This is a genomic window from Lentzea sp. NPDC054927 (assembly GCF_053610285.1).
Genome location: NZ_JBSGXZ010000033.1, coordinates 1 through 55,972, shown reverse-complemented (window position 1 = coordinate 55,972; position 55,972 = coordinate 1). Strand labels below are relative to the sequence as shown.

60 protein-coding genes (1 of these 60 cut by a window edge) are annotated in these 55,972 nt (G+C 68.4%); 19 read left to right on the top strand and 41 right to left on the bottom strand.

From position 1 onward, the window contains the following. The 3 genes in view from ACWGE0_RS32715 to ACWGE0_RS32705 are tightly spaced (each overlapping or abutting the next) and all read left to right on the top strand, a layout consistent with a single transcriptional unit that may run on beyond the window. Positions 1-640: the 3' portion of a ParA family protein gene (locus ACWGE0_RS32715; protein WP_319968712.1), read on the top strand. The gene continues 206 nt to the left of window position 1, outside the view; only the last 640 of its 846 coding nucleotides appear in the window; the start codon falls outside the window, past its left edge; the stop codon is at positions 638-640. Then, positions 633-1,394, top strand: coding sequence for a DNA-formamidopyrimidine glycosylase family protein (locus ACWGE0_RS32710; protein ID WP_452264767.1), 762 nt, complete (start codon positions 633-635; stop codon positions 1,392-1,394). Before ACWGE0_RS32715 ends, ACWGE0_RS32710 begins: the two co-directional genes overlap by 8 nt. Continuing rightward, positions 1,379-2,665 (top strand): cytochrome P450 family protein, encoded by a 1,287-nt coding sequence (locus ACWGE0_RS32705; RefSeq protein ID WP_452264766.1) that lies wholly within the window; start codon positions 1,379-1,381, stop codon positions 2,663-2,665. The genes ACWGE0_RS32710 and ACWGE0_RS32705 overlap by 16 nt, the downstream gene beginning before the upstream one ends. Here ACWGE0_RS32705 and ACWGE0_RS32700 read toward each other — a convergent pair. Next, a complete protein-coding gene (locus tag ACWGE0_RS32700) occupies positions 2,662-3,087 on the bottom strand; it encodes a hypothetical protein (protein WP_452264765.1) in 426 nt (141 codons plus the stop codon). The genes ACWGE0_RS32705 and ACWGE0_RS32700 overlap by 4 nt on opposite strands. Positions 3,088-3,281: 194 nt before the next feature. Between ACWGE0_RS32700 and ACWGE0_RS32695 the strand changes: the two genes are divergently transcribed. Further along, positions 3,282-4,259: a quinone-dependent dihydroorotate dehydrogenase gene (locus ACWGE0_RS32695; protein WP_452264764.1), complete on the top strand. Its 978-nt coding sequence runs from the start codon at positions 3,282-3,284 to the stop codon at positions 4,257-4,259. Here ACWGE0_RS32695 and ACWGE0_RS32690 read toward each other — a convergent pair. The 8 genes from ACWGE0_RS32690 to rimO form a co-directional block, all read right to left on the bottom strand. Then, positions 4,240-5,454 (bottom strand): glycosyltransferase, encoded by a 1,215-nt coding sequence (locus tag ACWGE0_RS32690; protein ID WP_452264763.1) that lies wholly within the window; start codon positions 5,452-5,454, stop codon positions 4,240-4,242. The genes ACWGE0_RS32695 and ACWGE0_RS32690 overlap by 20 nt on opposite strands. A gap of 165 nt (positions 5,455-5,619) precedes the next feature. Beyond that, on the bottom strand, positions 5,620-6,879 hold the full coding sequence (locus ACWGE0_RS32685; RefSeq protein ID WP_452264806.1) for a uracil-xanthine permease family protein: 1,260 nt from the start codon (positions 6,877-6,879) through the stop codon (positions 5,620-5,622). A 167-nt stretch (positions 6,880-7,046) separates the two neighbouring features. Continuing rightward, positions 7,047-7,868, bottom strand: a complete 822-nt coding sequence (gene pspM, locus ACWGE0_RS32680; protein ID WP_452264762.1) for a phage shock envelope stress response protein PspM — start codon at positions 7,866-7,868, stop codon at positions 7,047-7,049. Between the two features lie 28 nt (positions 7,869-7,896). Further along, complete coding sequence (locus ACWGE0_RS32675) at positions 7,897-8,748, bottom strand: PspA/IM30 family protein (RefSeq protein WP_319968720.1); 852 nt, start codon at positions 8,746-8,748, stop codon at positions 7,897-7,899. Positions 8,749-9,191: 443 nt separating this feature from the next. Then, entirely contained in the window at positions 9,192-9,614 is a 423-nt protein-coding gene (locus tag ACWGE0_RS32670) for a helix-turn-helix domain-containing protein (RefSeq protein WP_452264761.1), read from the bottom strand. Between the two features lie 102 nt (positions 9,615-9,716). Continuing rightward, a complete protein-coding gene (locus tag ACWGE0_RS32665) occupies positions 9,717-10,196 on the bottom strand; it encodes a CinA family protein (protein ID WP_452264760.1) in 480 nt (159 codons plus the stop codon). Continuing rightward, positions 10,193-10,771, bottom strand: coding sequence for a CDP-diacylglycerol--glycerol-3-phosphate 3-phosphatidyltransferase (gene pgsA, locus ACWGE0_RS32660; protein ID WP_452264759.1), 579 nt, complete (start codon positions 10,769-10,771; stop codon positions 10,193-10,195). Before pgsA ends, ACWGE0_RS32665 begins: the two co-directional genes overlap by 4 nt. Next, positions 10,768-12,171: a 30S ribosomal protein S12 methylthiotransferase RimO gene (gene rimO, locus ACWGE0_RS32655; RefSeq protein ID WP_452264758.1), complete on the bottom strand. Its 1,404-nt coding sequence runs from the start codon at positions 12,169-12,171 to the stop codon at positions 10,768-10,770. Before rimO ends, pgsA begins: the two co-directional genes overlap by 4 nt. Before the next feature lie 64 nt (positions 12,172-12,235). On the opposite strand from rimO, the gene ACWGE0_RS32650 reads away from it, so the two are divergent. The 7 genes from ACWGE0_RS32650 (at position 12,236) to ACWGE0_RS32620 (ending at position 17,298) form a co-directional block, all read left to right on the top strand. Further along, positions 12,236-12,736, top strand: a complete 501-nt coding sequence (locus ACWGE0_RS32650; protein ID WP_452264757.1) for an amino-acid N-acetyltransferase — start codon at positions 12,236-12,238, stop codon at positions 12,734-12,736. Positions 12,737-12,799: 63 nt separating this feature from the next. After that, positions 12,800-13,651 (top strand): MerR family transcriptional regulator, encoded by an 852-nt coding sequence (locus ACWGE0_RS32645; protein WP_452264756.1) that lies wholly within the window; start codon positions 12,800-12,802, stop codon positions 13,649-13,651. Then, positions 13,635-14,426 (top strand): hypothetical protein, encoded by a 792-nt coding sequence (locus ACWGE0_RS32640; RefSeq protein WP_452264755.1) that lies wholly within the window; start codon positions 13,635-13,637, stop codon positions 14,424-14,426. Before ACWGE0_RS32645 ends, ACWGE0_RS32640 begins: the two co-directional genes overlap by 17 nt. A 73-nt stretch (positions 14,427-14,499) precedes the next feature. Next, entirely contained in the window at positions 14,500-14,928 is a 429-nt protein-coding gene (locus ACWGE0_RS32635) for a hypothetical protein (protein ID WP_452264754.1), read from the top strand. Further along, the gene (locus ACWGE0_RS32630; protein ID WP_452264753.1) at positions 14,925-16,079 is read left to right on the top strand and encodes a YcaO-like family protein; all 1,155 of its coding nucleotides are present in this window, start codon (positions 14,925-14,927) and stop codon (positions 16,077-16,079) included. Before ACWGE0_RS32635 ends, ACWGE0_RS32630 begins: the two co-directional genes overlap by 4 nt. 3 nt (positions 16,080-16,082) lie before the next feature. Continuing rightward, positions 16,083-16,739 carry a nitroreductase family protein gene (locus ACWGE0_RS32625; protein WP_452264752.1) on the top strand — a complete coding sequence of 219 codons (657 nt, stop codon included), beginning with the start codon at positions 16,083-16,085 and terminating at the stop codon, positions 16,737-16,739. A gap of 91 nt (positions 16,740-16,830) precedes the next feature. Continuing rightward, on the top strand, positions 16,831-17,298 hold the full coding sequence (locus ACWGE0_RS32620) for a phospholipase (protein ID WP_452264751.1): 468 nt from the start codon (positions 16,831-16,833) through the stop codon (positions 17,296-17,298). Position 17,299: 1 nt separating this feature from the next. Here the strand turns inward: ACWGE0_RS32620 and ACWGE0_RS32615 are convergent, their stop codons facing one another. Further along, positions 17,300-19,681, bottom strand: coding sequence for a DNA translocase FtsK 4TM domain-containing protein (locus tag ACWGE0_RS32615; RefSeq protein WP_452264750.1), 2,382 nt, complete (start codon positions 19,679-19,681; stop codon positions 17,300-17,302). A 148-nt stretch (positions 19,682-19,829) separates the two neighbouring features. Here ACWGE0_RS32615 and ACWGE0_RS32610 point away from each other — a divergent pair, with 148 nt between their 5' ends. Then, the gene (locus ACWGE0_RS32610; RefSeq protein ID WP_452264805.1) at positions 19,830-20,573 is read left to right on the top strand and encodes a lysophospholipid acyltransferase family protein; all 744 of its coding nucleotides are present in this window, start codon (positions 19,830-19,832) and stop codon (positions 20,571-20,573) included. Here ACWGE0_RS32610 and ACWGE0_RS32605 read toward each other — a convergent pair. Beyond that, entirely contained in the window at positions 20,470-21,150 is a 681-nt protein-coding gene (locus ACWGE0_RS32605) for a hypothetical protein (RefSeq protein ID WP_452264749.1), read from the bottom strand. The two genes, ACWGE0_RS32610 and ACWGE0_RS32605, sit on opposite strands and share 104 nt — an antisense overlap. A 282-nt stretch (positions 21,151-21,432) precedes the next feature. Continuing rightward, positions 21,433-24,204 (bottom strand): BTAD domain-containing putative transcriptional regulator, encoded by a 2,772-nt coding sequence (locus ACWGE0_RS32600; RefSeq protein WP_452264748.1) that lies wholly within the window; start codon positions 24,202-24,204, stop codon positions 21,433-21,435. Positions 24,205-24,342: 138 nt separating this feature from the next. Between ACWGE0_RS32600 and ACWGE0_RS32595 the strand changes: the two genes are divergently transcribed. Further along, the gene (locus ACWGE0_RS32595) at positions 24,343-24,957 is read left to right on the top strand and encodes a class I SAM-dependent methyltransferase (RefSeq protein WP_452264747.1); all 615 of its coding nucleotides are present in this window, start codon (positions 24,343-24,345) and stop codon (positions 24,955-24,957) included. Between the two features lie 9 nt (positions 24,958-24,966). Here the strand turns inward: ACWGE0_RS32595 and ACWGE0_RS32590 are convergent, their stop codons facing one another. The 9 genes from ACWGE0_RS32590 to thyX all read right to left on the bottom strand — a co-directional run bounded on the left by ACWGE0_RS32590 (position 24,967) and on the right by thyX (position 32,532). Further along, complete coding sequence (locus ACWGE0_RS32590; RefSeq protein ID WP_452264746.1) at positions 24,967-25,137, bottom strand: hypothetical protein; 171 nt, start codon at positions 25,135-25,137, stop codon at positions 24,967-24,969. A gap of 237 nt (positions 25,138-25,374) precedes the next feature. Then, on the bottom strand, positions 25,375-26,178 hold the full coding sequence (gene atpB / locus ACWGE0_RS32585) for a F0F1 ATP synthase subunit A (protein WP_452264745.1): 804 nt from the start codon (positions 26,176-26,178) through the stop codon (positions 25,375-25,377). Positions 26,179-26,254: 76 nt separating this feature from the next. Beyond that, positions 26,255-27,934 (bottom strand): ribonuclease J, encoded by a 1,680-nt coding sequence (locus ACWGE0_RS32580; RefSeq protein WP_452264744.1) that lies wholly within the window; start codon positions 27,932-27,934, stop codon positions 26,255-26,257. Then, positions 27,931-28,827, bottom strand: coding sequence for a 4-hydroxy-tetrahydrodipicolinate synthase (gene dapA, locus ACWGE0_RS32575; RefSeq protein WP_452264743.1), 897 nt, complete (start codon positions 28,825-28,827; stop codon positions 27,931-27,933). The genes ACWGE0_RS32580 and dapA overlap by 4 nt, the downstream gene beginning before the upstream one ends. Positions 28,828-28,846: 19 nt before the next feature. Continuing rightward, a complete protein-coding gene (locus ACWGE0_RS32570; protein ID WP_452264742.1) occupies positions 28,847-29,458 on the bottom strand; it encodes a TIGR03085 family metal-binding protein in 612 nt (203 codons plus the stop codon). Between the two features lie 25 nt (positions 29,459-29,483). Continuing rightward, positions 29,484-29,897, bottom strand: a complete 414-nt coding sequence (locus ACWGE0_RS32565) for a hypothetical protein (RefSeq protein ID WP_452264741.1) — start codon at positions 29,895-29,897, stop codon at positions 29,484-29,486. Positions 29,898-29,906: 9 nt separating this feature from the next. Continuing rightward, a complete protein-coding gene (locus ACWGE0_RS32560; protein ID WP_452264740.1) occupies positions 29,907-31,349 on the bottom strand; it encodes a protein kinase domain-containing protein in 1,443 nt (480 codons plus the stop codon). A 71-nt stretch (positions 31,350-31,420) separates the two neighbouring features. Next, a complete protein-coding gene (locus tag ACWGE0_RS32555) occupies positions 31,421-31,822 on the bottom strand; it encodes an ACT domain-containing protein (protein WP_452264739.1) in 402 nt (133 codons plus the stop codon). 5 nt (positions 31,823-31,827) lie between these two features. Beyond that, positions 31,828-32,532, bottom strand: coding sequence for an FAD-dependent thymidylate synthase (gene thyX, locus ACWGE0_RS32550; RefSeq protein WP_452264738.1), 705 nt, complete (start codon positions 32,530-32,532; stop codon positions 31,828-31,830). Between the two features lie 67 nt (positions 32,533-32,599). Between thyX and ACWGE0_RS32545 the strand changes: the two genes are divergently transcribed. Continuing rightward, positions 32,600-33,118: a toxin-antitoxin system HicB family antitoxin gene (locus ACWGE0_RS32545; RefSeq protein WP_452264737.1), complete on the top strand. Its 519-nt coding sequence runs from the start codon at positions 32,600-32,602 to the stop codon at positions 33,116-33,118. 5 nt (positions 33,119-33,123) lie between these two features. Further along, positions 33,124-34,053, top strand: a complete 930-nt coding sequence (locus tag ACWGE0_RS32540) for a DUF4097 family beta strand repeat-containing protein (RefSeq protein WP_452264736.1) — start codon at positions 33,124-33,126, stop codon at positions 34,051-34,053. Positions 34,054-34,083: 30 nt separating this feature from the next. On the opposite strand, the gene ACWGE0_RS32535 is transcribed toward ACWGE0_RS32540, so the two are convergent. Genes ACWGE0_RS32535 through ACWGE0_RS32525 form a run of 3 tightly spaced genes read right to left on the bottom strand, consistent with a single transcriptional unit; the run spans position 34,084 to position 36,195 of the window. Continuing rightward, positions 34,084-34,578: a hypothetical protein gene (locus ACWGE0_RS32535; protein ID WP_452264735.1), complete on the bottom strand. Its 495-nt coding sequence runs from the start codon at positions 34,576-34,578 to the stop codon at positions 34,084-34,086. Positions 34,579-34,596: 18 nt separating this feature from the next. Next, positions 34,597-35,205, bottom strand: coding sequence for a TetR family transcriptional regulator (locus tag ACWGE0_RS32530; protein ID WP_452264734.1), 609 nt, complete (start codon positions 35,203-35,205; stop codon positions 34,597-34,599). A 6-nt stretch (positions 35,206-35,211) separates the two neighbouring features. Beyond that, a complete protein-coding gene (locus ACWGE0_RS32525; protein ID WP_452264733.1) occupies positions 35,212-36,195 on the bottom strand; it encodes an aldo/keto reductase in 984 nt (327 codons plus the stop codon). Positions 36,196-36,324: 129 nt separating this feature from the next. On the opposite strand from ACWGE0_RS32525, the gene ACWGE0_RS32520 reads away from it, so the two are divergent. Then, entirely contained in the window at positions 36,325-36,867 is a 543-nt protein-coding gene (locus ACWGE0_RS32520; protein WP_319968750.1) for a helix-turn-helix domain-containing protein, read from the top strand. Then, positions 36,864-37,739 carry an SRPBCC domain-containing protein gene (locus ACWGE0_RS32515; protein WP_452264732.1) on the top strand — a complete coding sequence of 292 codons (876 nt, stop codon included), beginning with the start codon at positions 36,864-36,866 and terminating at the stop codon, positions 37,737-37,739. Before ACWGE0_RS32520 ends, ACWGE0_RS32515 begins: the two co-directional genes overlap by 4 nt. A gap of 174 nt (positions 37,740-37,913) precedes the next feature. Here ACWGE0_RS32515 and ACWGE0_RS32510 read toward each other — a convergent pair whose 3' ends face one another. Beyond that, positions 37,914-38,420 (bottom strand): hypothetical protein, encoded by a 507-nt coding sequence (locus tag ACWGE0_RS32510; RefSeq protein ID WP_452264731.1) that lies wholly within the window; start codon positions 38,418-38,420, stop codon positions 37,914-37,916. A 21-nt stretch (positions 38,421-38,441) separates the two neighbouring features. Beyond that, positions 38,442-38,984, bottom strand: a complete 543-nt coding sequence (locus ACWGE0_RS32505; protein WP_452264730.1) for an N-acetyltransferase family protein — start codon at positions 38,982-38,984, stop codon at positions 38,442-38,444. A gap of 70 nt (positions 38,985-39,054) precedes the next feature. Here ACWGE0_RS32505 and ACWGE0_RS32500 point away from each other — a divergent pair, with 70 nt between their 5' ends. Continuing rightward, complete coding sequence (locus tag ACWGE0_RS32500; protein WP_452264804.1) at positions 39,055-40,260, top strand: winged helix-turn-helix domain-containing protein; 1,206 nt, start codon at positions 39,055-39,057, stop codon at positions 40,258-40,260. On the opposite strand, the gene ACWGE0_RS32495 is transcribed toward ACWGE0_RS32500, so the two are convergent. After that, positions 40,250-40,828 (bottom strand): TetR/AcrR family transcriptional regulator, encoded by a 579-nt coding sequence (locus ACWGE0_RS32495; protein WP_452264729.1) that lies wholly within the window; start codon positions 40,826-40,828, stop codon positions 40,250-40,252. The genes ACWGE0_RS32500 and ACWGE0_RS32495 overlap by 11 nt on opposite strands. A gap of 90 nt (positions 40,829-40,918) precedes the next feature. Between ACWGE0_RS32495 and ACWGE0_RS32490 the strand changes: the two genes are divergently transcribed. Beyond that, positions 40,919-41,680 carry an SDR family NAD(P)-dependent oxidoreductase gene (locus tag ACWGE0_RS32490; protein ID WP_452264728.1) on the top strand — a complete coding sequence of 254 codons (762 nt, stop codon included), beginning with the start codon at positions 40,919-40,921 and terminating at the stop codon, positions 41,678-41,680. An 8-nt stretch (positions 41,681-41,688) separates the two neighbouring features. Here the strand turns inward: ACWGE0_RS32490 and ACWGE0_RS32485 are convergent, their stop codons facing one another. The 14 genes from ACWGE0_RS32485 to ACWGE0_RS32420 form a co-directional block, all read right to left on the bottom strand. Then, positions 41,689-42,126, bottom strand: a complete 438-nt coding sequence (locus ACWGE0_RS32485) for a tetratricopeptide repeat protein (RefSeq protein WP_452264727.1) — start codon at positions 42,124-42,126, stop codon at positions 41,689-41,691. Continuing rightward, complete coding sequence (gene dapB / locus ACWGE0_RS32480) at positions 42,123-42,860, bottom strand: 4-hydroxy-tetrahydrodipicolinate reductase (protein WP_452264726.1); 738 nt, start codon at positions 42,858-42,860, stop codon at positions 42,123-42,125. Before dapB ends, ACWGE0_RS32485 begins: the two co-directional genes overlap by 4 nt. After that, positions 42,857-44,149, bottom strand: a complete 1,293-nt coding sequence (locus ACWGE0_RS32475; protein ID WP_452264725.1) for a M16 family metallopeptidase — start codon at positions 44,147-44,149, stop codon at positions 42,857-42,859. The genes dapB and ACWGE0_RS32475 overlap by 4 nt, the downstream gene beginning before the upstream one ends. Positions 44,150-44,256: 107 nt before the next feature. Further along, entirely contained in the window at positions 44,257-46,503 is a 2,247-nt protein-coding gene (locus ACWGE0_RS32470) for a polyribonucleotide nucleotidyltransferase (protein WP_452264724.1), read from the bottom strand. 231 nt (positions 46,504-46,734) lie between these two features. Further along, entirely contained in the window at positions 46,735-47,004 is a 270-nt protein-coding gene (rpsO, locus tag ACWGE0_RS32465) for a 30S ribosomal protein S15 (protein ID WP_045318466.1), read from the bottom strand. A gap of 128 nt (positions 47,005-47,132) precedes the next feature. Continuing rightward, a complete protein-coding gene (locus tag ACWGE0_RS32460; RefSeq protein WP_452264723.1) occupies positions 47,133-47,579 on the bottom strand; it encodes a 2'-5' RNA ligase family protein in 447 nt (148 codons plus the stop codon). Beyond that, positions 47,576-48,055 carry a helix-turn-helix domain-containing protein gene (locus ACWGE0_RS32455; RefSeq protein WP_319968763.1) on the bottom strand — a complete coding sequence of 160 codons (480 nt, stop codon included), beginning with the start codon at positions 48,053-48,055 and terminating at the stop codon, positions 47,576-47,578. Before ACWGE0_RS32455 ends, ACWGE0_RS32460 begins: the two co-directional genes overlap by 4 nt. Before the next feature lie 83 nt (positions 48,056-48,138). Then, positions 48,139-49,071, bottom strand: a complete 933-nt coding sequence (locus ACWGE0_RS32450; protein ID WP_319968764.1) for a bifunctional riboflavin kinase/FAD synthetase — start codon at positions 49,069-49,071, stop codon at positions 48,139-48,141. A 34-nt stretch (positions 49,072-49,105) separates the two neighbouring features. Beyond that, on the bottom strand, positions 49,106-49,993 hold the full coding sequence (gene truB, locus ACWGE0_RS32445) for a tRNA pseudouridine(55) synthase TruB (RefSeq protein WP_452264722.1): 888 nt from the start codon (positions 49,991-49,993) through the stop codon (positions 49,106-49,108). A gap of 11 nt (positions 49,994-50,004) precedes the next feature. Next, positions 50,005-51,330 (bottom strand): MFS transporter, encoded by a 1,326-nt coding sequence (locus ACWGE0_RS32440; RefSeq protein ID WP_452264721.1) that lies wholly within the window; start codon positions 51,328-51,330, stop codon positions 50,005-50,007. A gap of 174 nt (positions 51,331-51,504) precedes the next feature. Then, entirely contained in the window at positions 51,505-52,806 is a 1,302-nt protein-coding gene (locus ACWGE0_RS32435) for an MATE family efflux transporter (RefSeq protein ID WP_452264720.1), read from the bottom strand. 364 nt (positions 52,807-53,170) lie between these two features. Continuing rightward, on the bottom strand, positions 53,171-53,401 hold the full coding sequence (locus ACWGE0_RS32430; protein ID WP_452264719.1) for a hypothetical protein: 231 nt from the start codon (positions 53,399-53,401) through the stop codon (positions 53,171-53,173). A gap of 168 nt (positions 53,402-53,569) precedes the next feature. Beyond that, a complete protein-coding gene (locus ACWGE0_RS32425; RefSeq protein ID WP_452264718.1) occupies positions 53,570-54,703 on the bottom strand; it encodes an ROK family protein in 1,134 nt (377 codons plus the stop codon). Further along, entirely contained in the window at positions 54,700-55,686 is a 987-nt protein-coding gene (locus ACWGE0_RS32420; RefSeq protein WP_452264717.1) for a DHH family phosphoesterase, read from the bottom strand. Before ACWGE0_RS32420 ends, ACWGE0_RS32425 begins: the two co-directional genes overlap by 4 nt. Positions 55,687-55,972: the final 286 nt, after the last annotated feature.

The window sequence follows — 55,972 nt, the reverse complement described above, 5'->3', positions numbered from 1 at the left end:
GGAAGAAGCGATCCGGCCGAGCAGGTGGGGCGACGGCATCGACGTGCTGTCCGGGTCCGAGGACGCCGAGCTGCTCAACCACCCGGATCCGAACGAGTCGCGGTTGCACCGTCTGAAAGACGCGTTGCGCACGTTGCGGGACATGTACGACGAGTTCCCGTACCAGCTCGTGCTGCTCGACTGCCCGCCGTCGCTGGGCCAGCTGACCCGGTCGGCGCTGGTGGCGGCCGATCGCGCGCTGCTGGTCACCGAACCGACGATGTTCGCGGTGGCAGGCGTGCAGCGCGCGTTCGAGGCGGTGCAGAACGAGCGTGAGAGCAACAACGCCGACCTGCAGCCGTTGGGCGTCGTGGTGAACCGGGTGCGTCCGCGCTCGCACGAGCACCAGTTCCGCATCGAGGAGCTGCGCGACATCTTCGGCCCGCTGGTGATGCCGGTGGCGCTGCCGGACCGGCTCGCGGTGCAGCAGGCTCAGGGCGCGTGCATGCCGATCCACGAGTGGGGCACGCCGGGCGCGCGTGAGGTGGCGCTGGCGTTCAACCTGCTGTTGGCGCGCATCCAGCGCATCTCGCGCAGCCGCCGCCGCGCGGTGCACCACGACTTCGACGACGACGAGATCCAGGAAGCGGTGGATGCCTGAGGGTGACACCGTCTTCCTGGCCGGCCATCGGATGCACGAGGCGCTGGCCGGGAAGACCCTGCTGCGCGCCGAGCTGCGGCACCCTCGACTTTCCACGCTGGAACTGGCCGGGCTGGACGTCCTCGGCGTGCGCACGTACGGCAAGCGCATGTTCACGAGGTTCTCCGACGGCAACAGCCTGCACAGCCACTTCCGGATGGACGGCTCGTGGCACCTCTACCGACCCGGCGAGCGCTGGCGACGGCCCGCACACCAGGCTCGCGCGGTCTTCGAGGTCGACGATCGGCAAGCCATCGGATTCGCGTTGCACGACCTGGAGTTCCTGCCGACCGCCCGAGAAGATGAGCTGATTTCGCATCTTGGGCCGGATCTGCTTTCGCCGGAGTTCGACGCCGCTGAGGCCGTTCGGCGGTTGACCGAGGATCCTTCGCGACCGGTCGGCATCGCATTGTTGGACCAGCGCGTGATGGCCGGCGTGGGAAATCTCTACCGTGCGGAAGTTTGTTTCCTGTTAGGCGTTCTCCCGACAGCACCTGTGTCATCTGTGGACGCCTCACGTGCAGTTGCGTTGTCACGCAAGCTGTTGCAGGCGAACCAGTGGCGGCCGGAACAGATCACGACCGGTGACCGGCGCGTCCAGCACTACGTTTTCGAGCGCACCGGCAAACCCTGTTTGCGTTGCGGCACAAGAGTCCGATCGGGCGAGTTCGACACCAGATTTGTGTACTTCTGCCCAAAATGCCAGTCCGGTTGAACCGCGGCGCTCTCCTGGCCGTGTCCCTCGACATGGCGGTAAATCTGGATGCGCTGCGCCCGGGCTACACCGACGACCCGTACTCGGTGCTGAAAAGCCTGCGCGAGTCAGGCCCGGTGCACCGGGTCGAGACCCTCGGGGTGCCGATGTGGCTCGTGACCCGCTACCCCGACGTGCGCGCCGCGTTGGACAACCCGCTGCTGTCCTCGCACGGCTCAGCGCTCGCCGAGCCACTGCGCGGGCATCCGCACTTCGCCTCGTGGTGGTTCGGCGATCTCTCGGACCACATGATGAACAGCGACGGGCCAGACCACACCCGGCTGCGACGCGCGGTGTCGAGCGAACTGACCCCGCGCCGCATCGCCGCGCTGCGCCCCCGCATCGAGCAGCTGGCGGACTCGCTCGCCGACTCCTTCGCCGACTCCGGGAGCTGCGACCTGATCCGCGACTTCGCGGCGCCGCTGCCGATCACCGTGATCATGGAGCTGCTCGGCGTTCCGGCCGTCGACCAGGAGAACTTCCGCTACTGGTCGGACGTGGTCACGGGGCTGGCCGACGGCGACGCGGCCTCGGCGCGTGAGGAGACCTCCGGCTACCTGCGTGACCTCGTGGCGCACAAGCGGACGTCCGGCGACAACGACCTGATCGGTGCCCTGGCTCGGGCGACCGGTGAGGCAGCGCTGACCGACAGCGAACTGGCCTCGCTGGCGTTCCTGCTGCTCGTGGCGGGCTACACGACCGCCGTCGACCTGGTCGGCAACGGCGTGCTGGCGTTGCTGCGCGACCCGGAACAGCTCGAACTGCTGCAACGCTCGTCGTCAATGCTGCCCGGCGCCATCGAGGAGTTCCTGCGGTTCGACGGCCCGACCTCGCACCTGCTGCGGTTCGCCGCGCAACCGTTGACCATCGGCGGCGTGCAGATCCCGGCCGGCGACGTCGTGCTGCTGTCCCTGGCCTCCGCCGAACACGACAGCGCCCGGTACCCGCGGGCCGACCAGCTCAACATCGAGCGGGCCGACCGGCAGCACCTGGCGTTCGGGCACGGCATCCACTTCTGCCTCGGCGCGCCGCTGGCGCGGCTGGAGGGCGAGGTGGCGTTCCGGACGCTGCTGAACCGCTGCGCCGGCCTGACGCTGGACACCTCCGCGCCGCTGGGGTGGCGGGTGTCGCTGGGGAGCCGCGGGCTGCGGGCGTTGCCGGTGACGTTCCGGACCAAGCCGAGGATGCCGCTGGACGAGCAGGCCACGATCAAGGTGCCCAAGCCGTCCTAACGGCGTCGGTGACGCAGCTCCGCGAGCTCCTGACGCGCCTCGTCGAGGTGGCCCGCGTCCATCAGCCGCAGGAAGTGGTGGCCCAGTCCGGACGGCATCGGCAACAGTTCCTGGAAGGCCAGCCACAGCTCCGCCGCGATCGACTGCTGCTCCGCGGACAGTTCGGCCTGCAGGTCGAAGTACCCGGCCGCCTCCAGCACGCCGGCCCAGAGCTCGACGTCACCCGCTTCCGGTTCGTCGCCCCAGTTGGACCGCGGCTCGAGGCGCCGGACCGCGTTCTCGACCGAGTTGCCCACCGCCACGCAGACAGCCAAGGTCACGTCGTAGTAGGGCCTGTCCGGCCGCCAGAGCGCGATGAACGCCTCCTGCGGTGTGGCACCCTCCGCGAGCACAGCGCGCGCTTCCGCCGTGAGATCCCCCATGTCGCCATGATGCAGCGCGTAACGGCGTTGCCGGAAGTCGGCAACCATCTACGTGAGCCAGCCGATGACAACGTTCGTCGCTGGTGAATTCACGCTCAGCAGGGCATCTGACCGCGAATTCGCACGGCAACGTTGCGAGCCACGCCACTAGAGCACCGCGCGCCCACCCTGAGCAGGCGTTATAGGGTGGGCGCGTGGTTTACAAGCAGGTGGTTCGCAGGGCGTTGTTCGGGATGCACGGCGGCGACGCGGAGCGGGTCCACGAGACCACGCTCAACGTCATGGCCCGGCTCAGCCCGTTGGCGAAGTTCGCGCGCAACCAGAACAACCCGCGCACGGTGTTCGGCATCAGGTTCCCCAACCCGGTGGGGCTCGCGGCGGGCCTGGACAAGGACGGGCGGGCGCTGCCGGCGTGGGGTGCGCTGGGGTTCGGGTTCGTCGAGGTCGGCACCGTCACCTGGCACGCGCAGCCGGGCAACCCGAAGCCGCGGCTGTTCCGGTTGCGCGAGGACGAGGCGATCATCAACCGGATGGGCTTCAACAACGCGGGTGCGCAAGCGCTCGCGCGGAAGCTCGACAAGACCGGGCTCAACACCCCGCTGGGCATCAGCCTCGGCAAGTCCAAGATCACGCCGGTCGAGGACGCCGTGCAGGACTACCTGAACTCGCTCAACGCCCTGAAGGACCACGGCGACTACTACGCGATCAACGTCAGCTCGCCCAACACTCCCGGCCTGCGCAGCCTCCAGGACAAGGGCGCGCTGACCGAGCTGGTGCAGGCGCTGACGCGGGCCACCGACAAGCCGATGCTGGTCAAGATCGCGCCGGACCTCACCGACGACGCCATCGAAGAGGTCATCCAGGTGTGTCTCGACAACGGCATCAAGGGCCTCATCGCCACGAACACCACGCTCAGCCGTGAAGGCCTCACGAGCGTGCACCAGGGCGAGACCGGCGGCCTCAGCGGCAGGCCCCTCACCCAGCGGGCGAACGACGTGGTGCGGTTCATCACCAAGAACAGCGAGCTGCCGGTCATCGGCGTCGGCGGCATCGCGACCGCCGACGACGCCAAGCGCATGATCGACGCAGGCGCGAGCCTCGTGCAGATCTACACCGGGTTCATCTACGAAGGCCCTGGGCTGGTCAGCAGGATCAACCGGGCACTGAAGTGAGCGTGCGCTCGACGTGTTCCCAACGGCCGACCGGACGGTAGCCGCGCAGCACGGTCAGCAGTGAGCGCAGCACGGCCACGAAGTCCACGAACACGATCACCATCAGCAGCGGGTAGGCCAACGGCGCCAAGGCGAGCAACGGCGCCTTGGCCCGCCACGGTTCGGTCAGGTCACCGATGATGGTGAAGAACGCAACGCCCGTGTAGACCGCGCACAGCAACAGAATGCCGGTGAACCAGCCCGTCTGGAGCGTTGCGCTGATGACCACGTAGATGAAGAGGGGCTCGAACAGCACGAGCACCTCCCCCGCCGCCGTGTACGGCAGGTGCACCCACGACAGAAGGCGCGAGCAGGACGTGCCGAAGAAGAGCGAGCGGTGCTTGTAGAACGCCTGCAAGCGGCCGAACTTCCAGCGGAACCGTTGCCGCAGCAGGCCGTGCAGTGACGGCACGGCCTGGGTGTACGCGATCGCGTCGGCCGCGAAGATGATGCGCCAGTTGAAGTTGCCGCGCACGGACAGGATCTTCATCGAGAAGTCGATGTCCTCGGTCATCGTGTCCGTGTCGAAGTAGCCACACGCGCGCACGATCGACGTGCGGAACATCGAGCCCACACCGCCGATGACGTACTCGCAGTTGAACACCGTGTAGCCCTGCTTCAGCCGGTGCACCACCGCGTACTCCAAGCGCTGCACCCAGCCCAGCACGCCGCGCGGCGAATCGATCTTCACGTTCGCCGCGGCGGCGAGCACGAGCGGATCGGCGAAGTGCGCGACCATCCGGGAGACAGCGGAACGGGACAGCGTCGAGTCGGCGTCCAGCACCATCACCAGGCCGTCACCGACCAGGCGCATGCCGGTGTTGATCGCCGCCGCCTTGCCCTTGTTCCGTTGCGAGACAACGTGAACACGCGAACCGAAGCCCTGCAACGCAGCGAGAGTGCCATCCGTCGAACCGTCGTCGACCACGACCACCGACACATCGGCGTAACAACTGTCCAAAACAGACTGAACAGCACGGGCGATGCAGAGTTCCTCGTTGTACGCCGGAATGACCACCCAAACCGTTGGCGTGTAAGGCAACGGGCGCGAGCGGTGCAACGACAGGTCGTAAAGGTCGGCCGCCACCAGAACCACGCACACGCGCACGATGCCGATCATCGCGAGCGGCACCATGAGCCAGACCAGCGACGTCATCGGCGGTGGCGCAGCAGTCGGATGCGGGACGCGACGAGACTGCCCGCGATGATCGCGCAGGCCGTGAACAACACCACGTAGTACGCGGCGACCATGGTCGAACTCCCTCCGTGGACCGGAATCAGGATCGGTCCGAAGTGGAGGGACGAAAACCACACAAACGGGTTAAGACTGACTACCGCGCGCAGCGCGCAGCCAGCGCATGATCGGATGCAGGATCACGACGAGCAGCGAGCCCCACACCATGCCGCCCATCTGGAGCTCGCCGATCTCGATGGTCAGGTCGCCGACGCCGGCCACCAGCGCCGCGCCCCCGACCATCGCGTTCGCCGGGTTCGCCAGGTCGACGCCGCGGTCCATCCAGATGCGCACGCCGATCAGCACGATCAGGCCGTAGAGCACCAGCGTGCAGCCGCCGAGCACGCCCGGCGGGATGGTGCCGAACAGCGCGATGGCCTTCGGGGAGAACGCCAGCAGCGTGGCGAACACACCGGCGAACGCGAACGCCGCCGTCGTGTAGATCCGCGTCACGGCCATCACGCCGATGTTCTCGGAGTACGTCGTCGTCCCGGCGCCGCCGCCCAGGCCGGACAACGCGGTCGACAGCCCGTTCGCGATGATCGCGTCGCCCACGCTGCCGTCGAGGTTGCGGCCGGTCAGCGCCGCGACCGCCTTCACGTGCCCGACGACCTCGGCCACCAGCACGATCACCACGGGCAGCATCAGCAGCACCACGGACGGCCGGAGCTCTGGCTGGTGCAGCTGCGGCAGGCCCACCCACGCGGCGTCCCGCAGCGCGTCGAACTTGGACTCGGGCACGGCGCCGAACAGCAGGCCGCCGATCCACACCCCGAGGAAGCCCACCAGGATCGAGAACCGGAACAGCCACCCGCGGCCCAGCACGCCGGCCAGCAGGATCACCGCGGTCGTGATGGCGGCCAGCAACGGCTGCTCGGCGAAGTTCGAGGTGGCCTGGTGCGAGAGGTTCAGGCCGATGATGATCACGACGGCACCGGTGACGACCGGCGGCATGACCGACTCCAGCAGCCGCACGCCCAGCGCCTTGACCGCGATGCCGACGACGATCACCAGCAGACCCGCGGCGACGACACCGCCCAGCTGGGCCGCCATGCCCTGCTCGCGCGCGGCCACCAGCGGCGCCACGAAGGCGAACGACGAGCCCAGGTAGCTCGGGACGCGGTTCTTGGTGATCACCAGGAACAGCAGTGTGCCCAGGCCGGAGAACAGCAGAGTGGTGGCGACGGGGAGACCGGTGGCGGTGGGAACGAGCACCGTCGCGCCGAACATGGCGACCAGGTGCTGCACTCCGAACCCGATGGTGAGCGGCCAGCTCACCCGTTCCTGGGGTGCGACGGTTTCACTGTCGGTGATCCGACCGTCCCCGTGCACGGTCCACAACGCCAACGCACTGCCTCCCGGCAATTCAGCCGGACTTCCCGCAGACCGGCCCCGGAATCCTGCCACGCCATGTAGTGGCTACGGCTAGATAACGGTCTGATAATCACACGATTGCCCTAAAGATCTCTAGAGAGACTCGCCGAATAGGCGCATGCGATTACAGAGCGTCACATTCAGTACGCTGAATAGCCTGACACGTCTCGCATCGCAGACGCGAGACCCGCCATGTGATCGGTGGCGTCGTCCAAAACCTCGCGCGGGTCCTGGAACTGCGTGCTCGCCGCCAGCGCCTGTCCGGCGGCGGCCACCAACGCACAGTAGCGGTCCACGCCGTCCGCCAGTTGGATCCTGAGCACCCGCACGCCCTCGACCAACGACGCGCGCTCCAGCGGCGGTGCCGTGTCACGTGCGCGCTCCACGGCCTGCAGCTGCGCCGACACCGCACGGATCGCCGAGGAGGCCTCCTGGGCCGTCTGACGGGCGTGCTGGACGGACTCGGTCGGCATCGACGTGAGGGCGGGCGAGTCGAGCTGCACGAGCAGCTGGTTCATCGTGTCCTCGGCGCCATGGAGCTTCTCCATCGGCACGCGCGCGGACGAGACGTGCGCGGGCAACGGCGGCCGGGGCGGTGGTGGCGGCGACAACGCCAGCCGCTGCCGGGCGGCACTCAGCTCACGCAGCTTGAACCCGCTGCGCACGGCGAGCAGACCGGGCACGGCCGCACCGATCGTGCCGCCGACCGCGGCCCACGTGCCGAGCACGCCGGTGAAGCCGAAGACGGCGAGCGTGCCGAAGATCGTGATCAGTGCCAGCCAGAACGTGAGCACGGCGTTGGTGCGCTTGCGCCTGCGTTCGAGCTTGGCGACCGGGTCGTTCCACTTCTGCAGGCGGTACCGCGCCTGCTCGGCCAGCGGGTGGCCCTGGAGCGACGCACCCAACTCGTTGACGACCTTGCGGACGATCTCGTTGTTGGGACGGTTTCTCCAGGGCTCCATGATCACCTGCTGACTCCTCCGATCCCGCTCAGTTCTGAGCCGGCGGGACCTGCTGTTGCGTGGTCTTCTGCTCCTGCTGGACGCGCTGGGCGATCTCGGCCTGGATCTGCGCGGCGGCGCTGTTGCCGGCGGTCACCTGCGGCGGCGTGCTGGCCTGGCCGCCGTGCATGGACGCGCGGATCTGCTCGAGCCGCGACGAACCGGCCATCTGCGTGGTCGAGGCCTGCACCTCGAGCATGCGGCCCTGCACCGAGTTCTGAGCGAGCTCGGCGGACCCGATCGCGGTCGCGTAGCGCTTCTCGATCTTGTCGCGAACCTCTTCCAGCGACGGCACGTTGCCCGGCGCGGCGAGCTCGCTCATCTGGGTCAGCGACGCGGAGACCTGCTCCTGCATCTTGGCCTGCTCCAGCTGGCTGAGGAGCTTGGTGCGCTCGGCCAGCTTCTGCTGCAGCATCATCGAGTTGCGCTCGACGGCCTGCTTGGCCTGTGCGGCGGCCTGCAGCGACTGGTCGTGCAGCGTCTTGAGGTCCTCGATGCCCTGCTCGGCGGTGACGAGCTGGGTGGCGAAGCTCTGCGCGGCGTTCTCGAACTGCGTCGCCTTCTGCTCGTCCCCCTTGGAGCGCGCCTCGTCCGCGAGGACGAGTGCCTGACGGGCGGAGGCCTGCAGCTTCTCCACGTCGCCCAGCTGGCGGTTCAGCTTCATCTCCAGCTGCCGCTGGTTGCCGATCACGGCCGCGGCCTGCTGAGAGAGCGCCTGGTGCTGACGCTGCGCCTCCTCGATGGCCTGCTGGATCTGCACCTTCGGGTCAGCGTGCTCGTCGATCTTCGACGAGAACGACGCCATCAGGTACTTCCAGAACTTCACGAACGGACTGGCCATCTCCTACGCCTGCCTTCTCGGTGCCGGTGTTGGATCCATCGTCTCAATTGTGCGTCGGCGTATCCACCGACACGGGGAGATATCCGGGAACACCCTGACCCACCCCGGGACTTAGGAGTACACACGCCTGACGACGTGCCAATCCTGCCCGCACCCGCGCCCCGAGACGCGGTGACCCAACGTGCTGTGGCCAAGCCGTTGCCTGCCGTTCAGCGTTGCTGGCGTCGTTGCATGGTGAACGTACGAAGGGGCAATCTTGTTGCAGACCGTCACGTGGCGGCGGCCACAGCTTCGGACCGAATCACCCGAATGCCAGCGACCCCGTTCGCCGGCGGCCTGGGGGTTTGGGGGGTGTCCCCCAAAGTTACCGAACGAAGAACGGCTCATGCTCTCCGTGAGCATGAGCCGCCCTGAGTGAGCACGGGGTCGAGTGAGTAGTGGGTTCAGGCAGCAACCACTGCCTTGGGAGCCTCGCCGATCTTGCTGGTGAGGCGGTGACTGAGCATCGGCTGCAGGCGCAGGTCGGACAGGTCGTCCGACAGCGTGGACGGCAGCACACGGCCACCCTCCAGCTTCCCGCGTTCCGTTCGTCCGTCTGGAACGGTGTCCGGCACCGTGTCCGGCGTCTGCTGGACGGCGCCGATGTCGGAGGCGACGTGGTGCAGCAGTTCGGACAGCGGCAGCTCTAACGCGTCACAGATGGCCGAGAGGAGTTCGCTGGACGCCTCTTTGCGGCCGCGTTCCACCTCGGACAGGTACCCCAGGCTCACGCGGGCGGTCCGAGAGACCTCGCGCAGCGTGCGGCGTTGGTTGGTGCGGGCATGGCGAAGTCGATCACCGATCGCCTCGCGTAGCAGCACGGTCATCGCGCGCCTCCTTCCGGCCGGCCGTGTCCCTACGTTACCGATCGACACCGACAACGGGCAGTGACTTCCGAACACGTCCGCCAAGGGCGAACGAACGCCGAGTCATCGTTTGTTCCCGTCCCCGGTCATCAGCAGGTATTCCGACAGCAGGACCAGCGCTTTTTCCACGGCGGTGAAACGCACCGCTTTTCTGTCACCACTCACCGTGATTGTCCGCACTGTGGACACTCCAGGTCCGCTCAAGCCGATGTGGACCGTCCCCGGAGCGACTCCGTCCTGCGGATCGGGGCCGGCGACCCCGGTCAGTCCGATTCCCCAGTCCGATTTGCACCGGTTCCTGGCACCCTCGGCCAGCTGGATCGCCACCTCGGGATGCACGGCGCCGTGCTCGTCGAGCAACTGCTGATCCACGCCCGCGAGCTCGTGCTTGAGCTCGGTCGCGTAGACGATCAACCCACCGCGGACCACGGCACTCGCCCCCGGTGTGTCGACGATCGTCGCGCACAGCAGACCCGCGGTCAGCGACTCGGCCGTGGCGACGGTTTGGTGCCTCGCTTCGAGCAGCTCGACGACGCTGGTCACAGCACCGCCCGACCTGCTCTTGCCTTCAACTTGAACGCTCGGACGACGTAGTCGATTCCCGTGACGACGGTGAGAACCAGCGCGACGACCATGATCGCCCACGCGATGAGCTGCACCACGTCGTTCGTCGGGAGCACGAACAGCCCGATCGCGATGACCTGGGCCAGCGTCTTGGCCTTGCCGCCACGGCTGGCGGGGATCACGCCGTAGCGGATCACCCAGAACCTCAGCAGCGTCACGCCGACCTCGCGCACGGCGATGACGATCGTGATCCACCACGGCAGCACGTCGAGGATGCTCAGGCCGACCAGCGCGGACCCGGTCAGCGCCTTGTCCGCGATCGGGTCCGCGATCTTGCCGAAGTCGGTGATCAGGCCGTGCTTGCGGGCGAGGGTGCCGTCGATGTGGTCGGTGAAGCTCGCGACGGCGAAGATCCCGAACGCGATGAGACGCCACGTGGTGTCGAAGCCGCCCGCTTCGAACAGGGAGAACAGGAAGACCGGAACGAGCGCCAGCCTCGCCATCGTGAGGATGTTGGCGACGTTGAGCAGCGGGACCTTCCTGGCCTCAGTCATGTCGCGATGACCTCTACGACCAGGTCGACGCCCTCGGAGTCGACCACGCGGCAACGCACGAAGTCGCCGCGCTTGAGCCCCTCGGCTTCGAGCACGATGCATTCGCCGTCGACCTCGGGCGCCTGGTGCTCGGCCCTGCCGACGCAGTCGCTCTCCTCGTCCTCCTCGTGCTCGATCAGCACGACGACCTCGTCGCCCACCCGGTCCTCGGCGCGCTGGCTCGTCAGCTCCTCGACGAGGTTGCCGATCCGCTGCACGCGCTCCGCGATGGTGTCCGCGTCGAGCTTGCCGTCGAGCTCCTCGGCCTCCGTGCCGTCCTCGTCGGAGTAGCCGAAGATGCCGACCGCATCGAGCCGCGCCTCGGTGAGGAAACGCTCGAGCTCCTGCAGGTCCGCCTCGGTCTCACCGGGGAAGCCCACGATGAAGTTGCTGCGGATGCCGGCCTCGGGAGCGTGCTCGCGGATCTGCCACACGAGCTTGAGGAAGCTGTCGGTGTCGCCGAACCGGCGCATGCGCCGCAGCACGTTCTCGCTGGAGTGCTGGAACGACATGTCGAAGTAGTTCGCGACCTTGTCGGTCTTCGCGATGGCGGCCACCAGCGACGGCTTGGTCTCGGCCGGCTGCAGGTAGCTGACCCGCACCCGCTCGACGCCCGGGATGGACGCCAGCCGCGGGAGGAGCTGCTCGAGGGCGCCCTGCTCGCGCGGCAGGTCCTTGCCGTAGCTCGTCGAGTTCTCGCTGACGAGGAACAGCTCCTTGACGCCGTTCTCGGCGAGCCACATGGCCTCGGACACGATCTCGTCCGGGTGCCGCGACACGAACGCGCCGCGGAAACTCGGGATGGCGCAGAAGCTACACCGGCGATCACAACCGGACGCGATCTTCAACGGCGCCACGGGAGCGTCGTCGAGGCGCCTGCGCTGGACCTTGGTCGGCCCCCAGCCGTGGCCGGGCACCTGGACGTCCTTGCTGGCTTCCTGGCGCTTGACCGGCGTGATCGGCAGCAGCGTGCGGCGGTCCACCGGCACGTGCGACTCGACGGGCTTGCCGTGCAGCACGTCCTGAAGACGCTCGGCCAGGTCGTTGTACTGGTCGAAGCCGAGGACCGCGGCCGCCTCCGGGAGGCTGTCCGCGAGCTCCTTGCCGTACCGCTCAGCCATGCATCCGACCGCGACGACCTTGGCGCCGGTGTCGGACGCGGCGAGCAGCGTGTCGACCGAGTCCTTCTTCGCCTGCTCGACGAAGCCGCACGTGTTGACGACGACGACGTCCGCGCCTTCGTCCACCAGCTCCCAACCGCCCTCGCCGAGGCGTCCGGCGAGTTCTTCGGAGTCGACCTCGTTGCGGGCGCAGCCCAGGGTCAGCAGCGACACACGTCGCGGAGTGGTGGGAGAAGACACGGTGCTCAGAGTAACCGGGTCGGGCTGTCAGACCGGAATCGTGCCCACCTCATACTTGACGGTTGTGACCAGTGGGGTAGTAGTGCGGCGCGCCCGCACCAGCGATGTGCGCGCCATGAAGGCGTTGATCGACGGGTATGCCGGCAAGGTCCTGCTGACCAAACCGCTGGTCACGCTGTACGAGGCGGTCCAGGAGTTCTGGGTGGCGGAGGAGGACGGCGAGCTGCTCGGCTGCGGCGCCCTGCACGTGATGTGGGAGGACCTGGCCGAAATCCGTTCCGTCGCCGTCTCGCCCACGGCACTGGGCAGGGGTGTCGGGCACCGGATCGTGGCGCAGCTCATCGCGACGGCCAAGGAGCTCGAGCTCGCGCGCATCTTCGTGCTCACGTTCGAGACCAAGTTCTTCAACAAGCACGGCTTCATCGAGATCGAGGGCACTCCGGTGAGTCCCGAGGTCTACGAGGAGATCATGCGAAGCGTCGACGAGGGCGTGGCCGAGTTCCTGGACCTCAGCTACGTGAAGCCGAACACGCTCGGCAACAGCCGGATGCTCCTGGAGTTGTAACTCTTCGAGTAATTACTCGAAGAGTCTTGACTCGACTAACCGTGGCGCACCAAGATCTGCGGTGTGCCCGAATCGCTGACCGTCGACGAGCTCGCTGCCCGGATCGGCCTGCCCAGCAGCACCATTCGCATGTACCAGACGAAGGGTGTGCTGCACGCGCCGAGACGGCAGGGACGCGTGGCGTACTACGACGCCTCGCACGTCGAGCGGTTGACGTTGGTGCAGCGGTTGCAGCAGCGGGGGTTCTCGCTGCCCGCGATCGCCGAGCTGATCACGGCACGCGAAAAGGGCGAGTCGGTCGCCGCGGTTCTCGGCTTCAGCGAGGCCGAGGGGCCCGACGACTGGGTTCGGATCAAGGTGCGCGACATCAAGCACCTGATTCCGACGGGAGACGTCCAACCGCGACTCCTCCTCCGGGCTATGCGGTTGGGCTTGGTGCGGTGGAAGTACGGATGGCCGCACACGCGTCGCTGGGCACTCGAAGCGGGCGGAAGGCTCGCCGGTCTGAGGGTGCCCAGCGATGACGTCATGGACAGCTTCACCCGGTTGCGCACGGCGACGGACGCGGTGGCGGCGGACTTCGTGCGGTTGTTCGAGCGGCAGTTCTGGCCGGAGCTGGCGCGCAAGGCCGGTGACGAGAACCAGCTCGAGAACGTGCGGGCGTTGCTGGTCGAGCTGACCTACACGGCGGAGACCGCGGTGGTGGGCACGCTGCGCGAGTCGATCCGGGACGCGGCGGAGGAGTTCGCGTCACGGCACGGGTTGCTGCCCAGCGACGACTACCAGCCCGCCTGGGCCGAGCAGCCGTTGCCGCCGATCGCCGAGAACCTCATGGATCCGGCCGGTGATCTGCCGAGCGAGCAGGAGATCGTGAACTTCCTGAAACAGGGGGACGAAGATGAGCCTGGTCGCTGATCCCGCGTGGCACGCCCAAGTAAGAGATGAAGGCCTTGTCGTGTACGCGGGAGCTGATCTCGCGTACCTGATTCCTGACCTGCCCAGGGCGGTGGCCGTGGCGCTGGCGGGACTGTTCGAGCCAGTTTTGAGGGGAGTGGCTCGAACGGTCGACGAAAGCCGGTTGGGGGAACCGGTCAGCCGGCACGTGGCCCAGCTGAGGACCCTGGGCGCTCTCCGCCCGGCCGGGTTGCCATCCGATTCGCCGTTGCCGATGGGGGTCGGCACGCGGTTCGTCGGACAGGCGCCCGCCGGGCTGGTGGAGCGGTTGCCGCACAACGACGATCCAGACCTCTTGCTCGTCGTGCGGACGACCGGCACGTTGGTCGACCTGGTCGAGGTGGCGCGCGAAACGACGGTCCCACACCTGTTGCTGGACCTCGCGTACCACCACACCGCCGCGATCGGGCCCTTCGTGGTGCCCGGTGCCGGCGCGTGCCTGGCGTGTCTCGCGGTGCGGGCGGGGCGGCGGTGGGGGGATCCACCACCTCCCCCGCATCCGGCGGCGATGTCCTTCGACTTCCCGATCTCTCTTGCCCTGCAGGCCGTTCAGAACATCCGCAACGGCTCGCTGGCGCTGCTCGACGCGGTCGTGACCGTCAACCTCGACGAGTTCACGACGACGCGCGAGAGCGTGCTGCCGGCGGCCGACTGCGAGATCTGCCAGAAGGTCGAGTTCGGACGCGTCACACTTCCTTGGGGGAATCATGAACGGGACAGCGGTCCGGTTACCTGACCAGTTCTCGCCGGGTGCGGCCGCGGCCAACGCCGCGACACCCACCTGTTGCTGCTGTTGTTGCTGTTGCGCGGTGACTTCGGTGGGCGCGGCCGTGCACATCCCGGAAGCGCTGTACCAGGACACCAAAGAACTCGAACGCCCCCGCAGCGCGCTCGTCCTGCCCGCCGCGATCTTCCCGCTCCTGGTCGTCGTGCTGCCGTTCCTCACGATGGGCGCGGTCTTCGACGTCCACTGGGGCTGGTGGCTCGGCGTCTTCGTCGTCGCGCTCGGCTGGGCGGTCGCGGCCGGGTTCATCGCCAGGTCACCGAAACCGTGGATGAGCCTGGTGCGGCTGCTCGGCTGGGCCTTGCTGTGGTGCGTCGAGCCGTTCGTCGTGCTGATGCTGCTCGGGCCGATCGCCGCGGCCACGGAGCTCACGATCGTCGTGTCGGTGATCTACATCGGCGGCGCGCTGGGGTTCGGGTACTGGCTCTGGCGGCGTTACCGGAGCAAGCGGTGAAGACCGTCGCGGAGGCGCTGATCGAGCGCGCGGTCGGGTGGCGGCAGGGCGTGGTGTCACAGCTGCACCCCGTGCCGCACAGTCTGTCCGATGTGGACGTCGAGGGCTGGGCCGCGGTGCCGGAGCCGTTCGCCACCGGCGGTACTTCCGGTGGTACGTCGAAGGTCGCGGCGATCGCCGAGGCGTTGGAACGGCACGCCGCCGCGCGCTCGCCGTTGGAGATCGTCACCGACGGCGAGTGCTGGCCGCTGGAACACTTCAGCCTGCACACGGTCGAGCAACGCGTCCGGGGCGACTACCGCTACCGCAAGGGATACGTCGACACGAGGTACACGCGGGCGTGGACGTTGCCGGACAACGAACCGATCCGCGTGCCCGCCGGACTGGTCGGTCTCGACGCCTCCTACGGGCTGCCCGCGACCTCGTCGGGGCTCGCGGCCGGTCCGTCGACCACCAGCGCGTTGTTGAGAGCGGCTCAGGAACTGGTCGAGCGCGACGCGTTCACCACGACCTGGCTGCACTCCATTGCACCGCAACGGTTCCCGGCCGACCTTCCGCACGGTGCCCAGGCCTTCGACCTCACGCCCGCCTACAGCCCGCACCCGGTGATCGCGGTGGCCGGGTCGCTGCCGATCGCAGGCAAGCCACGCCCCACGCTCGGTCTCGCCTGCCGGGCAACCGTTGCGGAGGCGTTGCGGAAGGCCTTCGAGGAGTGGGTGCAGGGCACGGTGTTCATCGAGGTGTGGCTGGCGCGCAACGGCGACCAGCCCGTCGAGGACGTCACCGACTTCGACAAGCACGCCGTGTATTACGCAACCCACCCGGAGAAGTGGGACGCGCTGCCGTGGTTCGGCGGCTTCGAGACGGAACCACCTCGCGACGCCGAGCACCTTGGTACCAAAGCGGAACTGACCGAACTCGTGCACGCCTTGGACCGCGCGGACATCCGGCTCGCCTACCGCGAACTCACCACTCCGGAGCTGTCCGCGGTCGGGCTGCACTGCGTCCGCGTCCTCTCCCCCGACCTCGCGCCGCTGCACGCCGACCACCGCTGGCCCCACCTCGGTGGCCGAGCGAGCGAGCTGCACTGGCGCTACCCGCACGCCTCACCGGGCGTGTTCCCCAATCCCGCACCGCATCCGCTGGGGTGACGCGTGTTCAACGACTTCTGGGCCGCCAGCCGGTTCTCCCCGCTGCACCAGCGCAGGCTCGGCGAACGGCTGCGCGACTTCCGCCCGCAACCGCCGTTGATCGATCCGCTGGAACTGCCGACCGCGCCCCAGCCGTTGCCGAAGCCCAAGGACCGGCTGCAGAAGCTGTTCCAGGCCAGGAAGAGCACGCGGGAGTTCGCGGACAAGCCGTTGACGGACAAGCAACTCGGCACGGTCCTCGGCGCACTGGGAGACAACAGCTTCCCGTCCGCCGGCGGCCTGAACCCGTTGCACTGCTACGCCTTCCACGACAACCGGGCGGTCCGCTACGACATCCGCCGGCACGCGCTGCAGGACATCGCCGAAGCGCCGGACAACCTGGCGGAGATCCTCGGCACCCCCGAAGTGCCGCCGCTCGCGATAGTGCTTGTGTTAAAAGACAACGAGGCCTTCGACAAGTACGGAGAGCGAGCAGGGCGCTTCGGCCTGATCGAAGCCGGAGCTGCCGCCCAGAGCATCTGCCTCCGTTTGGCCGAGCAGAAACTCGGCGGCTGTCTGCTCGGCGGAGTAGCGGACCACGAGATGCTGCACGCACTCGGCCTACCCCGCGAACTTCGTGTAGCCACAGCGATCGCATGCGGTCACATCGCTGGCACATGATCACCAGACGTTCATCAGATCGTGTCTACCGAGGACAGTCGATCACCCGCTACAACTGGCGAGACCCTGCTCACACTCTGAGGAGCTCGCCATGTCGAAGACCCTGCGCTCGGCATTCGTGGGTGCCGCCGCGACGTTGACCCTGATCTTCACCGGTGCCCCGGCTCAGGCCGTGGACATCGTCGCGGTGACCGACGACTACCTCTACACGAAGACCATCGGCCAGTTCACAACAGCGCGCGCACAACAGCCCTACCCCGGCCAGCTCGACTGGTCGTCCGACGGCTGTTCGTACTCGCCGGACAACCCCTTCGGCTTCAAGTTCCTGCCGTCCTGCTACCGGCACGACTTCGGCTACCGCAACTACAAGCGGCAGTCGCGGTTCAGCGAGGCGAACCGGCTGCGCATCGACAACAACTTCAAGGCCGACATGTACCGGTCCTGCGGCAGCAACTTCGCCTGCAAGTGGACCGCGGACCTCTACTACAAGGCGGTCCGGGAGTTCGGCGGCAGCGCGTCGTCCACGGCTAGCAGCATCCAGCAGGCCGGCCTGAAGTAGTTCAGTCCTCGTCGTCCACGTCGGCGGGGCCGCCTCCACGCATCAGGTAGACCACGGACTCGAGCTCGTCCGGCTTGATCAGCACCTCACGTGCCTTCGAGCCCTCGGACGGGCCGACCACCCCGCGGGTCTCCAGCAGGTCCATGAGGCGCCCCGCCTTCGCGAACCCGACGCGCAGCTTGCGTTGCAGCATCGACGTCGAGCCGAACTGCGACGTGACGATCAGCTCCGTCGCCTGCACCAGCAGCTCCAGGTCGTCGCCGATGTCGGCGTCGACCTCCTTCTTCTCCGCCGCCTTCTGCGCCGTGACACCGTCGGTGTACTCGGGCTGGGCCTGGTTCTTGGTGAACTCGACGATCGCCGAGATCTCCTCGTCGCCGACGAAGGCACCCTGAATGCGCACCGGCTTCGAGGCGCCCATCGGCAGGTACAGGGCGTCGCCCATGCCGATCAGCTTCTCCGCGCCCGGCTGGTCCAGGATGACCCGCGAGTCCGTCAACGAAGAAGTGGCGAACGCCAGCCGTGACGGCACGTTCGTCTTGATCAGACCGGTCACGACGTCGACGGACGGTCGCTGCGTGGCCAGCACGAGGTGGATGCCGGCCGCACGCGCCTTCTGCGTGATGCGGACGATCGCGTCTTCCACGTCGCGTGGCGCGGTCATCATCAGGTCGGCGAGCTCGTCGACGATCGCCATGATGTACGGGTACGGCCGGTAGACGCGCTCGGATCCCGGTGGCGCGCTGATCTCGCCGGACTTCACCTTGCGGTTGAAGTCGTCGACGTGACGCACCCGGTTGACCTGCATGTCCTGGTAGCGCTGTTCCATCTCCTCGACGAGCCACGCCAAAGCCGCCGCCGCCTTCTTGGGCTGCGTGATGATCGGCGTGATCAGGTGCGGGATGCCCTCGTACGGCGTCAGCTCGACCATCTTCGGGTCGATAAGGATCATCCTGACCTCGTCGGGCGTCGCGCGGGCCAGCAGCGACACCAGCATCGAGTTCACGAACGACGACTTGCCGGAACCCGTGGAGCCCGCGACCAGGAGGTGCGGCATCTTCGTCAGGTTCGCGGTGACCATGTGGCCCTCGATGTCCTTGCCGAGGCCGATCACCATCGGGTGCGTGTCCTTGACCGTGGACCCCGCGCGCAGCACGTCACCGAGGCGCACCATCTCGCGGTCGCTGTTCGGCACCTCGATGCCGACCGCCGACTTGCCGGGGATCGGCGCCAGCAGTCGCACGTTGTCGGTCGCCACGGCGTACGCGATGTTCTTGGTCAGCGCGGTGATCTTCTCGACCTTCACGCCGGGGCCGAGCTCGACCTCGTAGCGCGTGACCGTCGGGCCGCGGGTGAAGCCGGTGACCTGGGCGTCGATCGAGAACTGGTCCAGCACGCCGGAGATCGCCTCGATCATGAGGTCGTTCGCCTTGCTGCGGGTCTTCGGCGCGTCGCCGTCCTTGAGGACGTCCGGCGGCGGCAGCTGGTACTCGCCCTCCACCGCGCGCACGGCCATCGCCGGGGCGGCGGCCTTCTCCTTCTTCGGCGCGGGCTTCGGGGCAGGCTCCGGCTCCTCCAGCGGAAGCTCGGCCTGCGGCTCCTCCTCCACGGGTGCCACGGCCTGGCGACGGCGGGACGGGCGGCGCAGCTTGACCGGCTTCGGCTCCTCGGCCTCTTCCTCGTCGGACGGAGCCTCGTCGTTCTTGGTGCCGGGGTGCAGCAGCGAGCGGATCCGTTCGGGCGCCTGGCGGATCGGCGTGTGCGTCACGACCAGCAGGCCGTACCCGAAGATCAGGAACAGCAGCGGCCCGGCGACCCACGGCGTGAGGCCCTGCGCCAGGAACCCGCCGGCGAGATAGCCGAGCGCTCCACCGGCGGTGCGGCGTTCGATCGGGTCCATCGGCAGGCCGCCGATGAGGTGGAACATGCCGAGCACGCCGATCATCATCAGCAACGAGCCGATGATCAGCCGCGGCCGCGCGTCCGGCTTCGGGTCGGTGCGCATCAACGTCACGCCGATGCCGAGCAACGTCACCGGCACGATCACGGCGGGGAACCCGACGGAGCTACGTACCGCGACGTCGACCCACTGCCCGACCGGCCCGCCGGCCTGCCACCACACACCGGCGCCGGTGATGACCGCGAGTGCGATCAGCAGCAGCCCCAGCCCGTCACGGCGATGTTCGGGATCCAGGTCTTTAGTACGGCTGACGGTGCGCACGAGGCTGCCGACACCACGTCCCAAGGCGCCCCACACAGCACTGATCGCACCGCTGCTCTTGCGGGGAGCGGGCTTTCTGGACGCGGTGGAGCGCGCCCGCGGCTTGGCTGGTGCTTTGCCGCGTGACGTGGTCTTTCGTGAAGTCCCTGTACGCCCGGCCATGTGTATAAGGTAGTCCCTCGCGTCTCACCAGCCACGTTTGCAACTGGGACGCGTGCGAAACCTCATGGTTCCCCCGATCCGGCACGGTGTCGTTCCGACACGCCGTACGCTGCCCCGCGTGTCCACACCGCTTTTCTGGCGCGTGCTCATGGTGGTCGACCGGGGCCTGATCGCGCTGACTGGCAAGCTCGAGGTATCGGGCGACATCCCGCCGGAACTGCTCGGCAAGCCGTTGCTGCTCGCCTCCAACCACATCGGCAACCTCGACCCGATGGTGCTGATCGCGGCCTGCCGCAAGATCGGCGTCAACCCGCGCTTCATGCTCGCGGGCGGCCTGCTCGACGCGCCGATCATGGGCCCTGCCCTGGAGGCCTGCGGTCACCTGCGCGTCGACCGGAGGTCCGCCAACGTCGGCGAGGCGATGCACCGGGCCGTCGAGGCGTTGCAGAAGGGCGGCGACCCGATCGCCGTCTACCCCGAGGGCAAGATCAGCCTCGACCCCGGCATGTGGCCGGAACGCGGCAAGACCGGCGTCGCACGGATGGCGCTGGGCGGCGGCATCCCGGTGATCCCGATCAGCCAGTGGGGCGCCCACGAGGCCGTGTACTGGGGCAATCTCAGCGTCAGCGGCTGGAGGGACTTCCTGCCGTACCTGACGTCGTGGCTGCGCGCGGTCCGCAGGCGGCCGACGTTCAAGGTCCACTTCGGCAAGCCCGTCGAACTGTCGGATCTGAACGCGGAGACCATGGGCGACGCCCGCCGCGCCCACGAGCGGATCATGATCGCGATCACCGAGGGCCTGGTGCCGTTGCGTCTCGACGAGCCGGACGTGCCGAAGTTCCACGACCCGACGCGCCCGACGACCGGCGCCTCGCCGTGGCGGCCCGCCTGATCGAGTAGGCGAGCACCGTGATGAGCATCAGGAACGGCATCGGCCTGCCGGTGTAGAGGCTGATCGCGAAGTCCGCCGCCGGGATCGCCAGAGCCGCGACGAACGTGGTGACGCTCGCCGTGGGCAGCTTGACCTTCGGGTCCGCCCACGGCGTGCGACCCCACGGTTTGGCCACGCTGAGCCACGTCTGGAACGCGATGGCGCCGATCATCAGCCCGGTCGCGACCGGCATCCACACGGTGACGTGGCCTTCCGTCGCGGCTTGAAGGTTGTCGCTCAGGATGAAGATCCCGATGTAGAGCTGGCTGACGGTGATCACGAACTTCGCGAGCACCCACCAGTGGCGGAAGTAGCCCCACGGCGTCGTGGCGCTGAGTGCCAGGCCGGTGAACGCGCTGGTGTTGGCCATGATCGCGAGCACCTGGTGGTCGAGCACCCGCGCCATCTCGAACGCGCTGACGTCACTCGTCTTCATGCCGTAGAGCAGCAGAGCCAGCAACGCCACGGCCTGGCTGAGCCAGCCGACGGACGTGACGACGTGCAGCCACACCAACAGGGTCCGCGCGCGCTTCTGCATGACATGTAGCTTGCCTACGCATCACGCCGAGCACATCAGGGATGTCCCCTACTAGCGTCCTGGGTCGCTGGTTCACGGTCAGCTTGTGGCGTGTGCAAGTACCACCAACTTAAGATCATCGGGCGTGTAACTACACCCAACCGACCGGCGTGCTCCGGCGGCCACGGACCGCGGACCTGCTTGTTGGGTGTAGTTACAGGCGATCTGATCAAGAGTTGGCGGTACTTGCAGACGCCACCCAGCCAGACGGGATGACTGGCTGCGAACTTGCGACTCAGGACACTAGCCGAGCTCGTGCAGCCGCGCCCGCACTTCCGGGGTGAGCGGGTGGTCGTAGTCCTCGTAGATCGTCAGCGCTTCCAGCAGGTGCGTCCGCGCCACGTCCGGCTGACCGGTGCTCGTCTCCCCCAGGCCGTGCAACGCCTCCGCGAGACTCTTGCGGTCGCCGAGCACCCGCAGGAACGCCAGCGCGTGCCGGAACGACTCGCGTGACTCGACGCGCTGGCCGAGTTTGCACTGCGCCCAGCCGATCCCGACGAGTGCCATCGCCTTGCCGTGCACCGCGTCGTGCGAGTCCATCAGCTCGAACGCCGTCCGCGCCGACTCCAGCGAGGCCTCGTGCTGGCCGGCCGAGCGCAGGATGTCGCTGAGGAACAACCTGGTGCCACCCTCGCCGAACCACGAGCCGACCTCGGCGTGCCGGGTCAGCGCCTCGCCGAACCTGTCGACGGCGAGGTCGAACTGACGCAGGCCTCCGTACGCCATGCCCAGCCCGGTGAGGCTCCACGCGGCCCCGACGCGGTCGTCGATCTCGCTGCGGATCGCCAGCGCGCGGTCGAAGAATTCCAGGGCGTCGGCGAACCTCTGACCACGGAAAGCGGCAAGACCCTGGCCGTGTATCGCCCACGCACGTGCGGCCTGGTTGCCGTCACGAGCAGCAGTGCGTTCGGCGACGCGGTAGGTGCGCGTCCACTCGTCCAACGCGCTGGAGACGATGAAGTAGTTCCACAACGCCACCGGGATCTGCCACGACGTGGGCGAGTGGTGGTCCTCCGCGAGCCTCGTGACGGCCAGCAGGTTCGAGGACTCCGTGCGGCACCAGGTGAACGCCTCGTCGTGCGAGGTGAAGTCCTGAGTGGACAGTGGTGGCAGCAGGAACGCCGGGTGATCCGGGGGCGCGATGACGGTGCCGGCGGCGTTCGCGGTGTCGAAGTACCACCCGAGCAAGCGCGAGACAGCCTCGTCACGGCCGCTCGACGACTCCTCGGTGGCGCTGAGTTCCGTGGCGTACAGGCGAAGCAGGTCGTGCATGCGGAAACGTCCGCGCGCGACCTCCTCGATCATGTGCCCGCCCGCCAGCACGTCGACCAACATCCGTGCGCGCGACACCGGCACACCGGCCACCGCGGCGACGGCGTTCAGGCTGATCTCCGCACCCGGATGCAGGCCGATCAGCCGGAACATCCGGGCGGCATCGGGTTTCAGGGCCAGGTACGACCACGAGAACGCCGCACGCACGGCGGTGTCCTCGTCGTCGCCGGTCGCCAGCACGTTCAACCGGTCGTGCTCGTCGGCGAGGTCGCTCGCCAGGTCGGCCAGCGTCAGATGTGGCCGGGTCACAACACGTTCGGCCGCGATCCGCACCGCCAGCGGCAGATGCCCGCACAGTTCGACGAGCTTGGCCGCGGCTGCGGGTTCGGCGGCGACGCGGTCCGCGCCCACCGCCGAGGTCAGCAGCGCCAGCCCCTCGTCGGGCGTCAGCGTCGACAACGTCAGCGAGTGCGCGCCGTCCCGCGCGACGAGGCCGCCGAGATGGTTGCGCGAGGTCACCAGCACCATCGACGTCGACCGCCCCGGCAGCAGCGGGCGCACCTGCTCCGCCAGCCGGGCGTTGTCGAGCAGCATCAGCACCCGTTTGCCCGCCAGCACACTCCGGTACAGCGCCGACTTCGCGTGCAGGTCGTCCGGGATGCGTTCGGCCGGCACGCCGAGGCTCTGCAACAGCTGGTGCAACGCGGCGGCGGGCTGCACCGGCGGTGCCGACGCGTCGAACCCGCGCAGATCGACGTGCAGCTGCCCGTCGGGGAACCTGGCCGCCACCTGGTGCGCGAACCGGACGGCGAGGGCGGTCTTGCCGACGCCACCGGTGCCGGTGATGGCGACGAGGACCGGCGAGTGGTCGTGCGGAACGACGTCGGCGAGCTTCGCGAGTTCCTTCTCGCGGCCGGTGAAGTCGCGGATCTCGTGCGGCAGCTGGACCGGGACCAGCACGGGCGCCGCGGGTTCCGGCTGCGGGTCGTGCCTGCCCACCAGCAACTGCTCGTGCAGCTGACGCAGTTCCGGGCCGGGCTCGATGCCGAGTTCCTCGATCAGCAACCGGCGCAGGTCCGTGTAGACGGCGAGCGCCTCGGCCTGCCTGCCGCCGCGGTAGAGCGCGGACATCAGCAGACCGTGCAACCGCTCTCGCAGCGGATGCGCGCTGACCAACGTCGTGAGCTCCCCCGCCACCTCTGTCTCACGCCCGACGGACAGCATCAACGCCGCGCGCTGCTCCACGGCCGTGAGCCGCAGTTCGGCAAGGCGTGCGCGTTCAACCGCAGCGAACGGTCCGGGTACACCATCCAAAGCGATGCCACGCCACAAACCCAGAGCGGCGTCGAACGCGCTGATGGCCTCCGCTGGCTGGCCGCGCAGCCGACCGGCGTCGTCCAGATGGGTGCGGAACTCGGCCGCGTCCGAGCCGGAGGACGGGAGCCTCAGCAGATATCCAGCGTCTGTGGAGAGCAGCACGGAACTGGGTGCGCGCGAAGCCCTGTCCGGTTCGAAAAGCCGCCTCAGCCCGGCGACGTAGGTGTGGATGCCGTTGTCCGCGCTGGCAGGTGGATCATCGCCCCACACGGCGTCGATCAGCTCACTGCGCGACACGACGTGGTTCGCGCGTAAAGCGAGCACCGCGAGCACAGCTCTCTGCCGCGGCGGACCCAGCGTGAGCTCCTGACCGTCCACCGTTGCCGCGAGCGCGCCCAGCAGGCTGACGCGCAACTCGTTCTGCACCCTGTGTCTCACTTCGTCGCTGTCCGCAGTCACCCAGCAACCTACCGTCAGTTTTCGTCCAGAAGCCATCCAGAGCACGTGCAGAGACGTTCTCCACACTTCACATGAGGTGGATTGGGTCGAAATGAGGGGGCGGCGATGAACGCGGCGGATGTCTTCGACACGCTGGGGCTGGAATACCAACGCGCTTGGTCGCACCAACCCGCGCTGCACGGCACCTTGGCCTGGTTCGCCGCGACGCAGCCCTCGGGCTCCCGCGTGCTCGACATCGGCTGCGGCACCGGCGTCCCGGTGGCCCGCGTCCTCGCCAAGGCGGGCATGAAGGTCACCGGTCTCGACGTCTCCCCGGTGATGGTCGACATCGCGACCGCCCAGGTCCCGGAGGCGACGTTCCACAAGATCGACATCCGCGACTTCGAGTCGCCGCCCGGCTCGTGGGACGTGATCTGCGCGGTGTTCTCGCTGCTGCAGATGTCCCAGGCCGAGATCATCCAGACCCTCGGCGACATCTCCACCTGGCTGCGGCCGGGCGGCCACTTCTTCCTCGCCACCGTCGCGATCGACGTCGAGCAGGTCACGCTGCCGTGGATGGGCCAGGAGATCGAGGTGTCCTCGTTCTCCGAGGACAAGTTCGAGGAGCACCTCGGCAACGTCGGCCTGCGCGTCGTGCGCCGGAGCCGGCCGGTCTTCACCCCGTCCTTCCCCGGCGCCATGCCGGAGGAGTCGCTGCACCTGGTGTGCCAGCGTCCTTAGTCCAGGCCCCTAGTCCAGCAGCGCCAGCATGCTCGCGGTGGCCGGCGGCACGTCCCCGCCGGACATCGGCAGGTGCACGTACTCCAGCGCTCGCCCCTCGGGCCAGCGACGCGCCAGTGCGTTCGCCAGCAGCACGAGCGGTCCGGCGTCTTTGAGCTGCTTCAACGCTTTGTGCCCCATGTCGCCGAGGCACAGGTGTACCCGGACCGGCTGCCCTTGGGCGCTGACCGGACCTGAGCCGTCACGAACCGCGCCATCGCGTCGGCCAGCAGTCGTCGTAGTCCGACCAGTCCCCACTGCGCACGGTCCTGACCTGACACCGGCACGAACCACTGCGACCGCAGCCCGGTTTCCCCGCTGTGCAGCCGGTCGAGGTGTCGGCGATCTCGCCGTTCCCCACGCCAGCGGCTCAGACGCCTAGTGCTGTTCGGCCAGCGCGCGACCGATGTAGTGCGCTGAGAGCGTCGCGAAGATGTAGGCCTGCAACACCTGGATCAACGCCTCCAGGAAGACGATCGCGATCGCCAGCCCGAAGCCGAGCGCGGACACCGGCTTGAGCCAGATGTTGCTCTGCAGCAACAGGAACTCGGCGCCGAGGGTGAACACCAGCACCAGCAGGTGGCCCGCGAACATCGCCGCGAACACCCGGATGGCGAGGTTCACCGGGTCGAAGAAGAACTTGAGGATGATCTCGGTCGGGATCAGCAGGCCCCACAGCACCGGCTTCGGCACTTCCGGGATGATGAACTGGTTGCGCAGGTAGGTGCGCAGCCCGAACTTCCTGATGCCCACGAAGTGGTAGAGCGGGAAGATGATGATCAGCGCGACCGCCGCCGGGAACCCGATGTGCGTGAACGTCGGGAACTGCACCAGCGGGATCAACCCGTAGAGGTTGTTCACCAGCACGAAGCAGAAGATGCTGACGATCAGCGGCACGTACGGCGCGAACTCCTTCGCGCCGATCTGCTCGCGCGCGATGGTGTTGCGGCCGAAGTCGTAGACCGACTCGGCGGCGAACTGCCACCGCGACGGCACGAGCTTCATCTTGCTCGTGGTCGCCAGGAAGAACACCATGACGATCACGATCGAGAGCACCAGCAGCACCATCGGCTTGGTGATCTCGAGATCGAACGGCAGCCCGAACGGTTCGCGCCAGGTGAAGATCGGCGGCAAGAAGATGTCGGGCTTGCCAGGTGGAGTGAACACAGGACTGTCGGCCATGGGCGTCCCCCTCGTCCAAGGTCTTGGGAGCTGACCTTACCGAACGAGGGGGACGCAGATCACAGCAGGGTCACGCTCAGACCGGGATGACCGTGGGGACGATCATCGGCCGGCGGCGGTAGGTCTCCGCCACCCAACGGCCGACAACACGACGCACGGCCTGAGCCACCCGGTGGGTGTCGGCGATGCCCTCGGCCTCGGTCCGCGCCAGCTCCATCTCCACCAGCGGCACCACGGCTTCCAGCGCCTTGGGGTCGTCGGAGAAGCCGCGCCCGGAGATCGTCGGCGCCGTCACGGCACGCCCCGTCGTCCGGTCGATGGCGACCGAGATCGAGATGAAGCCGCCCTCGCCCAGCACCAGCCGGTCGGACAGCGTCGACTCGCCGACGTCGCCCACGGACAGCCCGTCGACGTAGACGTGGCCCACGACAACACGTCCGGACACCGATGCCTTGCCGTCGATCAGGTCCACGACGACGCCGTCTTCTGCGATCACGACGTGGTCCTCGGCAACGCCCGTGGCGACCGCGAGAGCCGCGTTCGCGCGAAGGTGACGCCACTCGCCGTGCACCGGCATCACGTTCGACGGCCGGACAGCGTTGTACAGGAACAAAAGCTCGCCGGCCGGTGAGTGGCCGGAGACGTGCACCTTGGCGTTGCCCTGGTGCACCACGGTCGCGCCGAGCTTGGCGAGACCGTTGACGACGTTGAAGACCGCGTTCTCGTTGCCGGGGATGAGCGACGACGCCAGGATCACCGTGTCGCCCTCCCGGATCGAGATCTGGCGGTGGTCGCCGCGGGCCATGCGGGACAGCGCCGACAGCGGCTCGCCCTGCGACCCGGTGGAGACGAAGATGACCTCGTTCTCCTCCATCCGCATCGCGACGTCGAGGTCGACGAACAGACCGTCGGGCACGTTCAGGAAGCCCAGGTCGGACGCGATGCCCATGTTGCGGACCATCGAGCGGCCGACGAACGCGATCTTGCGCTTGTACTGCACCGCCACGTCGAGCACCTGCTGGACGCGGTGCACGTGCGAGGCGAAGCAGGCCACGATGACCCGCTGGTCCGCCTTGCGGATCACGTTCTCCAGCACGGGGCCGATCTCGCGCTCGGGCACCACGAAGCCGGGCACCTCGGCGTTGGTCGAGTCGACCAGGAAGAGGTCCACGCCCTCGTCGCCGAGGCGCGAGAAGCCCGCCAGGTCGGTCAGGCGGCCGTCCAGGGGCAGCTGGTCGAGCTTGATGTCGCCGGTGTGCAGGACGAGCCCCGCGGCGGTGCGGATGGCCACGGCCAGCGCGTCCGGGATGGAGTGGTTGACGGCGAAGAACTCGAGCTCGAACGGCCCGTACGAGCGCCGCTCGCCCTCGCGCACCTCCACGAGCCGCGGGCTCTGGCGGTGCTCACGGCACTTGGCGGCGAGCAGCGCCAGCGTGAAGCGGGAACCCACGACCTGAACGTCGGGGCGCAGCTTCAGCAGGAACGGGACCGCGCCGATGTGGTCCTCGTGGCCGTGCGTCAGGACGATGGCCTCGATGTCGTCGAGACGGTCCTCGATGGCGCGGAAGTCGGGCAGGATCAGGTCCACGCCCGGTTGGTCGTCTTCGGGGAACAGAACGCCGCAGTCGACCACGAGCAGCCGACCGGCGTGCTCGAAGACGGTCATGTTGCGGCCGATCTCGCCAATTCCGCCGAGAGCGACGACGCGGAGGCCGCCTTCCGGCAGTGCGGGCGGCAATTCGGTCGATTGGGTCACGCGTTGACTCCCAGTTCGGCCGCGATGGCCTCGATGTCTTCGGCAGCGGCAGGCACCAGCGGCAGACGGGGTTCCCCCACGTCGAGTCCCCGCAGGCGCAGCGCCGCCTTCGTGTACGTCACGCCGGGAACCCGGCGGAAGGGTCGCAGCAACGGCAGCAGCGACTCGTGGATTTCTTTTGCCCGGACCACGTTTCCGGATTCATACGCATCAATGAGATCCCGCAGGCGATCCGCGGCGAGGTGGCCGATGACGCTCACGAACCCGACGGCGCCCACGGACAGCCACGGCAGGTTCAGCGGGTCGTCGCCCGAGTAGTAGGCGAGGTCGGTGCTCGCGATGACCCGGCTGCCGGCGTGCAGGTCGCCCTTGGCGTCCTTCACGGCCAGGATCCGGGGGTGTTCCGCCAGCCGCAGGAGCGTGTCGACCTCGATCGGCACGACCGCGCGCGGCGGGATGTCGTACAGCATCACCGGCAGGTCCGACGCGTCCGCGATGGCGGTGAAATGTGCGAGCAGGCCTTCCTGCGGCGGCCGCGAGTAGTACGGCGTCACGACCAGCGCGCCGTGCGCGCCCGCCTTCTCGGCCTGCTGCGCGAGGTGGATGCTGTGCGCGGTGTCGTACGTGCCCGCACCGGCGACCACGGTCGCACGGTCGCCGACGGCCTCGACCACGGCGGTGAGCAGCGCCGCCTTCTCGCGGTCGGTCGTGGTGGGGCTCTCCCCGGTCGTGCCGTTCACGACCAGACCGTCGTTGCCCAGGTCCACCAGGTGTTTCGCCAGCTCCTGCGCCTTGGCGAGGTCGACCTCGCCGCGCGAGTCGAACGGCGTGACCATGGCGGTGAGAACGCGGCCGAACGGGCGGTTCGGCCCTGCGTAGGGGCTTCCGGGCATGCGCAGAAACTACCCGAGTTCAGACACTTCGGTTCAACGACCGCACTCGTTCGACCGCGTCGGGGTCTCCGCTGTATTCCACGCGGACCTGGTCGCGCCCGAACGCGAGCATCACCAGCTCGGCCACCTCGCCTGTGATCACCACGCCGTTCGCCCCCGGCTTGGCGACGATGTGCTCGCCATCAGGCCTCGCCAGCGTCACGCCGACGGGCGACGATTTGTAGGTGAACTTCGCGGTGAGCGGCAGGAACTTCCACAGCACGTGCTCGCGCTTCCCGTCGTACGGCCGCGGTTCCCAGTCGGCCTGAGCCCGCCGCACGTCCTCGTGGTGCACGAAGTACTCGGTGGTGTTGATGTACGAGTCGAGGGGCTGGATCCAGAACGGCGGCGTGCGCACCAGATCCAGGAGCTCACCCCACGCCTTGTGCGCGTAGTCCCCCTGCACCTTCTCCGCCCACTTCGCGAAGGGCTTGAGCAGGATGCCCGGCGCGGTGTCCGGGCGCCGCTCGCGGATCGCGAGGTGCGCGGCCAGGTCCCTGTTCGTCCAGGTGCCGCACAACGTGGGCGCGTCAGGGCCGAGCTCGGTCATCAGGTCGACAAGGGCCTTGCGCTCATCACGGGCAACACTCACCCCGCCATTTCACCACAGGCGGTGCTCAGGCCTCGTTCGGCTTGTAGCACTTGGTGAAGCCGTCCGGCTTGGCCGACTTGTCGCCCAGCAGGCTGACCACCTGGTCGCGCTTCAGGTTCTCGGGGTATCCGGGCCAGTCGGGTTCCTGCCCGTCGACGTGCAGTTCGTCGAGCCAGTACCCGGACTGACCGGAGGTCTTGGCGAACTCCAGGTCGCAGCCCTTCACCCGCACCATCACCTCGATGGTCTTCTCCGAGGACTTGATCGTGCGCTTGCCGACCTTCTTGGACTTCTTCGCCGTCTCCGTGCTGGGCTCGCCGATGTTGGTGAAACCGGCGGCCTTGAGCTCGGAGACGAACTTGTCCTCGTTGCTGGCACACGCCGACAGGGACGCCGTGCAGCCGAGAACCAGCAGGGCGGAAATGATCCTTCTCTTCACGCGGGCAGACTAGTTGTCCTTCTTCGCGCTTATGGTGCTGTTCAGCTGACTCGCGTCCTTTTTGCTCGCGACGCAGTAGATGCGGCGCTGCGCGTTGTCGTTCTTGTCCTTCTTCCACGCCGACTCGGTGGGGATCAGCGTGGTGAGCTTGAGCGTGCCGCCGTCCTTGATCCACGGCGAGTTCAGCGTCAGCTCGCACCGGGCGACGCCGAGGCTCGTCAGCGACTCGACACCGGGGTAGGCCGCGTCGGGCATGTTCGACTGCAGCGGCAGGGTCTCCGCCACGTCGAACACCTCGAAGTCGTGCGGCTTGTCGCACTCCTCGCGCGCGTCGGAGTCGAGCTGCTTGGTCGGCGCGACCGCGCCGTTGCCGCACACGTTCTCCGACAGACCGAAAACGGGGACCTCGCCGCCCTCGCCGTAGGTCAGCGCGCTGCTGCCGCTGCTGGCTCCGGGCGAGGTGAAGGCCTTGTGCGCGTAGATGCCGCCGGTGAACGCGGCCGCGGCGATGACGACGGCACCGACCAGCGCGAGGATGCGGTTGCGCTTCTTCTTCGCGGGGTCGGCGGCGGGCGCCTGCTGGTACTGCTGGGTCTGGACGGGCGCGATCCCGGTGGGCGGCGTCGGCTGGTTGCCGATGCTGGCGAGCATCGCGCGGGCCTGCGGGCCGGACAGCCGGGCGTTCGGGTCGGCGATCAGCAGACCGGTGATCACGGCGCCGAGCACGCCGGTCGCGCGGGTGAGCCGCGGGGTCTCGCTCATGATCGCGTGCAGCGTCGAGGCGGTGGAGGAACGTTCGAACGGGCTCCAGCCCTCGACGGCGTAGCAAAGGGTCGCGCCGAGCGCCCACAGGTCGGACGCGGGGCCTGCCTCGTGGCCGTGGATGCGCTCCGGCGACATGTACGCGGGCGAACCGATGAGGCTGCCGCTGGTCGTGAGGCGCGGGTCGTCGACGGCCTGGGCGATGCCGAAGTCGGTGAGCTTGACCTTGCCGTCCGGGCGGACCATCAGGTTGCCGGGCTTGACGTCGCGGTGCACGATCCCGGCCTGGTGCGCGGCCTCCAGCGCGGACAGCGACTGCAGCGCGATCGACACCACCTGGTTCGGCGGCATCGGGCCGTGCGTGCCGATCAACGTCGACAGCGTGGCCGCCTCGACCAGCTCCATGACGATGTACGTGGTGCCGTTCTCGTTGATCGCGTCGAAAACGGTCACGACCGCGGGGTCGTTGAGCTTGCCGGCCGTGCGCGCCTCACGCAGCGCGCGCTCTTCGAGGACACGGCGTTCCTCGAACGCGATGCCGTCCGGCAGGTGCAGTTCCTTGATCGCGACGAAGCGCCCGATGCGGCGGTCCTGAGCACGCCACACGATGCCCATGCCACCGCGGCCGAGCTCGGCCACCAGGGCGTACCTGCCCGCGATGACGCGCGGTTCGACTGCCTGTCCGTGCAACGTGCGCTCCTACAAACCGATGAGCCGGGGCGTTGACGGTACTTCAGACCCGCCACACGGAGGATCGGTTCCTACGCTTCCGGCGCTACAACCAGTTCGTGACCTGCCGCACGCAACGCCAGAACCGCACGGTCGAGATCGGTGTGCTTCACGAGCAGATGGTCGGTGTCGTAGGTGGACAGTGCGAAAAGCGACACACCAGCGGCAGCCAGCTCACCCGCGAGCGCGGCCATGATGCCGGTGAGCGTGAACTCCAGCGGTCCGCGCACCGTGAGCAGCCGCCAGCCCTTCTCCGAGGTGTCACTCTCCAGAGTGAACGCGGACGGCGCGATGATCGACAACTCCGCCGGGGTCCTGGTCACGGAGACCAGTCCGTCGATCGGATCGAGCAGCCCCGCGGGGAGCGGAGCGTCCGCCGCCAGGCGCGTGACCGCGTATTCGCCGGGCCGGACGTCCACGATGAGCCGCTTCATGGATGTCAGCCTTCAACCACCAGTGGGCTGGAAGCAACTTCTGTGCCGTCCGGGAGTGTCGAGATCACGAAGTCCGCGAACGCGTTCGGTGCCGCCTTCGTCAGTTCGCGCAGGCAGGCGACCGCGAGCTCACGCAGTTCCACGTTGATGTGCTCGGTCGCGCGCATCGCGATGAAGTGCCGCCACGAGCGGTAGTTGCCCGTCACGACGATCTCGGTGCCGGTGGCGTTGGGCAGCACGGACCGTGCGATCTGCCGCGCGCGCCGGCCGTTGACGGTCTTCTCGAGGCTGTGCACCAGGTCCTCGTACGCCTTGAGGCTCGCGTCGGTCGCGGCGACGAACCGCGCGTGCAGCTCGGGGTCCTTCGCGATCAGGTCCGGTTCCACGACGTCGGTCGGGTCGGTGCGCTGGGAGAGCTGCGAGTACGAGAAGTGCCGGTGCCGGATCAGCTCGTGGGTGAGCGAGCGCGGCAGCTCGGTCAGGTAGAGCGTCGCGCTGCCGTGCTCGAACGCGGCGAGGTGGCCGACGTCGAGCAGGTGGTGCAGAAACGTCGCGTTGGTGTTCGTCTTCGGGTTCGCGCGGTCCCAGGACTGGTAGCAGGCCCGGCCGGCGAACTCGACGAGCGCCGCGCCGCCGTCCGCGTCGGTCGTCCACGGCACGTCGTCCGGCGGGATGAACTCCGTCTTCGCCACCAAGCGCACTCTCGGCATGTGCCGAACTTAGCCCTGACACCAGCTGGTGGTTGCACGATGTCGGAAGTGACGTCATAGTGGTGTCATGGATCTGTCGCCGTACATCGCGTCACTGCGCGAGGACCTGGCGACGGCCGCATCAGCGGGGGACGACAACACCCGTCGAACGGCCGCCGCGTTGTCCGCAGCGCTCGAGCCAGCCGCGCGACTGGCAATCATGAACGCACTGTCCGACCTGGCCGCGGAGGTCACCGCCTCCCTGGACGGCCAGGTCGTGGACGTTCGGCTGGCAGGCCGTGACGTCCAGGTGGTCGTCACTGGTTCCGCCCAGCCGGAGCAGGAGACCGGGCCTCAGCACGACGTGCCCAACTTTGGCGCAGGTGACGCCACTGGTGACATCAGCCGCATCACGCTGCGCATGATCAACGAGCTCAAGTCGAAGGCCGAGGCGGCCGCGTCCGCCCAGGGCGTGTCGCTGAACTCGTTCATCCAGCAGGCCGTGGGCGGCGCGGTGCACGGCAAGCACAAGCATCACGGCCACAACAAGGGGTGGAGCGGAAACGCCGGCTCGGGCTCGCGCGTCCGCGGATGGGTGCAGGGGTGAGCGGGATGACCGAACCGACAGGATCAGAACCGACTCCGGAACCGACTCCGGAACCCGCGGGCGTGGTGCGCCAGCAGAGCTTCGAGTTCGCGGGCATCGCCGAGATCGACGTCTCGCTGCTCAGCGGCAGGGTGCAGGTCCACCTGGTCGACGCGCCGGGCGTGCACGTCGAGGTGCGGCACGACCCGAACGCGGGCAACTCGTGGACCGAGGGCCTGTCCAGCGTGCTCAGCTGGGTCAGCGGCCAGTTCGGCTCCGAGAAGACGACTCCCACGGCGGGTCCCGAAGAGGCCGTGCGCGACGCACGCGTCGAACTGCTGGGCAACCGTTTGCGCATCGAGTCGTCCAAGGCACTGCCGTTGCGCGCCGTGCCGCTCTCCGTGGTGGTGACAGCGCCCGTGGGGTCGCACGTGTCGTCACGGACCGGTGCGGCCGACGTCATCGTGACGGGCGGTGCGGGTCGTCTCGACCTGAACACCGGCACGGGCAGCGTGTCCGCGGACCGGGCGACCGGCGAGGCCAAGGTGAACTCCGGCGCCGGCACCGTGCGCCTGGGCACGATGCTCTCGTCGCTGAAGGCCAAGACCGGCAGCGGTGACGTCGAGGTGTCGTCGGTCGGCGGCACCACCACGCTGATCACCGGCACCGGTGACGTGTGGCTGGGCGCCGTGCAGGGCAACGTCCAGGTCCGCACCGGCAGCGGCGATCTGACCGTGGCCGACGCGGCCTCCGGTGAGATCCAGCTCGGCACCGGCTCCGGCCACATCCGCGTCGGCATCCGGCAGGGCACGCTCGCCCGCATCGACCTGGTGTCCACGTCCGGCACCGCCCGCAGCGACTTCGACGTCTCGTCGCAGCCGCTGGGTGACGCCGCACTGTCGGTCACGGGCCGCACGGGCAGCGGCAACGCACTGGTGACCGCCGCCGCAAGCTGACCGGGGGGTCGGGTGGAAAGACGTCTCCGGCTAGGGCTCCTGGAACGGTTTGGAGCCGCCGGGGACGTCGTCCGGGAAGATCGGGCACCGGATCTCGCCCGTCAGGAACTTCCTGATGAACGCCGAGAAGCTGCCGTCGAAGGACCAGCTCCGCTGCAGATCGGTGATCATCACGGTCCACTCGTCCGGCTCGCCGCGGGTGTACCAGAGGCAGTGGTCGCCGTTGACCGTGCAGCCCCACGGCAACAGGCCTGGCGACTCGGGGTGCACGCGCAGCCCCGGTTGCCGGCGGAGGGCGCGCAGGAGCTTGGGCGCCTGCGCCATCCAGTTCATGAACCCGGCCCGCGCCGTGGGGTGCAGGATCCGGACGTAACCGCCGACGATCAGCGGTGGATAGGCCTCCGCGAGGTGCACGTAGTCGCTGGGAAGCGCTGTGCCCGCCCGTGCTTTGACCGCGTCCCAGTCAACCGGGTCCGGACGCCGTTCTGGCGCTCCCAGCAGATCGATCCACTCGTCAGGCGGCACCGTTCACCTCCGTGACCCTCAAGCATCGCCTGTGGCACTCGGAATTCGGTTGTACCGCAGTCCATCGACGACCAGTGAGACAACCGCGTCGAACGCGTCCTGAATGTGAGGATTCCCCCACTCCTGGGCATGGGCCGGGTGGTGGAACTTCTCGGTCGCGTCCCACACCGCCTGTGCCGTCTTCTGGACGTCGTCGGTCACGAACTCGTGGGTTTCCACTCCCGCCGAAATGATGCGCGCGACGTGCCCGACCATGTGCCCGAGGTGGTAGTCGGGGATGGCGTTGCTCTCCTTGACCAGCACCTGGAACGTCGCGAACAGCTCCGGGTCCTCGCTGTGGCCGTGCCGCTTCTTGTCGAACAACGCCTGCAGCCAGTTCCGCAGGGTGTCCGCGGCGGTGAGCCCCTGGTCGAACTTCGGCGCCATCTCGACGTGCACCGCGTCGAGCCAGCGCCGGGTCACCGCCTCCCGCAGCGCGGCCTTGGTGGCGAAGTGGCGGTAGACGCTGCCGTGGCTGACCCCGAGCGCCTTGGCGACGTCGACCACCGTCGCCTTGGCGGGGCCGTACCTGCGCAGGACCTCTTCGGTCGCCGCGAGGATCGCCTCCGAGGTCAACGCCTCCGCCACTTCATCTCACCTCTCGCTGTCCAGCATCGCCATCTGCGCGGCCGCGTAGCGCGTGCCCGCAGCGGCTCCAACGGGAACAACAGCGTCGATCTCCTGCAATTCCCGCTCGGTGAACGTCACGTCGACGGCACCGATCGCCTCGTTCAGCCTCGCACGCTTGGTCGTGCCGACGAGAGGCACCACGTCTTCCCCGCGCGCCGCGACCCACGCGATCGCGAGCTGCGCGACCGTGACGCCCTTGTCCTTGGCGATCTCGTGGAGCTTCTCGACCAGGCCCTGGTTGCGGGCCAGGTTGTCACCCTGGAACCGAGGAGCGAGACCGCGCCAGTCGCTCGCATCGATGGTGAGAGGCGTAGCCGAGATCAGGCCGCGCGACAGCACCCCGTACGCGGTGATGCTGATGCCGAGCTCACGGGTGGTCTGCAGGATCTCCCGCTCGACGCCGCGCTCCAGCAGGCCGTACTCGATCTGCAGGTCCGCGATCGGGTGGACGGCGTGCGCCCGGCGGATGGTCTCCGCGCCGACCTCGGACAGGCCGATGTGCCGGACGCGGCCCTTGTCAATCTGCTCGGCGATGGCGCCGATGGTGTCCTCGATCGGCACGGCCGGGTCGAGCCGCGCCGGCCGGTAGATGTCGACGTGCTCGGTGCCGAGGCGCTGCAACGAGTACGCGAGGAAGTTGGCCACGGCGGCCGGCCGGGTGTCGAACCCGATGAACGCCCCGTCAGCGTCGCGCATGCCGCCGAACTTGACGCTGAGCTGCACCTCGTCACGACGGCCCTTGACGGCCTCGGCGATGAGCATCTCGTTGTGGCCCTGGCCGTAGAAGTCACCGGTGTCGAGCAGCGTGACGCCCGCGTCGAGGGCGGTGTGGATGGTCGCGATGCTCTCGTCCCGGTCGGCCGGACCGTAGGCGTTGGACATGCCCATGCAGCCCAGCCCGATGGCGGACACGACCGGGCCGGTGGCTCCGAGCTGACGCTTCTGCATTGCCGAACTCCTTCGTCTCTTCGGTGATGTCCAGCCTGCCCGATCAGCTGACAGATTTCAATATCTGTCAGTCCATAGTTGTCCGATCGATTGACAAAATAGTTTTGAACGTTCAAAGTTGTTTTTGCGATGAGAGACGTGATCTATCTGGACCGGATGGAGCAGGCCGAGACCCTGCTCAAGCCGCAGCGCGTGGAGGTGCTGCGGCAGCTCGCCGCGCCGCGTTCGTGCACTGAGGTCGCCGAGGTGCTCGACCAGACGCCGCAACGCGTGCACTACCACGTGAAACAGCTGGTCAAGGCCGGTCTCGCCACCCAGGTCGCCGAACGCAAGGTGCGCGGCGTCCAGGAAGGCCTCTATCAGGCCGTGGCACGGTCGTACTGGCTGTCGCCGCGACTGGTCGGCCGGATCGGGTCACGCGACGAGCTGGCGCTGGGCCACCTCGTCGACCTCGCCGAGCAGGTGCAGGCGGACGTGGCGGCGCTGGACCGCGACACCGAACTGCCGTCCGTCGGCGTGTCCGGCGAGATCAGGGTTCGGCCGGAAGACCGGCAGCAGTTCCTGGCCGAGCTGCAGACGACGTTGCAGGACCTCTTCACCCGATACGGCGGCGCGGAGGGGGATGCGTTCCGCATCGCGCTCGCCTGCTACCCGAAGGGAGACAACCGATGAGCACGGGCACCATCCGCGTTCGCACGACGGCACCCACCGCGAGGATCTACCAGGCGCTGACGACGGCCGAGGGCCTGCGCACGTGGCTCGCCGAGCACGCGGCCGTCGATCTCGAGCAGGGAACGTTCGAGTTCTGGGGGCGCTACACGCCGGAAGGCGAGCGGGGACGGCACAAGCTGCTGGGCGTGGACGACACGTCGGTGCGCTTCTCGTGGTTCCTGAACGGCACGGACCACACGATCTCGCTCGGGATCGAGGAACGCGACGGCGAGACGGTGATCGCCATGTCGCAGTCCCCGTACCCGGCCTGGGGCGAGGGCGTCGGCAACGACGACGACATGGCCGAGATCATCCAGACGTACTGGCCGCTGGTGCTGGCGAACCTGGTCGAGCACGTCGAGGGCCGGCCGGTCTTCGGGTTCTGCGACTTCACCACGCCGGAGCAGCGGTTCGAGACCGACATCGCGGCGACGCCTGCGGCCATCATCGACGCGCTGACCGACCCGGACGTGTTCGCCCGGTGGTTCGGCGCGCGGATGGAGATCGAGCCGCACGTCGGCGGCCGGTGGACGATGGGCAGCCTCGAGACCGACGAGAACGCGGCGAAGATCCTCGCGCTCGACGAGGAGCACTTCATCCTGGACTTCCCGCAGGGGATGGTGGCGTCCTGGGAGCTCAAGGGCTCGGAGGGCAGGACGCGGCTGACGTTCGTGCAGAGCGGGTTCGACACCGCCAACCCGCCGTACGGACCGTGGATGGGCTGGCTCAGCGGGTTCGCGGATCTGCGGCGCATGCTGGAGCTGCCCAACTGGCGCCCGATGTGGCACTCGTACGACATCCCCGGCCTTCCCGACGGAGTGCTCACCTACTGAACAATCGGGTGTCAGGAGGCGGGTGAGAGCCAGATCATTCGGCCCTCACCCGTTTGCGCCTGGTTTTCGTCGGCTACTGATCGATATCTTCGGGGCCGTGCTTGAGTCAGCGCGCATCGCCGTCGCCGCAGTCGTGATCGCTTTCTCCGTGACGGCGGCGATCTTGTTCAGTTACTAGAGCCAGGCCATCACGAGCGCCGGTGAGGCCGCGAGAAAGCTGAACCTCGCGAAGCGGCCCACCAGCCCGGTGGCGACGAACATCGTGGTGGACATGCCCGCGAGCCCGGCGAGCACGCTCGTCGCCATGAACGGCGGCACTCCGACCAGTGCGCTCACCCCGTGCGTACCGGCCATCCAGTTCGGGTGCGCCTTGCACTTCACGTGGATCCAGTCGCCCCAGCGGTGCATGCGCGTGCCCGGCCCGAACCAGCGCCGCAGCCTCGAAGGCTTGTCGCTCGGTTTGCGGTGCAGGAACTTCGGCAGGTGGATGTCGCCGCGCGCCGCGTAGAAGTACAGCAGCTTGCCCAGCACCTGGCCGACCGCCACCGAGAGGCCGACGATCCAGAACGACGTGTCCGGCCAGCGCGCGCAAAGTCCCAGGACGAACATCTCGATGCTGATCAGGGGAACGATGGCTGAGCCGAGCGCGACCCCAAAGGTGAGGCCAACCAGGGCGAGCACCCGGCCGAGGTTACACAGATCTCAGTCGCCGAGTCGGACGGTCAGCGGACCGGACATCCGGACCTCGCGCAACGGACGACCGCCTGCGTCCAACGTGCGCACCGTGCCATCACCCGTCCAGCCCAGTCGTTCGTAGAAGCTCTTCGAGGCCTTGTCGGCTTCCGGCACCCACGCGATGCCGCGCGTCGCACCGGACTGCTTGAGGCGTTCGCAGGCTTCCGCTACCAGCCGCGTGCCGTGCCCGCGCCGCCCCCAGCGAGGTTCCACGAGGACGCTGAGCAGTGCGGTGGTCGCGGCGTCTTCCGGCAGCGAACCGTCCGCCTTGGCCACCTCCTCGTCCGGAGCCTTGCTCGCCACCACGAATCCGACCGTCCAGTCGCCTTCCGTCGCTTTGAGAACGGCACCGCTCTGGACGGCCAGCGCCCACGCCTCGTCGGCGTCCAGCGTGTCGAGCACTTCCGGCGGGAGGAGTTCGGCGTAGGCGAGCCGCCACGTCTCCCGATGGATGCGGACGATCTCCGAAAGGTCAGCAGCGGTGGCGAGTTGCACGCCGGCGTCGGCCATAACCGCACCCTATAGACGCCGTGTCGCGGAATTGTCAGGGGTGCGTGGCAACATCGGCCGCGTGCAGAGGATGAGTGCGGACGTGGCCCGTCGGATCGCGCTGGGCGCACAGGGCTTCACCGACCTGAGGCCCGCAGCAGCCACGCGCAGACACCTGCAACGCGTGCTCTCGCGCGTGCAGCTGCTGCAGATCGACTCCGTGAACGTGGCCGTGCGCGCGCACTACATGCCGCTGTTCTCCCGCCTGGGCTCCTACGACCCGGCGCTGCTGGACGAGGCGGCGTGGACGCACTCCACCCGCAAGCCCCGCATGCTGGTCGAGACGTGGGCCCACGAGGCGTCGCTGGTGCCGGTGCTCGACTGGCCGCTGTTCCACTCGGGCGCGAAGAAGCGCGGCTGGTGGCAGAACTACCAGACCATCCTCGAACGCTCGCCCCAGCTGGTCGACGAGGTGCTGGCCGCGGTGAAGGAGCTCGGCCCGATCGGCGCCGGCGCGCTGGAGAAGGCGCTGATCGGCGACTCCGGCCGGTCGAAGGGCCCGTGGTGGGACTGGTCCGAGGTCAAGCGCGTGTGCGAGGTCCTGTTCGGCGTCGGCATCCTGACGACGGGCACGCGCCGCAGCTTCGAGCGCCTCTACGACCTGACCGAACGCGTCATTCCCGCCGACGTCCTGTCCCAGAAGTGGACGCCGGAAGAGGGCGCCCGCGAACTGGTCACCCGCTCCGCGGTGGCGTTGGGGGTGGCCACGGAACCGGATCTGCGCGACTACTACCGCCTCGACCCGCGCCGTTCCCAGGCCGCGGTGGCGTCCCTGGTGGAGGACGGCGTGCTGGAACCGGTGTCGGTCGACGGCTGGCGCGGGGTCGGCTACCGGCACGTCGACGCGAAGGCCCCGCGGAGGGTGCTCGGGCGCGCGTTGCTGTGCCCGTTCGATCCGCTGATCTGGGAGCGGGCGCGGACCGAGCGCATCTTCGGCTTCCGGTACCGCATCGAGATCTACGTTCCCGAGCCGCGGCGGGTGCACGGCTACTACGTGTTCCCGTTCCTGCTGGACGGCGAACTCGTGGCGCGCGTGGACATCAAGGCGGATCGAGCGGCCGGGGTGTTGCGGGTGCAGTCGGCGTTCGCGGAGGAGGGCGTCGACCGGCCACGGGTGGCGGCCGAGCTGGCCGGGGAGCTGAAGCACATGGCCGAGTGGCTCGGACTGGAGGACGTGCTGGTGGTGCAGAAGGGAGATCTGGCTGCGGAACTGATCGCCGCCGTGATCAACGGCTGATCGGAAGCAGCCTGGCCACGAGGTCCTCCGCGACCTCGGCCAACTGCTCGGCGGGCATACCGCTGCGTCCCATGTAGACGATGCCCTGCTGGGCCGCCTGCAGCGTGCGCGCGAACGCCGCCGGCTCGATCCCGGCCGGCAGATCACCCTCGCGCTGCGCCCGTTCCACGGTGGCCGCGACCAGCCCGACGATGCGCTCGTACGCCTCGCGTGCCCTCGCCGCGACTTCCGGATCGGTGGCGGCGAGTTCGGTGGTGCTGTTGGCCAGGTAGCAACCCTGGACCAGGGACAGGGCTCCGGCCAGGAGGAACCCGCGCAGCCCGTCGACGGCGCGCTCGGACTCCTCCAGGTTCTGCCGCAGCGATGCGCACGAGTCGGTCACGTAGTCGTCGAGCGTCCGCATGAACAGCTTGTGCTTGTCCCCGAACGCGCCGTAGAGGCTGCCTTTGCCGAGCCCGGACGCCCGCGTGAGGTCCTCCAGCGAGGTGGCCGCGTAGCCCGCGGCCCAGAACTGGTCGCGAACGTCGCGCAGGACGTCCTGCTCCTCGAACTGCCTCGGTCGTGCCACGCCCCCAACGATAGCCGTTGTTGACCGATCGGTCCATAACTGGCTAGTTTTGGACCGAGAGGTACAGAACTAGCTCAGGAGGACGGTCAAATGGGTGTGCTTGCTTCACGTACGGCGCTGGTCACGGGTGGCACGTCGGGTATCGGTCTCGCGATCGCCGCGCGGTTCATCGCGGAAGGAGCCGACGTCTTCATCACCGGCAGGCGTCAGCCGGAACTGGACGCGGCCGTGGCCCGGCTCGGCCCGAAAGCTGTCGGTGTCCGCAGTGACGTGTCCGATCTGGACGACCTCGACAGGTTGTTCGCCCGCATCGCCGAGCACGGCAAGGGCCTCGACGTGGTCGTCGCGAACGCCGGTGGCACCGCGGCCATGGAGAGCATCGAGACACTGACCCCGGAGGCGTTCGACTCGGACTTCCGGATCAACGTGCGCGGCACGGCCTTCACCGTGCAGAAGGCGCTGCCGCTGCTCAACGCCGACGCGTCGATCATCACCCTCGGCTCGACCTCGGCGTCCCGCGCGACCGCCGCGTTCGGCACCTACTCCGCGACGAAGGCCGCCATCCGCCAGCTCAGCAGGGTCTGGGCGCTGGAACTCGCGCCTCGTGGCGTCCGCGTCAACACGCTGGTGCCGGGTCCGACCGAGACCACCGGCCTCAAGAACGCGCTGGCCAACACCCCCGCGGGCGTCGACGCGATGCTCGAGCGGGAAGCAAGCAGGGTCGCGCTCGCCCGCGTGGGACAGCCCGACGAGATCGCCGAGGCAGCGCTGTTCCTCGCCACGAACCAGTCGAGCTTCGTGACCGGCAGCGAACTGTTCGCCGACGGCGGTGAAGCCCAGGTCCTGATCTGACCGCGCGATCAGGCGTGCAGCTCGATGGCCTTCCGCATGGTCTCGCGCGCCCGGCCGCGGTCCCCCGCGATGTCGTAGGCGTAGGCGAGCCGGAACCACATCCGCCAGTCCTCCGGTGCGGCCTCGACCTCGGCCCGCCGTTCCTCGAACCACGAGTCCGCGGCGTCCCGGTCGACTCGGCCGGACGGACGGCGAGGCAGGTGCGAGACGTCGGGCAGCAGCCCGTCCGCGTCGAGCTCGCGGGCCATCTTCTCGGTCTCCCACCCGAACCGCAGGTTCGAGTAGACGAGCCAGACGCCGAGCAACGGCAGGATCAGCACACCCACGCCGAGGAGGATCCCGACCAGCTCACCGGTCCGCAGCAGAGCGACAGCCCGGCCGGTGAGCAGGACGAAGTAGACCGCGAGAGCCGCGATCAGCACCCCGACGGTGACGCGGACCTTCACAGGTCCAGGTACTTGTCGAGGCCCACCGCGAGCCCGGGACGACCGACGATCTCCCGCACTCCCAGCACGACACCGGGCATGAACGACGTGCGGTGCAACGAGTCCTGACGGATCGTCAGCGTCTCGCTCTCCCCGCCGAACACGACCTCCTGGTGCGCGATCATCCCGGAGATCCGCAGCGAGTGAACCCGGACGCCGTCGACGACAGCACCGCGCGCGCCCGGTTCCTCCTGCGTGGTCGCGTCGGGCATCGGGTCCATGCCCTCCCGCGCCGCCGCGATCAGGCGCGCGGTGTGGGCGGCCGTGCCGGAAGGCGCGTCCGCCTTGCGCGGGTGGTGCAGCTCGATGATCTCGGCCGACTCGTAGTAGCGGGCGGCGATCTCCGAGAAGCGCATCAGCAGCACGGCGCCGATGCCGAAGTTCGGCGCCACGAGCACGCCGACGTCGGAACGCTCCGCCAGCAGCTGTTCCACCGCAGCGAGCTTCTCGTTGTCGAAGCCGGAAGTACCGACCACGCAATGGATCCCGTTGGCGATGCAGAACTCCAGGTTCCCCATCACCACGTCGGGGTGCGTGAAGTCGACGACGACCTGCGCGCCCGCGTCCACGAGAGCCTGCAACGGGTCGTCGGCGTCGATCGCCGCCACGACCTCCATGTCCTTCGCGGCCTCGACCGCGCGGACCACCTCGGAACCCATGCGGCCCCGCGCGCCGAGAACTCCGACGCGAATCATGCAATCACCTCGTGTACCTGGTCCGGCAGATCGTCAGCGTGATCGTAAGGTCCGACCACCGCCGCGGCGACGGGCCGGCGCAGCAGATCACGTGCGAGCAGCGCCACTTCGTCGGCGGTGACCTCGTCGATGCGCGCGAGGGTCGCCTCGACGCTCAGGTGGTCGCCGTAGTTCAGTTCGGACTTGCCGATGCGTGACATCCGGGAGCTGGTGTCCTCCAGACCCAGGACGAGCGCACCGCGCAGCTGTCCCTTGCCACGCGCCACTTCCGCGTCGGAGAGTCCTCCCCGCGCGACGTCCACGAGCACCTCGCGGATGACGCCGGCGGTCTCGCCCAGCCGATCGGGCTGGCACCCCGCGTAGACGGCGAACGTGCCGGTGTCCGCGTACAGGCCGACCGACGAGTACACCTGGTAGGCCAGACCTCGCCGTTCGCGAACCTCCTGGAACAGCCGGGAGCTCATGCCGCCGCCGATGGCCGCGTTCAGGACGTTCAACGCGAACCGGCGTTCGTCGTGGCGGTCGATACCGCGCATGCCGAGCATCATGTGCGCCTGCTCGGTGTCATCGGTGTGCAGCACCAGCTTGCGCGCGTCGGCGATGCGTGCGCGACCCGCCCGTGGCGTGACCGCGCTGCCCTCCCGCGACAGCCGATCACCGATCGCCTTGCGCACCAGGCGCATGACGTGCGTGTGCTCAATGTTGCCCGCGACGGCGAAAACCATGCGCGGCAACGTGTAGCGCTTCTTGTAGAACGAGTAGAGGTTGTCCCTCTCCATGTCCTGAATGGACTTCTCGGTGCCCAGCACCGGGCGCCCCAACGCATGCCCGCCGAACAACGCCTCGATGAACGCGTCGTGCAGCAGGTCCTCGGGGTCGTCGTCGCGCATCGCGATCTCTTCGAGCACGACTCCGCGTTCGGTCTCGAAGTCACGCGGACCGCAGATCGCCTCGAACACCACGTCGGACACCAGATCCACCGCGAGCGGCAGGTCCTCGTCCAGCACGTGCGCGTAGTAGCAGGTGTGCTCCTTGGCGGTGAACGCGTTCAGCTCGCCGCCGACCGCGTCGATCTCCTCGGCGATGCCGGCCGCCGACCGGCGCGCGGTTCCCTTGAACAGCAGGTGTTCCAGGTAGTGCGCGGCACCCGCGACTTCGGGCCGTTCGTCACGGGACCCGACCTGCACCCACAGTCCGACCGAGGCGGACCGCACGCCGGGGATGCGCTCGGTGATGACCCGCAGGCCGGAGGGCAGCATGCTGCGCCGCACCTCCGAGCCGGCGGACATCTCGAGCACCCGCGTGCTGCCCGGCCGCTGGAGGTGCCCCAACCGTCCGGTACGCGGACGGCCGCGGGTGGATGCACCCGCGGCCGTCACGTTGTTGTCTGTCGCACTCACTGCGCGGGAGCCGCCTCAGCAGCCTCGGTGGCCTCGACGGCCTCCGGGGCGTCGGCGGGCGCCTCGGCAGCGTCCTCGTTCACGACGACGAGGCTGATCTTGCCGCGCTGGTCGATGTCGGCGATCTCGACGCGGAGCTTGTCGCCGACCTTGACGACGTCCTCCACCTTCGCGATGCGCTTGCCGTTGCCCAGCTTCGAGATGTGGACGAGACCGTCCTTGCCGGGCAGCAGCGAGACGAACGCGCCGAACGCCGCGGTCTTCACCACGGTGCCCAGGAAGCGCTCGCCGACCTTCGGCAGCTGCGGGTTCGCGATCGCGTTGATCATGCCGATCGCGGCCTCGGCCGAGGGGCCGTCCGCCGCACCGACGTAGATCGTGCCGTCGTCCTCGATGGAGATGTCGGCACCGGTCTGCTCGGTGATCGAGTTGATCATCTTGCCCTTCGGGCCGATGACCTCGCCGATCTTGTCGGTCGGGATCTTGACCGACGTCACGCGCGGCGCGAAGGCGCTCATCTCGTCCGGGTCGGAGATGGCCTCGGCCATGACCTCGAGGATCGTGTAGCGAGCGTCGCGGGCCTGGCCCAGCGCCGCCGCCAGCACCTCGGACGGGATGCCGTCGAGCTTCGTGTCGAGCTGCAGCGCCGTCACGAACTCCTTGGTGCCGGCGACCTTGAAGTCCATGTCACCGAACGCGTCCTCGGCACCGAGGATGTCGGTCAGCGCCACGTAGCGGGTCTCGCCGTCGACCTCGTCGGAGACGAGGCCCATCGCGATGCCGGAGACCGGGGCCTTCAGCGGGACACCGGCGTTGAGCAGCGACAGCGTCGACGCGCAGACCGAGCCCATCGAGGTCGAGCCGTTGGAGCTCAGCGCCTCGGAGACCTGACGGATCGCGTACGGGAACTCCTCGCGCTTGGGCAGCACGGGCATGATCGCCCGCTCGGCCAGCGCGCCGTGGCCGATCTCGCGGCGCTTCGGCGAACCCACGCGGCCGGTCTCACCGGTCGAGTAGGGCGGGAAGTTGTAGTGGTGCAGGTAACGCTTGTGCGTCTCCGGGGCGAGCGAGTCGATCTGCTGCTCCATGCGCAGCATGTTCAGCGTGGTGACACCCAGGATCTGGGTCTCGCCGCGCTCGAACAGCGCCGAGCCGTGCGTCCTCGGGATCACGGCCACCTCGGCACCGAGGTCACGGATGTCCGTGAGGCCACGGCCGTCGATGCGGATCTGGTCGCGCAGGATGCGCTGGCGCACGAGCTTCTTGGTCAGCGAGCGGAACGCCGCGCCGACCTCCTTCTCGCGACCCTCGAACTGCTCGGCCAGCTTCTCGAGCGTGGCGGCCTTGATCTCGTCGAGCTTGGTCTCGCGCTCGGCCTTGCCCGCGATCGTCAGCGCCTGGGCCAGCTCGGCAGAGGCGGACTGCTCGACGGACTCGAACGCGTCGGCCTGGTAGGCCGGGTACGTCGGGTACTCGCCGGTGGCCTTCGCGGCGACCTGGGCGAGCTGCGCCTGGGCCTCGCAGAGGACCTTGATGAACGGCTTGGCGGCCTCGAGACCGGCGGCCACGACCTCCTCGGTGGGGGCGACAGCGCCCTCGCCGATCAGGTCGATCACGTTGTCGGTGGCCTCGGCCTCGACCATCATGATCGCGACGTCGCCGGAAGCGACCACGCGACCCGCGACGACCATGTCGAACACGGCCTTCTCGAGCTGCTCGTAGGTCGGGAACGCCACCCACTGGCCCTCGATCAGCGCGACGCGGACGCCGCCGATCGGGCCGGAGAACGGCAGGCCGGCGAGCTGCGTGGACGCGGACGCGGCGTTGATCGCCACGACGTCGTACAGGTCCTTCGGGTTCAGGCTCATCACCGTGATGACGACCTGGATCTCGTTGCGCAGGCCGTCCACGAAGGACGGGCGCAGCGGACGGTCGATCAGGCGGCAGGTGAGGATGGCGTCCGTGCTCGGACGGCCCTCACGCCGGAAGAACGAGCCGGGGATGCGGCCCGCGGCGTACATGCGCTCCTCGACGTCCACCGTGAGGGGGAAGAAGTCGAAGTGCTCCTTGGGGTGCTTCGACGCCGTCGTGGCGCTCAGAAGCATGGTCTCGTCGTCCAGGTACGCCACCACGCTGCCGGCGGCCTGACGCGCGAGGCGCCCGGTCTCGAAGCGGATGGAGCGCGAGCCGAACTTGCCGTTGTCGATAACGGCAGTCGCCTCGTGGACCTCGATGTCCGTCATTTACTTGTTACTCCTCGTCTTTTGGACACCGCAACACGCTTCTTGACGAGGCCGGTCTTCGATCGAAGTCTCCTGGGGCTCTTCCACCAGGGGACCACTACCGAGGACCGGCGATAACTGCTTCGCGCGATGCGGGGCCCTATTTTTTTCCTCTTTGCAGCCGGGGATCTGTATACACCCGGCTGTGCGCCGAGGGGGAGTGACCGGCCGGTCACTCCCCCTCGGCAAGTGTCACCTGCGCAGACCGAGGCGCTGGATCAGCGCGCGGTAGCGGTTGATGTCCACCTTGGTCAAGTAGTTCAGCAGACGGCGGCGACGGCCGACCATCAGCAGAAGACCACGGCGGGAGTGGTGGTCGTGCTTGTGCTGCTTCAGGTGCTCCGTGAGGTCAGCGATGCGCTTGCTCAGCAGGGCCACCTGGGCCTCGGTGGAGCCGGTGTCCGAGTCGTGCAGACCGTACTCACCGAGGATGGACTTCTTCTGATCCGTGGACAGTGCCACTAGGTACTTCTCCTACTTCGTTCAGGTCCGTGCGGCCCCACGCCCGCCGAATTGCTGGCCGGGGTAGCCGGTACTGGCCGCCACGGACCGCAGCCAGACCCAACTGCGAAGGCTATCAGGCACGGTGGTCAGCGGCGCGCTGACGTGCGCAACCCCACCCGATCCACGGGTGTGTAGACGCCGTCGGCGCTGCTCACGAGCACTGCTTCGGTCGGCTGCCACGGGCTGCTCAGGAAGGCCGGCATCGACTGTCCCCGGTACCCGTACGCCACCGTCAGGTGCGCGAACCAATTGTCGTTCGCACCCGCTGCCCGTGCCAACTGATTTAAATCGCCGTGAATTCCTGCCCACAGGACCTTGCCGCGGAAGTTGCCGAAGTCCTTCAACCGGATTTCCGGGACCTCGTGGCCTTCGAGCGCTTTGAAGCGTTCCTCATCAGCGGATTCACCGTGGAAGCACAACGTGATGTGCCACTTCTCCGGCTTCGTCCACTCCACGTCGTGGCTTCGATCGAGGACGGCTTCGAGCTCGTCGATCACGTGCTGAGGCGGGTAGAGCGCGGTGAAGAAAGTCAACGACCTGCTGCCCGGATGGCGCGGCGGAAGAGCTCGGCGATCGCGGGGAACTCCTCGTGCAGCATGTCCGCTGCCTGCTGGAGCTCGGTCCGGTCGGCGACGCGGCGCAGCACCGGGTACGCGACGCTCTCCTCGCCGTTGACCGTCAGGGAGTCGCGGGACACGGTCGGCTTGGACTCGCGCACGTCGTCGAGCGCGCGCTGCAACGCCTCCGGCGCCCCGGTCGCCACGTCGGGCGTGAGCACCTTGCGCTCCAGCATGATCATCCGGGCGAGCACGGACGGGTTGCCGATCTTGGCGCGGCGCCCGCTCATCACCTGGCTGAGCATCGGCGCGCTGATTCCCAGCACGTCCGCGAGCTGGGCCTGGGACACGTTGAAGGCCACGACCAGCCGGCGCACGCGGTCACCCAGCGGCTCCCCGTACCACTCCCGTTGCAGGGCGAGGTTGCGCTGAACGATCTTGTGGTCCTCCACTTTGGCCTCTCCCGTAGCCGTATTCCGACCAGCATCCTGCCAGCCTGTGGACGCCCTCACGTCCGCTTCGCCCAATCTGACGGTCACGAGTCGGTCAGCAGTTCCCTCGTTCGGTCTACATCTCGATGCATTTGCTCGAGAAGCGCCTCCACGGAGTCGAACTTCTCCATCTCGCGCAGCCGGTCGACGAAGTCCACCGCGACCCGTTGCCCGTAGTAGTCCTCGTTCACGTCCAGTACGAAGGCCTCGACGCGGCGCTCACGCCCGGAGAACGTCGGGTTGGTGCCCACGCTCACCGCGGCCTTGAGGGTCTTGCCCTTGGCGTCGGTGAACCAGCAGGCGTAGATGCCGTCGGCCGGCACCGCCGCGAACTTCGGCGTCGACAGGTTGGCGGTCGGGAACCCCAGGTCCTTGCCCCGCCCGTCGCCCTTGACGACGATTCCCTCCAGCCGGTGCGGGCGCCCCAGCGCCTCCGCGGCCGCCTTCACGTCGCCGGCGTCGATGCACGCCCGGATGTAGGTCGACGAGTACGTCACGTCGTCAGCGGACACCAGATCAGCCCCCTCGGTCACGAATCCGAACCGCTGCCCGAGCTGGCGCAGCATCGCGACGTTACCCGCCGCCTTGTGCCCGAAAGTGAAGTTCTCACCTACTACGACAGCCGCCGCGTGCAGCTTCTCGACCAGCACCTCGTGCACGAACTCGTCCGCGGGCATCCGGGACGTCTCGAGGCTGAACGGCACGACGACGAAGTGGTCGATCCCCAGTTCCTCCACCAGCTCCGCCCTGCGCCGCAGGGTCGTGAGCTGCGCGGGGTGACTGCCGGGCCGCACCACCTCCGAGGGATGCGGGTCGAAGGTCATCAGCACACCCGGCAGCCCGCGCTGCTCCGCGAGGGCCACCGCGCGCCCGATCAGCGCCTGATGGCCTTTGTGGACACCGTCGAACACGCCGATGGTCACGACGCAGCGGCCCCAGCCGCCGGGAAGGTGGTCTAGTCCGCGCCAGCGTTGCACGGTGATCAGCCTACGACCTGCCGGCTGCGCGGGGTCATCCAGCGGGGCTCAGGACGACCACGGGCTTGCACGCGGGGCCTTCGTCCTTGGCCAGCGCGATGACGTGCCCGTCCGGCCCGAACACCCCGTAGGTGCCGTCGATCCCGCCCGCGGTGAGCCGCTGCCCGTGCGAGAGCGCGGAAGCCTCCATCGGGTCGATCTCCCGGCGCGGGAACGCCGTGGCCACCGCCGAGTCCAGGTCGAGCGACAGGCCGGGCGTCTCCTCCAGCTGCTCCAGGGTCTTGGCCACGCGCAGGTCGAACGGCCCGACCCTGGTGCGCCGCAACGCACCCAGGTGCCCGCCGACGCCCAGCGCCGCACCGAGGTCACGGGCCAACGCGCGCACGTAGGTGCCGGAGGAGCACTCGACCATCACGTCGAGCAGGACGGTCTTGTCCTCACGGCGCGTGAACAGCACGTCGAAGCGATGCACCGTGACCGGCCGTGCGGGGATCTCGACCTGTTCGCCCGCACGCACCCGTGCATAGGCGCGCTTGCCGTCGATCTTCACCGCGGACACGGCGGACGGCACCTGCTGGATCGGTCCGGTCAGCTTCGCCACCTCGGGGGCGATCGCCTCGTCGGTCACGCCAGAGGCGTCCACAGTGGACAGCACCTCGCCCTCGGCGTCGTCCGTGGTGGTGGACGCGCCGAGCACGATCGTCGCGAGGTAGGCCTTGCTGTCGAGCGCGAGGTGGCCGAGGAGCTTCGTCGCGCGTTCGATGCCGAGCACGAGCACGCCGGTCGCCATCGGGTCGAGCGTGCCGGCGTGCCCGACCTTGCGGGTGCCGAGGATCCTGCGCACCCGCGCCACCACGTCGTGCGAGGTCATGCCGTCCGGCTTGTCGACGACGACCAGGCCCGGTGCAACAGAAGCTTTCACGGCCGGGAATCCTAAGCGACGCGCAGAGCGTCCCAACGACGGCGCCGCAACTGCACCGGCACCGTCTCACCACGCTCCTCCGCCGCGAACACCGCCGCACGCGCGCGCCGCCACCACACGAGCATCCGCCAGCCGCCGAACGCGAGCACGATCACGCAGAAGCTCAGCGCGATCCGGAACGCGTTCTGCGGGGTCATGAGGTTCTCGAGCAGGTCCAGCAGCACGCCGACACCGAGCGCGGTCACCGTCACGGCGAGGAAGCCGCCGACGTTGACCAGCCCGCTCGCGGTGGACTGGCGGTGCGACGGGTTGTAGTCGCGCGCCAACGCGAACGCGACACCGGAGATCGGCCCGCCCACGGTCAGCACGAGGAACACGACCGCGATGACCGGCCCCGGCACGTGCCCGCCCGGCCACAGCAACAGCACGGCCCAGCCGACGAGCGCGAAAGCCAGGAACCCGCCCGCGATCGGCATGCGCCACTCGGGGTTGCGCGAGAACAGCGCGCCGATGATCGGACTCGTCACGATCGCGCCGATGACCAGCAGACCGAGCGTGGACGACGCGGCCTTGGCCGACATGCCCTGCGCCTGGACGAGGTACGGATACCCCCACAGCAGACCGAGCACCGCCGGCGTCGACATCGTGCTGAAGTGCGCCCAGAACCCGAGCCGGGTGCCGGGCACGCCCCACGCCTGCCGGACCTTCGGCCAGATCCGCTTGAACGGCACGACCTCCGGCTTCGGCGCGACGAACCCGTCCGGCACGTCACGCACCCGCAGGAACGCCACGGCGGAGTAGACCGCGGTGAGGCCGCCCGCGATGAGGAACGCCCAGGTCCACCCGATCGAGCCGAGCATGAGCGTCAGCGGCACGGTGGCGACGAGGTTGCCGACACCACCCAGCGCCGCCGTCACCGCGACGACGAGCGAGTACTGGCGCGGCGGGAAGTGCGTGGCCACGAGCCGGATCACGCTGATGAACGTCATCGCGTCACCCATGCCGAGCACGGCCCGCGCGACGAGCCCGAGCCCGTACGAGTCGGCGACGGCGAACAACAGCTGGCCGGTGCCCATGAGCAACGCGGCGACGGTGAGGATCTTGCGCGGACCGAAGCGGTCCACGAGCAGACCCGTGGGGATCTGCATGAGGGCGTAGACACCGATCTGCAGCACGGTGAACACACCGAGCTGCGCGGGCCCGAGCCCGAACCGCTCACTCGCTTCCAACCCGGCCACGCCGAGCGTGCTGCGGTGGAAGACGGCGGCGAAGTAGACGAAAACGGCGGTGGTCCAGATCAGCCACGAGGTTCGGGTGGCGCGATCGACCGCTGGCAAGACGGCACTCTCCCCAGGTCGGAGGCGGGCAGACATTAGTTACATCGCCTAAACAACCTTCTTGGTAACGATTTCATGCCGTGAGGTCGGACACAGCGCCCGTTCGGGCGTTCCGCCCGTGCGCCGCCTCACACCCCGCAGGCCTGTCGCCCCGAATCCCCGCTGGTCCTCGCCCTACCGGACCGCGCCCTCGACCGCCCAGTCCCCCGAGCGCGTGCGCCACACCACGGCTATCAACCGCAACACCATGAACGCCGACAGCCCGGTCCAGATCCCGGCGAGCCCCCACCCGAACGCGTACGAGGCCCACACCAACGGCAAGAAGCCGATCACCGCGGACCCGAGCGTCGCCGTGCGCATGAACTTCACGTCCCCAGCGCCCAGCAACACCCCGTCCAACGCGAAAACCACACCCGCAATCGGTTGCAGCGCAACAAAAAACCACCAGGCGTTCGGAATCTCGCCCAGCACACCGGCATCCGACGTGAACGCCTGCGGCAAAACCTGAGCCAGCGCGGCGAAAACCACCCCGAGCCCGATCCCGAAGACCAACCCGTACCGCGTGACCTGCCACGCCAACGCCTCCGCCTGCTTCCGCCGCGACGCCCCCAACGCCGCCCCCACCAACGACTGCGCCGCAATCGCCAGCGAATCAAGCACAAGCGCCAAAAACGTCCACAACTGCAACACGACCTGATGCGCCCCCACAGCCGCAACAGACGTCCGCGCAGCAACCGAAGCCGCACTGACAAAACACGCCTGGAACGCCAAACTCCGCAACACCAAATCGCGCCCCATGCCCAACTGCGCGCGCATGGCCCCCCAATGCGGCCGCAACGGCACCCGCTCAGCGACCAACGCCCGGAAGAACAACCCGGCCGACAACACCTGCGCCACCACGTTCGCGACGGCCGACCCCTCAAGCCCCCACCCGGCCCCGTAAACCAGCGCCGGACACAACACAGCACTGATCCCGTTGCCCACCAAGATGTACTTCAACGGCCGCCGCGTGTCCTGCACCCCACGCATCCACCCGTTGCCGGCCATCGTCACCAGGATGAACGGCGCCCCGAACAACGCAATGCGAACCCACTCGACCGCCGCATCCGCCACAGCCCCACCACCGGCCAGCAACTCAGCCAACGGCCGCCCGAACACCTGCCCCAGCACCACCACCAACACCCCAGCCGCCAACGCCAGCCAGGTGGCCTGCACCCCCTCCTCAACGGCCTCCCGCCGCCGCCCAGCCCCATGCAACCGAGCCGTGCGAGCCGTAGTGCCATACGACAAAAACGTCAGCTGCGTAGACACCTGCGTGAGCAACACACCGCCCAACGCCAACCCAGCCAACGGCAGCGCCCCAAGGTGCCCAACCACAGCCGTGTCGACCAGCACGTACAACGGCTCAGCCGCCAACACACCCAACGCAGGCACGGCCAGCCCGATGACCCGCCGCGCGGGAACCCGATCCTCCACGCACCGAACCTATGCGCTCACCCGCCTCCACAACCGGTGACGGCGCCCACTACCCCACCCCCGGCGCAGCGCTCCAGCCCGCCGCCGCGCTCCGGCCCGCCGCCGCGCTCCAGCCCGCCGCCGCAGCGCACCAGCTCGCCGCCGCAGCGCACTTGTCCGCCCTGACGGCCCACCGGCCCCACCACGGCCGCACCGGCCCGCGGCCCCGAGCACCCATCCGAACCGACCCCGGCGCTCCAGCCATGCGGTCAGACGTGCCATTCCACGGGCGGCGACCATCCCGAACCCGAACCGCAGCGGGTCAGCTCACCACCCGACCCGTGCAGTCAGGCGTGCCCGGCAGCCGGCGACCACCCGGTCCACCTCAGGCCTCGGTCCACCTCAGGCCCCGGTGCACCTCAGCCACCCGGCCCACCGCAGCACCCGTCCAGCCGCAAGCCGTCCAGCCGCAGCACCCAGCGACCCGGCCAACCGCAAGGCACCCCAGCCCGCAGCAGCCGTCCAGCCCCCAGCTCGACCACTCGACCCACCACAGCCGGTCCAGCCCCAGCCGGTCCAGCCCCAGCCGGTCCAGCCCCAGCCGAACCGGCCGCACCCCATCCAACTACCGGCGGCACGCACTCACCTCTGTTCCGCTCCCCCGCGCTTCCTCCTACGCGAGGGATTGGTAACAGCGTTTCAGGACACTTCTCGGGCCACCTTCACCCGATCGAGCGACCAGGCCCACGTCGCCCATGCCACCGGGGGTCCGGCGCCGCCGCGCCTACGCCCGTTGCGGCAGGCCGAACACCTGCTCCCGCGCCACCGCGAGCGCCGAGTGCAGCGCTCCTGATCGCACGGGGTTCGCCGTGATCTGCGCGAGCTGGACCGGGGTGCGCGGCACGACCAGCTTCAGCAGTTCTGCGGCCACCAGCTCGCACAAGGTCTCGCCGCCCGCCTGCGCCACGCCGCCCGACAGGAGCACCAGCTCCGGGTCGAGCACGCAGACGACGTTCGCCAACCCCAAAGCGATTCTACGAGCGAGGTCCGACAAGAACTCGCGACCTTCGGTTCCCGAGGTCAGGGCGTGTGCGACGGCCTCCAGACCGGAGTTCGCCGAGATGCCGTGCGAAGCAGCCAGGGCCACGATCGCGTCGCTGTCGACCTGGTCGCCGTAGCGGCCGCCGGGGATCTGCATCGAGTCGATCTCGCCCGCGCCGCCGGTGACGCCGCGCAGCAGAACGCCGTTGATGACCACCGCCGAGCCGATCTCGTCCGCGGGCCAGAACAGCACGAAGTTCCGCACGCCCACGGCCTTGCCGGAGCTCATCTCCTCCAGCGCGGCGAGGTTGATGTCGTTCTCGATCGACACCGACGCACCCAGCAGCTCGCGCAACGTCGACGGCAGGTCGACGTCCACCAGCCCCGGCAGGTGCGGTGCGAACCCGAGGTGCCCGGTCGACGGGTCGACCGCGCCGGGCGTGCCGACCACGACGTGCGACAGCGCGTCCAGCCGGAGACCGGCCAGCGCCGCGGCCTTCTGCACCGTCTCGCGGAACGCCTGCAACGTGTTTTCCTTGGGCATCGGCGCGCTGTGCTCCGCCAGCAACGACCCGGTGATGTCCGCGATGGCCACGTCGATCAGCTCGGGCGTCAACGCCACCGCCGCCACGTGCCCAACGCCACCGTTGACCGCCCACATCTGCGCGCGCGGCCCACGCCCACCACCACGCAGCCCGGTGCGCACGACCATGCCGTCTTCCTCGAGCCGCGCCAGCAACTGTGCCGTCGCAGGCTTGGAAAGCCCGATGACCTCTTCCAACTCGGCCCGCGTCATCGCGCCGCTGCGCAGCAACGTCTCGATGGCGGCCCGGTCGTTGATCTCCCGCAGCAGCCGCGGGCTTCCTGTCCGTGTCATGACTCCACCCGCTCCAACGCGCCCTTCAGCGCGGCAACGACCTGCTCCGCGGCGCCGTCGAAGGTGAACCCGGCCGCCAGCCGATGCCCACCACCCCCGAGCACCTGCGCCACCTCACGAACATCGACCCGGCTCACAGCCCGCAACGACACAGACCAGAACCCAGGCCGCAACTCCTTCAACACGGCCGCCACCTCAGCCTCGGAAGCAGAGCGCACAACATCGATCACGCTCTCCACCTCCTCACTACGAACACCACGCGCGTCGTCCAACCCAACCACCGCGTGCACCAACCCCAGCCCGTGCGCGGCCTTCTGATCCAACTCAGCCCGAGCCAACACACGCGACAACATGCCCAAGTACGCAAACGGATGCGCGTCCATCAACGGCCGCGTAACGCTGTAAGCGTCCACACCGGTCTCAAGCAGTCGGGCAGCCGTCTCGTGAGCAGCAGGCCCAGCCTTCCGAAAACCCCCGGTATCCGTGACGAGCCCGGCGTAAATGCACCGCGCAATGGGCTCGTCGATCTCAACGTCCATCTCGTCGAGCAACTTCAACGCGATGAGGGCAGTCGCCTCCGCGTGCTCGTCAATGCAGTGCAACGTCCCGTACCGAGTGTTCGACACGTGGTGGTCAATGACGATGACGGGCCCCGTGCAACCAGCAACCCGATCCTGCAGCGGCCCAAGCCTCTGCAAACTGCCGGTGTCCATGACCACGAGCAACTCGGGACGCGCAGGCACCTCATCCCGGTGAACCAACAGCCCAGCCACGTCCAACGCCTCAAGCGACTCCGGCACCGTCTCCGGCTCACCGAACGCCACCCGCACGCTCACCCCACGCCGGTGCAGCGCAAGGCCCACCGCCAAGGCACTCCCGAGCGTGTCAGCGTCGGGATTGATGTGACTAAGCAAGGTCACATCACGGGCGCCGGCCAGTAACCGCGCGGCCTCGGCAATGGTGGTGCTCAAGTCGTCTGCCACAGGGAGACGTTAGCTGCTAACCGTCTCAATGTGCTGTAGGGCGCCCTCGGACAAGACAGTTTCCATCCGATTAAACGGCCACCAGTGCCAAATGGACGATCAACAGCGATCCAGAAGGCAGACCTCAAGCCGATGCCGCAGGCGAGGCGACCCGATGGCGAAGCCGAGGCGTCCTTAACGCTTGAAACGGGAGGTTCCGGTGGGTGGTCCCGTCACGAGTCGTGCCCAGCACTTGCTGCAACCAGGCAGGGGTGTCAACTCGACACGCTTTTCGTCGAGTTGACAC

What these genes read in the sequence shown, in the direction of transcription:
- ACWGE0_RS32500 (WP_452264804.1), top strand. Translation starts at nt 39,055, where the DNA reads ATGAGTGCGGACGTGGCCCGTCGGATCGCGCTGGGCGCACAGGGCTTC.
- ACWGE0_RS32545 (WP_452264737.1), top strand. Translation starts at nt 32,600, where the DNA reads ATGGATCTGTCGCCGTACATCGCGTCACTGCGCGAGGACCTGGCGACG.
- ACWGE0_RS32525 (WP_452264733.1), bottom strand. Translation starts at nt 36,195, where the DNA reads ATGCAGAAGCGTCAGCTCGGAGCCACCGGCCCGGTCGTGTCCGCCATC.
- ACWGE0_RS32690 (WP_452264763.1), bottom strand. Translation starts at nt 5,454, where the DNA reads ATGACGTCGCTGGTCTGGCTCATGGTGCCGCTCGCGATGATCGGCATC.
- pspM (WP_452264762.1), bottom strand. Translation starts at nt 7,868, where the DNA reads ATGGAGCCCTGGAGAAACCGTCCCAACAACGAGATCGTCCGCAAGGTC.
- dapA (WP_452264743.1), bottom strand. Translation starts at nt 28,827, where the DNA reads ATGCCCGGAAGCCCCTACGCAGGGCCGAACCGCCCGTTCGGCCGCGTT.
- ACWGE0_RS32490 (WP_452264728.1), top strand. Translation starts at nt 40,919, where the DNA reads ATGGGTGTGCTTGCTTCACGTACGGCGCTGGTCACGGGTGGCACGTCG.
- ACWGE0_RS32610 (WP_452264805.1), top strand. Translation starts at nt 19,830, where the DNA reads ATGGTGGTCGACCGGGGCCTGATCGCGCTGACTGGCAAGCTCGAGGTA.
- ACWGE0_RS32700 (WP_452264765.1), bottom strand. Translation starts at nt 3,087, where the DNA reads ATGGGGGATCTCACGGCGGAAGCGCGCGCTGTGCTCGCGGAGGGTGCC.
- ACWGE0_RS32505 (WP_452264730.1), bottom strand. Translation starts at nt 38,984, where the DNA reads ATGGCCGACGCCGGCGTGCAACTCGCCACCGCTGCTGACCTTTCGGAG.
- ACWGE0_RS32425 (WP_452264718.1), bottom strand. Translation starts at nt 54,703, where the DNA reads ATGACACGGACAGGAAGCCCGCGGCTGCTGCGGGAGATCAACGACCGG.
- ACWGE0_RS32540 (WP_452264736.1), top strand. Translation starts at nt 33,124, where the DNA reads ATGACCGAACCGACAGGATCAGAACCGACTCCGGAACCGACTCCGGAA.
- ACWGE0_RS32590 (WP_452264746.1), bottom strand. Translation starts at nt 25,137, where the DNA reads ATGGGGCACAAAGCGTTGAAGCAGCTCAAAGACGCCGGACCGCTCGTG.
- thyX (WP_452264738.1), bottom strand. Translation starts at nt 32,532, where the DNA reads ATGCCGAGAGTGCGCTTGGTGGCGAAGACGGAGTTCATCCCGCCGGAC.
- ACWGE0_RS32710 (WP_452264767.1), top strand. Translation starts at nt 633, where the DNA reads ATGCCTGAGGGTGACACCGTCTTCCTGGCCGGCCATCGGATGCACGAG.
- ACWGE0_RS32595 (WP_452264747.1), top strand. Translation starts at nt 24,343, where the DNA reads ATGAACGCGGCGGATGTCTTCGACACGCTGGGGCTGGAATACCAACGC.
- ACWGE0_RS32605 (WP_452264749.1), bottom strand. Translation starts at nt 21,150, where the DNA reads ATGCAGAAGCGCGCGCGGACCCTGTTGGTGTGGCTGCACGTCGTCACG.
- dapB (WP_452264726.1), bottom strand. Translation starts at nt 42,860, where the DNA reads ATGATTCGCGTCGGAGTTCTCGGCGCGCGGGGCCGCATGGGTTCCGAG.
- ACWGE0_RS32670 (WP_452264761.1), bottom strand. Translation starts at nt 9,614, where the DNA reads ATGACCGTGCTGCTACGCGAGGCGATCGGTGATCGACTTCGCCATGCC.
- ACWGE0_RS32470 (WP_452264724.1), bottom strand. Translation starts at nt 46,503, where the DNA reads ATGACGGACATCGAGGTCCACGAGGCGACTGCCGTTATCGACAACGGC.
- pgsA (WP_452264759.1), bottom strand. Translation starts at nt 10,771, where the DNA reads ATGACTGAGGCCAGGAAGGTCCCGCTGCTCAACGTCGCCAACATCCTC.
- ACWGE0_RS32620 (WP_452264751.1), top strand. Translation starts at nt 16,831, where the DNA reads ATGTCGAAGACCCTGCGCTCGGCATTCGTGGGTGCCGCCGCGACGTTG.
- ACWGE0_RS32515 (WP_452264732.1), top strand. Translation starts at nt 36,864, where the DNA reads ATGAGCACGGGCACCATCCGCGTTCGCACGACGGCACCCACCGCGAGG.
- ACWGE0_RS32475 (WP_452264725.1), bottom strand. Translation starts at nt 44,149, where the DNA reads ATGTCCGCCGGCTCGGAGGTGCGGCGCAGCATGCTGCCCTCCGGCCTG.
- ACWGE0_RS32675 (WP_319968720.1), bottom strand. Translation starts at nt 8,748, where the DNA reads ATGGCCAGTCCGTTCGTGAAGTTCTGGAAGTACCTGATGGCGTCGTTC.
- ACWGE0_RS32555 (WP_452264739.1), bottom strand. Translation starts at nt 31,822, where the DNA reads ATGAAGCGGCTCATCGTGGACGTCCGGCCCGGCGAATACGCGGTCACG.
- atpB (WP_452264745.1), bottom strand. Translation starts at nt 26,178, where the DNA reads ATGGCCGACAGTCCTGTGTTCACTCCACCTGGCAAGCCCGACATCTTC.
- ACWGE0_RS32615 (WP_452264750.1), bottom strand. Translation starts at nt 19,681, where the DNA reads ATGGCCGGGCGTACAGGGACTTCACGAAAGACCACGTCACGCGGCAAA.
- ACWGE0_RS32705 (WP_452264766.1), top strand. Translation starts at nt 1,379, where the DNA reads ATGCCAGTCCGGTTGAACCGCGGCGCTCTCCTGGCCGTGTCCCTCGAC.
- ACWGE0_RS32520 (WP_319968750.1), top strand. Translation starts at nt 36,325, where the DNA reads ATGAGAGACGTGATCTATCTGGACCGGATGGAGCAGGCCGAGACCCTG.
- ACWGE0_RS32640 (WP_452264755.1), top strand. Translation starts at nt 13,635, where the DNA reads ATGAGCCTGGTCGCTGATCCCGCGTGGCACGCCCAAGTAAGAGATGAA.